At 62.2% G+C, this 57,326-nt stretch carries 47 protein-coding genes (1 of these 47 running past the window's edge); 20 read left to right on the top strand and 27 right to left on the bottom strand.

Translation table 11 applies throughout. The features are described from left to right. The 4 genes in view from atuD to ACKUG4_RS18815 are tightly spaced (at most 29 nt apart) and all read right to left on the bottom strand, a layout consistent with a single transcriptional unit that may run on beyond the window. On the bottom strand, positions 1–1,054 hold the 5' portion of the coding sequence (atuD, locus tag ACKUG4_RS18830; protein WP_445434606.1) for a citronellyl-CoA dehydrogenase. Its footprint begins 104 nt before the window's first position; the window shows 1,054 of its 1,158 coding nt (coding positions 1–1,054); the start codon lies at positions 1,052–1,054; its stop codon lies off the left edge, out of view. A gap of 29 nt (positions 1,055–1,083) precedes the next feature. Continuing rightward, the gene (gene atuC, locus ACKUG4_RS18825; protein ID WP_445434605.1) at positions 1,084–2,700 is read right to left on the bottom strand and encodes a geranyl-CoA carboxylase subunit beta; all 1,617 of its coding nucleotides are present in this window, start codon (positions 2,698–2,700) and stop codon (positions 1,084–1,086) included. A 3-nt stretch (positions 2,701–2,703) separates the two neighbouring features. Continuing rightward, positions 2,704–3,573 (bottom strand): SDR family oxidoreductase, encoded by an 870-nt coding sequence (locus tag ACKUG4_RS18820; RefSeq protein ID WP_445434604.1) that lies wholly within the window; start codon positions 3,571–3,573, stop codon positions 2,704–2,706. Positions 3,574–3,585: 12 nt separating this feature from the next. Next, positions 3,586–5,376, bottom strand: a complete 1,791-nt coding sequence (locus ACKUG4_RS18815) for an acyclic terpene utilization AtuA family protein (protein WP_445434603.1) — start codon at positions 5,374–5,376, stop codon at positions 3,586–3,588. Between the two features lie 194 nt (positions 5,377–5,570). On the opposite strand from ACKUG4_RS18815, the gene ACKUG4_RS18810 reads away from it, so the two are divergent. The 3 genes from ACKUG4_RS18810 to ACKUG4_RS18800 all read left to right on the top strand — a co-directional run bounded on the left by ACKUG4_RS18810 (position 5,571) and on the right by ACKUG4_RS18800 (position 8,184). Beyond that, positions 5,571–6,194, top strand: coding sequence for a TetR/AcrR family transcriptional regulator (locus ACKUG4_RS18810; protein ID WP_007955773.1), 624 nt, complete (start codon positions 5,571–5,573; stop codon positions 6,192–6,194). A gap of 91 nt (positions 6,195–6,285) precedes the next feature. Continuing rightward, complete coding sequence (locus ACKUG4_RS18805) at positions 6,286–7,083, top strand: substrate-binding periplasmic protein (protein WP_064598245.1); 798 nt, start codon at positions 6,286–6,288, stop codon at positions 7,081–7,083. 87 nt (positions 7,084–7,170) lie between these two features. Beyond that, positions 7,171–8,184 carry a GNAT family N-acetyltransferase gene (locus ACKUG4_RS18800; protein ID WP_064598244.1) on the top strand — a complete coding sequence of 338 codons (1,014 nt, stop codon included), beginning with the start codon at positions 7,171–7,173 and terminating at the stop codon, positions 8,182–8,184. A gap of 72 nt (positions 8,185–8,256) precedes the next feature. Here ACKUG4_RS18800 and ACKUG4_RS18795 read toward each other — a convergent pair whose 3' ends face one another. Next, positions 8,257–8,811, bottom strand: coding sequence for an RNA polymerase factor sigma-70 (locus tag ACKUG4_RS18795; protein WP_011335256.1), 555 nt, complete (start codon positions 8,809–8,811; stop codon positions 8,257–8,259). A 379-nt stretch (positions 8,812–9,190) separates the two neighbouring features. Here ACKUG4_RS18795 and ACKUG4_RS18790 point away from each other — a divergent pair, with 379 nt between their 5' ends. The 3 genes from ACKUG4_RS18790 (at position 9,191) to ACKUG4_RS18780 (ending at position 24,807) form a co-directional block, all read left to right on the top strand. After that, a complete protein-coding gene (locus ACKUG4_RS18790; protein WP_445434602.1) occupies positions 9,191–22,192 on the top strand; it encodes a non-ribosomal peptide synthetase in 13,002 nt (4,333 codons plus the stop codon). Between the two features lie 148 nt (positions 22,193–22,340). Beyond that, positions 22,341–23,165: an alpha/beta fold hydrolase gene (locus ACKUG4_RS18785; protein ID WP_064598240.1), complete on the top strand. Its 825-nt coding sequence runs from the start codon at positions 22,341–22,343 to the stop codon at positions 23,163–23,165. A 121-nt stretch (positions 23,166–23,286) separates the two neighbouring features. Further along, positions 23,287–24,807 (top strand): hypothetical protein, encoded by a 1,521-nt coding sequence (locus ACKUG4_RS18780; RefSeq protein WP_445434601.1) that lies wholly within the window; start codon positions 23,287–23,289, stop codon positions 24,805–24,807. Positions 24,808–24,855: 48 nt separating this feature from the next. Here ACKUG4_RS18780 and dsbG read toward each other — a convergent pair whose 3' ends face one another. From dsbG to dsbD, 3 genes are read right to left on the bottom strand one after another with little or no spacing between them, the layout of a single operon-like run. Then, a complete protein-coding gene (dsbG, locus tag ACKUG4_RS18775) occupies positions 24,856–25,626 on the bottom strand; it encodes a thiol:disulfide interchange protein DsbG (RefSeq protein ID WP_064598235.1) in 771 nt (256 codons plus the stop codon). Then, positions 25,602–26,474, bottom strand: coding sequence for a TlpA family protein disulfide reductase (locus ACKUG4_RS18770; RefSeq protein WP_445434600.1), 873 nt, complete (start codon positions 26,472–26,474; stop codon positions 25,602–25,604). The genes dsbG and ACKUG4_RS18770 overlap by 25 nt, the downstream gene beginning before the upstream one ends. Next, positions 26,474–28,207 carry a protein-disulfide reductase DsbD gene (gene dsbD, locus ACKUG4_RS18765; protein ID WP_445434599.1) on the bottom strand — a complete coding sequence of 578 codons (1,734 nt, stop codon included), beginning with the start codon at positions 28,205–28,207 and terminating at the stop codon, positions 26,474–26,476. Before dsbD ends, ACKUG4_RS18770 begins: the two co-directional genes overlap by 1 nt. A gap of 153 nt (positions 28,208–28,360) precedes the next feature. Here dsbD and ACKUG4_RS18760 point away from each other — a divergent pair, with 153 nt between their 5' ends. The 5 genes from ACKUG4_RS18760 to ACKUG4_RS18740 all read left to right on the top strand — a co-directional run bounded on the left by ACKUG4_RS18760 (position 28,361) and on the right by ACKUG4_RS18740 (position 32,818). Next, positions 28,361–29,041, top strand: a complete 681-nt coding sequence (locus ACKUG4_RS18760) for a response regulator (protein WP_011335250.1) — start codon at positions 28,361–28,363, stop codon at positions 29,039–29,041. Further along, entirely contained in the window at positions 29,041–30,363 is a 1,323-nt protein-coding gene (locus ACKUG4_RS18755) for an ATP-binding protein (RefSeq protein WP_041475379.1), read from the top strand. The genes ACKUG4_RS18760 and ACKUG4_RS18755 overlap by 1 nt, the downstream gene beginning before the upstream one ends. Positions 30,364–30,470: 107 nt before the next feature. Beyond that, the gene (locus tag ACKUG4_RS18750; RefSeq protein WP_041475378.1) at positions 30,471–30,956 is read left to right on the top strand and encodes a GNAT family N-acetyltransferase; all 486 of its coding nucleotides are present in this window, start codon (positions 30,471–30,473) and stop codon (positions 30,954–30,956) included. 142 nt (positions 30,957–31,098) lie between these two features. Beyond that, a complete protein-coding gene (locus tag ACKUG4_RS18745; RefSeq protein WP_445434598.1) occupies positions 31,099–32,511 on the top strand; it encodes an aspartate aminotransferase family protein in 1,413 nt (470 codons plus the stop codon). Between the two features lie 82 nt (positions 32,512–32,593). Continuing rightward, a complete protein-coding gene (locus ACKUG4_RS18740; RefSeq protein WP_007917715.1) occupies positions 32,594–32,818 on the top strand; it encodes an MbtH family protein in 225 nt (74 codons plus the stop codon). A gap of 184 nt (positions 32,819–33,002) precedes the next feature. Here ACKUG4_RS18740 and ACKUG4_RS18735 read toward each other — a convergent pair whose 3' ends face one another. The 10 genes from ACKUG4_RS18735 to ACKUG4_RS18690 form a co-directional block, all read right to left on the bottom strand. Next, complete coding sequence (locus tag ACKUG4_RS18735) at positions 33,003–33,902, bottom strand: metal ABC transporter substrate-binding protein (RefSeq protein WP_445434597.1); 900 nt, start codon at positions 33,900–33,902, stop codon at positions 33,003–33,005. Beyond that, on the bottom strand, positions 33,903–34,802 hold the full coding sequence (locus ACKUG4_RS18730) for a metal ABC transporter permease (protein WP_445434596.1): 900 nt from the start codon (positions 34,800–34,802) through the stop codon (positions 33,903–33,905). After that, positions 34,802–35,545 (bottom strand): metal ABC transporter ATP-binding protein, encoded by a 744-nt coding sequence (locus ACKUG4_RS18725; RefSeq protein ID WP_064598222.1) that lies wholly within the window; start codon positions 35,543–35,545, stop codon positions 34,802–34,804. Before ACKUG4_RS18725 ends, ACKUG4_RS18730 begins: the two co-directional genes overlap by 1 nt. Continuing rightward, positions 35,542–36,471, bottom strand: coding sequence for a metal ABC transporter substrate-binding protein (locus ACKUG4_RS18720; protein ID WP_085612246.1), 930 nt, complete (start codon positions 36,469–36,471; stop codon positions 35,542–35,544). The genes ACKUG4_RS18725 and ACKUG4_RS18720 overlap by 4 nt, the downstream gene beginning before the upstream one ends. Before the next feature lie 35 nt (positions 36,472–36,506). Continuing rightward, on the bottom strand, positions 36,507–37,073 hold the full coding sequence (locus ACKUG4_RS18715) for a DUF6162 family protein (RefSeq protein WP_064598218.1): 567 nt from the start codon (positions 37,071–37,073) through the stop codon (positions 36,507–36,509). Continuing rightward, on the bottom strand, positions 37,070–37,411 hold the full coding sequence (locus tag ACKUG4_RS18710) for a hypothetical protein (protein ID WP_064598217.1): 342 nt from the start codon (positions 37,409–37,411) through the stop codon (positions 37,070–37,072). Before ACKUG4_RS18710 ends, ACKUG4_RS18715 begins: the two co-directional genes overlap by 4 nt. Further along, a complete protein-coding gene (locus ACKUG4_RS18705; RefSeq protein WP_236191418.1) occupies positions 37,408–37,950 on the bottom strand; it encodes a PA2404 family protein in 543 nt (180 codons plus the stop codon). The genes ACKUG4_RS18710 and ACKUG4_RS18705 overlap by 4 nt, the downstream gene beginning before the upstream one ends. Further along, positions 37,947–39,146 carry a PepSY-associated TM helix domain-containing protein gene (locus ACKUG4_RS18700; RefSeq protein WP_064598213.1) on the bottom strand — a complete coding sequence of 400 codons (1,200 nt, stop codon included), beginning with the start codon at positions 39,144–39,146 and terminating at the stop codon, positions 37,947–37,949. The genes ACKUG4_RS18705 and ACKUG4_RS18700 overlap by 4 nt, the downstream gene beginning before the upstream one ends. 251 nt (positions 39,147–39,397) lie before the next feature. Then, positions 39,398–40,273 (bottom strand): alpha/beta fold hydrolase, encoded by an 876-nt coding sequence (locus ACKUG4_RS18695; RefSeq protein ID WP_445434595.1) that lies wholly within the window; start codon positions 40,271–40,273, stop codon positions 39,398–39,400. Between the two features lie 141 nt (positions 40,274–40,414). Then, the gene (locus ACKUG4_RS18690) at positions 40,415–40,873 is read right to left on the bottom strand and encodes a VOC family protein (protein ID WP_064598209.1); all 459 of its coding nucleotides are present in this window, start codon (positions 40,871–40,873) and stop codon (positions 40,415–40,417) included. Between the two features lie 283 nt (positions 40,874–41,156). On the opposite strand from ACKUG4_RS18690, the gene ACKUG4_RS18685 reads away from it, so the two are divergent. From ACKUG4_RS18685 to ACKUG4_RS18675, 3 genes are all read left to right on the top strand, one after another. Further along, positions 41,157–42,371 carry an SfnB family sulfur acquisition oxidoreductase gene (locus tag ACKUG4_RS18685; protein WP_445434594.1) on the top strand — a complete coding sequence of 405 codons (1,215 nt, stop codon included), beginning with the start codon at positions 41,157–41,159 and terminating at the stop codon, positions 42,369–42,371. A gap of 2 nt (positions 42,372–42,373) precedes the next feature. Beyond that, positions 42,374–43,039: a methionine ABC transporter permease gene (locus ACKUG4_RS18680; RefSeq protein WP_007955819.1), complete on the top strand. Its 666-nt coding sequence runs from the start codon at positions 42,374–42,376 to the stop codon at positions 43,037–43,039. Between the two features lie 73 nt (positions 43,040–43,112). Next, entirely contained in the window at positions 43,113–43,883 is a 771-nt protein-coding gene (locus tag ACKUG4_RS18675) for a MetQ/NlpA family ABC transporter substrate-binding protein (RefSeq protein WP_445434593.1), read from the top strand. Between the two features lie 36 nt (positions 43,884–43,919). Here the strand turns inward: ACKUG4_RS18675 and soxR are convergent, their stop codons facing one another. Continuing rightward, entirely contained in the window at positions 43,920–44,378 is a 459-nt protein-coding gene (gene soxR, locus ACKUG4_RS18670) for a redox-sensitive transcriptional activator SoxR (protein ID WP_445434592.1), read from the bottom strand. Positions 44,379–44,468: 90 nt separating this feature from the next. Here soxR and ACKUG4_RS18665 point away from each other — a divergent pair, with 90 nt between their 5' ends. Further along, positions 44,469–44,834: an antibiotic biosynthesis monooxygenase gene (locus ACKUG4_RS18665; protein WP_064598201.1), complete on the top strand. Its 366-nt coding sequence runs from the start codon at positions 44,469–44,471 to the stop codon at positions 44,832–44,834. Here the strand turns inward: ACKUG4_RS18665 and ACKUG4_RS18660 are convergent. The 4 genes from ACKUG4_RS18660 to msuE are packed head-to-tail and all read right to left on the bottom strand — an operon-like array spanning position 44,831 to position 48,876. After that, on the bottom strand, positions 44,831–45,934 hold the full coding sequence (locus ACKUG4_RS18660; protein WP_064378552.1) for a sigma-54 interaction domain-containing protein: 1,104 nt from the start codon (positions 45,932–45,934) through the stop codon (positions 44,831–44,833). The two genes, ACKUG4_RS18665 and ACKUG4_RS18660, sit on opposite strands and share 4 nt — an antisense overlap. 24 nt (positions 45,935–45,958) lie before the next feature. Continuing rightward, complete coding sequence (locus tag ACKUG4_RS18655) at positions 45,959–47,146, bottom strand: acyl-CoA dehydrogenase family protein (protein WP_007955826.1); 1,188 nt, start codon at positions 47,144–47,146, stop codon at positions 45,959–45,961. A 10-nt stretch (positions 47,147–47,156) separates the two neighbouring features. Beyond that, the gene (ssuD, locus tag ACKUG4_RS18650; RefSeq protein ID WP_085612252.1) at positions 47,157–48,302 is read right to left on the bottom strand and encodes an FMNH2-dependent alkanesulfonate monooxygenase; all 1,146 of its coding nucleotides are present in this window, start codon (positions 48,300–48,302) and stop codon (positions 47,157–47,159) included. Between the two features lie 10 nt (positions 48,303–48,312). Beyond that, positions 48,313–48,876, bottom strand: coding sequence for an FMN reductase (gene msuE, locus ACKUG4_RS18645; RefSeq protein WP_007955830.1), 564 nt, complete (start codon positions 48,874–48,876; stop codon positions 48,313–48,315). Positions 48,877–49,265: 389 nt separating this feature from the next. On the opposite strand from msuE, the gene ACKUG4_RS18640 reads away from it, so the two are divergent. From ACKUG4_RS18640 to ACKUG4_RS18625, 4 genes are all read left to right on the top strand, one after another. Further along, complete coding sequence (locus ACKUG4_RS18640; RefSeq protein WP_064598197.1) at positions 49,266–49,535, top strand: hypothetical protein; 270 nt, start codon at positions 49,266–49,268, stop codon at positions 49,533–49,535. A gap of 101 nt (positions 49,536–49,636) precedes the next feature. Next, on the top strand, positions 49,637–50,251 hold the full coding sequence (locus tag ACKUG4_RS18635; RefSeq protein ID WP_445434591.1) for a LysE family translocator: 615 nt from the start codon (positions 49,637–49,639) through the stop codon (positions 50,249–50,251). Between the two features lie 206 nt (positions 50,252–50,457). Next, positions 50,458–51,624: an aminotransferase class V-fold PLP-dependent enzyme gene (locus ACKUG4_RS18630; RefSeq protein WP_445434590.1), complete on the top strand. Its 1,167-nt coding sequence runs from the start codon at positions 50,458–50,460 to the stop codon at positions 51,622–51,624. 55 nt (positions 51,625–51,679) lie between these two features. Then, on the top strand, positions 51,680–53,488 hold the full coding sequence (locus ACKUG4_RS18625; protein WP_445434589.1) for an aminopeptidase P family protein: 1,809 nt from the start codon (positions 51,680–51,682) through the stop codon (positions 53,486–53,488). An 89-nt stretch (positions 53,489–53,577) separates the two neighbouring features. On the opposite strand, the gene ACKUG4_RS18620 is transcribed toward ACKUG4_RS18625, so the two are convergent. After that, positions 53,578–54,168, bottom strand: a complete 591-nt coding sequence (locus tag ACKUG4_RS18620) for a 2-hydroxychromene-2-carboxylate isomerase (protein ID WP_445434588.1) — start codon at positions 54,166–54,168, stop codon at positions 53,578–53,580. 33 nt (positions 54,169–54,201) lie between these two features. Then, a complete protein-coding gene (locus ACKUG4_RS18615) occupies positions 54,202–54,930 on the bottom strand; it encodes an SDR family oxidoreductase (RefSeq protein WP_064598189.1) in 729 nt (242 codons plus the stop codon). A gap of 90 nt (positions 54,931–55,020) precedes the next feature. On the opposite strand from ACKUG4_RS18615, the gene ACKUG4_RS18610 reads away from it, so the two are divergent. Further along, positions 55,021–55,590, top strand: coding sequence for a TetR/AcrR family transcriptional regulator (locus tag ACKUG4_RS18610; RefSeq protein WP_064598187.1), 570 nt, complete (start codon positions 55,021–55,023; stop codon positions 55,588–55,590). 10 nt (positions 55,591–55,600) lie between these two features. On the opposite strand, the gene ACKUG4_RS18605 is transcribed toward ACKUG4_RS18610, so the two are convergent. Both ACKUG4_RS18605 and rhtA read right to left on the bottom strand, forming a co-directional pair. Further along, positions 55,601–55,882: a hypothetical protein gene (locus tag ACKUG4_RS18605; RefSeq protein WP_064598185.1), complete on the bottom strand. Its 282-nt coding sequence runs from the start codon at positions 55,880–55,882 to the stop codon at positions 55,601–55,603. Positions 55,883–56,050: 168 nt separating this feature from the next. Then, on the bottom strand, positions 56,051–56,938 hold the full coding sequence (gene rhtA / locus ACKUG4_RS18600) for a threonine/homoserine exporter RhtA (protein ID WP_064598184.1): 888 nt from the start codon (positions 56,936–56,938) through the stop codon (positions 56,051–56,053). Positions 56,939–57,326 lie beyond the last annotated feature (388 nt).

Genomic DNA, 57,326 nt, shown 5'->3' with positions numbered 1-57,326 from the left:
CGCGGGCTACCGGGTTGTCCCACATGAAGCCCATGCCACCCCAATATTGCAGGCAACTGTCGCTGACTTCACGACCGAGGCGCCCGGCCTTGAGCTTGGCCATCGAGGCCAGTCGGGTGACGTCCTGGCCTTTGACGTATTGCTCGGTGGCCTGATAGACCAGCGCCCGCAGGCATTCGATTTCGGTCTGCAATTCGGCGAGGCGGAAGTGGATCACCTGGTTGTCGATCAGCGCGTTGCCAAAGGTTTTACGTTCCTTGCAGTACTCGATGGTGCTGTCGACGCAGTATTCCAGGCCCTTGATCATGTTGGCCGCGCCGAACAGGCGTTCTTCCTGGAACTGCAGCATCTGCATCATGAACCCGGCGCCTTCGTGGCCGATGCGATTGCGCTGGGGCACACGCACGTTATCGAAAAACACCTGGGCGGTTTCCGAGCTGCGCATGCCGAGCTTGTCCAGGTGCGAACTGAGGCTGATGCCCGGCGTGTTCATCGGCACCATGATCAGCGATTTGTTGATGTGCGGTTTGTCGTCCGAGGTGTTGGCCAGCAGGCAGATGAAGTCGGCGCTCGGCGAGTTGGTGATCCACATTTTGCTGCCGTTGATCACGTAGTCGTCGCCATCCTTGCGCGCGGTAGTCTTGAGCCCGGCGACATCGGAGCCGGCGCCGACTTCCGAGACGCCGATGCAGCCGACCTGCTCGCCGGTGATGGCCGGGCGCAGGAATTCTTCGCGCAGTTCATCGGAGCCGAAACGGGCGAGGGCGGGAGTGCACATGTCGGTTTGCACGCCGATCGACATTGGAATGCCGCCGCAGTGGATGGTGCCGAACTCTTCGGCGGCGACGATCGAATAGCTGTAATCCAGACCCATGCCGCCGAATTTTTCCGGCTTGGAAATCCCCAGCAGACCGAGGTCGCCGGCCTTGCGGAAAATCTCGTGGATCGGAAAGCGCCCGGCCGTTTCCCATTCATCGACGTGGGCGTTGATCTCGTGCTCGACGAACTGGCGGACGGTACGGCGCAGTGCTTCGTGTTCCGGGGTGAAGATCATTTTTATTGTTCTCCTTTAATCCGTGGCGATCAGAACCGGCTGACGCCGAAGCTGTTGGGTTGCAACGTGCGGATATCGGCTTCGTGGCAGATGTCCAGCAGGTAACCGAGCAGGGTGCGGGTGTCGCGTGGATCGATCAGCCCGTCGTCCCACAGGTTGGCGCTGCCGTAGAGGGCGGTGGACTGGCTGTCGAGTTTCTGCGCGGTGACCTGCTCCAGCATGCCGAGCATTTTCGGATCGGGCACCAGACCGTCCTTGAGCTGTTTGGCTTCTGTGACGATGCGCAGCACCTTGCCGGCCTGGGCGCCGCCCATCACCGCTGTGCGGCTGTTGGGCCAGGCGAAGATGAAGCGCGGATCGAGCCCGCGTCCACACATCGCGTAGTTGCCCGCGCCGTAGGAGCCGCCGACCACGATCGTCAGTTTCGGCACCCGCGCATTGGCCACAGCCTGGATCAGTTTCGAACCGTGCTTGATCACGCCGTGCTGTTCCGATTCGGTGCCGACCATGAACCCGGTGGTGTTGTGGAAAAACAGCAGCGGCGTCTGGCTCTGGTCACACAGTTGAATGAACTGCGCCGCCTTGCTCGCACCATTCGGCGTGATCGGGCCGTTGTTGCCGATGAAACCGCAGGCGCGGCCCTGGATTTTCAGGTGGCCGCAAACGGTCTGTTGATCGAACTCGCCCTTGAACTCCAGGAAGCGCGATTCGTCGGCGATCCGCGCAATGATTTCGCGCACGTCGTAGGGTTTTTTCGGGTCGTCCGGGATCAGGCCGAGCAGTTCGTCGATGGGGTACAACGGCTCCTTGAATGGCGGCTCAGGCAGCCATGGCAGTTGCTCGTTCCAGTTCAGCAGGCTGACGATTTCCCGCACCTGACGCACGCCGTCGGCATCGTTTTCGGCCAGGTATTCGGCGGTGCCGGCGACTTGCGCGTGCATCTCGGCGCCGCCCAGTTCTTCGTCGGTGGCGACTTCACCGGTCGCCGCTTTAAGCAATGGGGGACCGGCGAGAAACAGCTTGGCCTTGCCGCGCACCACCACCACATAATCCGACAGCCCCGGCTGATAGGCACCGCCAGCGGTGGCCGAACCGTGCACCACGGTGATCTGCGGCAAACCCATGGCCGACATCCGCGCCTGATTGGCAAAGCTGCGTGCGCCTTCGACGAAAATTTCTGCCGCGTAATTGAGGTTGGCGCCGCCGCTTTCGGCGAGGGTGATGACCGGCAGTTTGTTTTCCTGGGCGATCTGTTGCAGGCGCAGGGATTTTTTCAGGCCTGACGGGGAAATCGTTCCGCCCTTGATCGCGCTGTTGTTCGCCACGATCAAGGCGCGCACGCCGGACACGTAACCGATGCCGGCGATCAAGCCGCCACCGGCCGAACTGCCGTCCTTGTCGTCGTGCAGTTTGAAGCCGGCCAGGCTCGCCAGTTCGAGGAACGGCGCGCCGGGGTCGAGCAACAGATTCAGACGTTCACGGGGCAGCAGTTGCCCGCGCTTGTCGAATTTCGGTTTGGCCTCGGCCGCCTTGTTCAGCAGGTTCTGTTCGAGTTGCTGGACTTGCTCGATGGCGGTGAGCATGGCCGCGCGGTTGCGGGCGAAGGCTTCGCTGTGCGGGTCGAGTTGGGACTGGATCTGCGGCATGGCTTACTCCTTGTCCTTCAAGACATCCGGCATGTAAGCCCGGTGAAAACCGTTGAACGATTCGCTGTGGGTCGCCTTGTGCAACGGCCAGGCGCGACTGCCCAGGCTGGCCGCACCGTCGATGCGCAAGGTGCTGCCGCTGATGAACGCGGCAGCCGGGCTGAGCAGAAACACGATCGCCGCGCTGACTTCCGATTCGGTGCCGATGCGCTTGAGCGGCACGTGTTCGCGCAAGGTCGGGATCACCGCTTTGAACGCGCCTTCATAGGTGTCCATGCCGCTGGAAGCGATCCAGCCCGGCGCCACTGCATTCACCCGAACACCGGCATAACCCCATTCGAAGGCTGCGGTTTTGGTGAAATTGTCCATGCCCGCACGCGCGGCGCCGGAGTGGCCCATGCCCGGCATGCCGCCCCACATGTCGGCGAGCATGTTGACGATGTTGCCGCCGTGTTTGCTCATCGACTGATTGAATACCTCGCGGGCCATCAGGAAACCGCCGACCAGATTGGTCCGCAGCACGGTTTCGAAACCTTTCTGATTGATCGAGGCCAGGGGCGAGGGGTACTGGCCGCCGGCATTGTTGACCAGCCCGTGGATCGGCCCGTGTTCACGGATCAGTTCGCTGACCAGCGCCTTCACGGCTTCTTCGTCACGGATATCGCAGGCCTTCCAGTGGGCGCGACCACCGTCCTCGGAAATTTCGGCGGCGACGGTTTGCAGCTTTTCCGGCTTGCGTCCGACCAGCACCACGTTAGCCCCGAGCGCCGCCAGTTCATGGGCGGTGCAACGCCCGATGCCACTGCCGCCGCCGGTGACGATGACGGTCTGGCCGCTGAACAGGTCAGCCCTGAAAATCGATTCGAACGCCATGGTGCCAATCCTCTAGTCGAGTTGTTCGGCGATGCTCTGCGGCACCGGGATCTGGATTTCCAGTAGTTGTTGGGCGAAAGCCTTGCCTTGCGGGTCGATGCGCAGGCTCGCCACGCCGCCGCCACCGAGGGCGTTTTCCAGCAGGAAGTTGAGGCTGTGGGTGCCCGGCAGATACCAGCGTTCGACCCGGCCGTGAATCGGATCGAGGACATGGTTCATCCAGTCGACGACCACCGCCGGGGTCAGTGCTTCAGCGATCCACGGCAGGTATTCGGGACGGCGCGGCATGACGCCGATATTGCTGTGATTGCCCTTGTCGCCGGAGCGCGCCACGGCCAGTTTCACCAATGGCACGCTCGCGTCGGCGCGGCCCTGGGGCTTGGGCGTTTCATGGGGCAGGGGCAGATCCTGACTGTCGAGGGTGGCAGGGGCGGGGAGGGCGAACGGGTGGGATTCGCCGGCGATGTCGATCTGCAATGTGCAGGCGCTTTTGTCGATCAGGAACGAGAACAGCCGGATCAGCGGATACACCGTCGGCCGCCCGCCGACGATACCGGTGAGGCCCGGCGCCATGCCGGTGGCGGCCTGTGCGATCTCCCGGGAGAACAGGATCAAGGCTTGTTTGTTCGGGTGGCGCACGGCGAGTTTGATCACCACTTCGCGACTGTCCCGGCGCTGACCGTGAGGGCCGTAGGTGGCTTCGCTGCCGAGCAGTTCGACGTGGGTTTCGGTGTAGGGGCCCAATCCTTTCTGGTCGAGCATTTCCGAGGTCTTGTCGAGAATCGCCTGGCTGACGCGCCGGGCTTTTTCCACGGCATCGATGCCGGCGATCAGGCAACTGGCGGTGCAACGGAAACCGTCCGGATATGTTGCGCTGACCTTGTATTGGTCGCTGGGTGGCAAGCCTTTGGCGCCGTGGACCCGGACGGCGTTCTTGCCTTGTTGCTGGAGTTTTACCTGGCTGAAATCGCAGACCACATCGGGTAGCAGATAAGCCTGCGGATCGCCGATTTCGTAGAGCATCTGTTCGCCGACCGTCAGCGGCGTGACCAGTCCACCGGAGCCCTCGGGTTTGCTGACGATGAACTGGCCGTCGGCGCTGACCTCGACGATCGGGAAACCGATGTGTTCGTAGTCCGGCACGTCGCGCCAGTCGGTGAAATTACCGCCGGTGCACTGCGCGCCACATTCGATGATGTGCCCGGCCAGGGCGGCTTGCGCGAGTTTGTCGTAGTCGTGCCACGACCAGTCGAATTCATGCACCAGCGCGGCGCTGACCACTGCGCTGTCGACCACCCGGCCGGTGATGACGATGTCGGCGCCCAGGCGCAGTGCTTCGACAATGCCCGGCGCGCCGAGGTAAGCGTTGGTCGACACGCACATCGGCGGCAGCGGGGCGCCGCTGAACATTTCCGTGATGCCTTGGGTGGCGAGTTGTTTGAACTGGGGTTGCAGGTCATCGCCTAGAAGCACGGCGATCTTCAGCGCCACGCCAGCCTTGTCGCAGGCCGCTTGCAGCGCGGCGGCACAGGCCTTGGGATTGACCCCGCCGGCATTGCTGATGACGCGAATGTTCTGTTCGGCCAGTTGCGGCAGCAGGGGCGCGAGGACTTCGATGAAATCGCCGGCGAACCCGGCCTGCGGGTCCTTCATGCGCGCGCCGGCCATGATCGACATGGTGATTTCGGCGAGGTAGTCGAAGACCAGATAATCCAGCTGTCCTCCGGCCACAAGCTGCGCGGCGGCGGTCGAGGTGTCTCCCCAGAATGCGCTGGCGCATCCGATGCGAACCGTGGTGGGCATTTTGATCTCCGGCTCAGGAACCTGTGACAGAAGTGCATCGAGGCTACCAAGCAAGCGCTTGGTTTGTAAACAGCTGAAATTATCTTCTGCCCAAGCGCTTGCTTGGTCACCGCCGGCGGCTTAAATTGCCCGCGCAACCCCGCCGTTTCTGCGGCGTGCGGCGCATTTGACTGATCGACTGTAGGAGAGAACGGGTGGACGAGCAAAAAGCCCTGAGGGTCATGCGTGAACTGGTCGACGCCGGCCAGCTGACCGATCCGGACAGCGCTCGCGGCAAATTGCTGCAAGTGGCGGCCCACCTGTTCCGCAACAAAGGCTACGAGCGCACCACCGTGCGCGATCTGGCCGGTGCCGTGGGGATCCAGTCCGGCAGTATCTTTCATCACTTCAAGAGCAAGGATGAAATCCTGCGGGCGGTGATGGAGGAAACCATCCGCTACAACACCGCGCTGATGCGCGCAGCCCTTGCCGATGCCGCCGATGTGCGCGAGCGGGTGCTGGCGCTGATCCGCTGCGAATTGCAGTCGATCATGGGCGGCAGCGGCGAGGCGATGGCGGTGCTGGTGTATGAATGGCGCTCGCTGTCCGAAGACGGCCAGGCCAAAGTGCTGGCGCTGCGCGACATCTACGAAGACCTCTGGCTGCAAGTGCTGGGCGAGGCCAAGGAGGCGGGGTTCATCCGTGGTGACGTGTTCATTACCCGACGTTTTCTCACGGGTGCGCTGTCCTGGACCACCACCTGGTTCCGTGCCGGCGGCAGCCTGAGCCTGGATCAACTGGCCGAAGAAGCGCTGATTCTGGTGCTCGAAGAGCGCTAGGCGCTTTCTATCAGGCCGGGAAACTGGCTAACTTGGCGAAACCGCCTAGCTTGAATGCAATGATCGGTACTTTTTCGGGGAGTGGGGTGTTTTGAAGTCTTCGCCAATTCGGACGGCCGCCGGGCTGATGCTCGCAGCGCTGGCTGCACTGTGGGTATTGCCCGCTCCGGCGGCGCAGGTGGTTCGAGTGGGCGCGGCGCATTTTCCGCCCTATACCATTCGCCCGGAAAATGGCGCCGACACCGGCCTGCTGCCCGAACTGGTCGCGGCTTTGAACAGCGCCCAGAGCGACTATCGCTTCGAACTGGTGCCCACCTCGATTCCTCGCCGGTTCGGCGATTTCAAGGACAGCCGCACTGACATGGCGATCTTCGAAAACCCTGAGTGGGGCTGGAAAGACATTCCCCACATCACCGTCGACATGGGGCTTGAGGACGCAGAGATTTTCGTCGCGCAGAACAAGCCCGGTCGCCAGCAGAATTACTTCGCCGATCTCAAGGGTAAAAGGCTGGCGCTGTACAGCGGCTATCACTACGAATTTGCCAACTTCAATGCCGATCCCAAGTACCTCGCCGAAACTTACAGCGCCACGCTGACCTATTCCCACGACAGCAACCTGCTGATGGTCTTGCGCGGGCGCGCAGACATTGCGCTGGTGACCCGCTCGTATCTGTTCGATTACCTGCTGCGCAACGAAAAGGTGCGCGACGAGTTGCTGGTGTCCCAGCGCATCGACCAGATCTACCACCATTACGCGATTCTCAGTCCGAAGGCTCCGATCACCGGTGAAGCCTTCGGCAAGCTGCTGCAAGGCCTGCGCGACAACGGGCAGATGCTGAAGATCTTCGATCCGTACAAGATTGCGGTGGTGCCGGTGCCGCATCAATGAGCTGCGGTTTTTCGCGTCCGGCCTAAATTTCCCGCCCCGGCTCACGTCCCATCGTTGAACTGTCGACGATTATCGTGAGCCCGACCCATGTCCAATCTGAATGACCTGACTGCCCTGGCCCTGCCTTCGGGCAGCCAACTGGTAGCCGATGCCACCGAAAGCCGTCTGAGCCTGAGCCTGGACGGGCAACCGCTGATTCGCCTGCGCCTCGATCGTGAAGGTCAGGGGCCGATCCAGATCGATGAACGCTACGCGCTGCCGCCAGGCCAGGCGCTGTGGGCAGCCTGTTATTGGCTGTTTGCCCGGGAGCCGGCGCGTCAACAATTGATCTGGCAACTGGACCAGGCGCCGACCGAAGCCTTGCTCAGCGGCTTGCTGGTGAGCACTGAAGTGGCGGGCGAATATCGCTGCGAGCGCACGCTGTTCTGGCAACTGCCGCAACCGTGGCTGGGGGCCTCGCTGACCGGCAGTTATCCGCAGCAGATGGTCATCAGCAACGGCAAGCGTCATCCGCTGCGACCGGTGAAACCGCGTGGTGAGGTTTATCGGCGTTTCGATGCGCGCCTCGGTGCCTGGATTTCCCTGCGAACGGTGGAGATCGAGCAGGATCTGGCGCGTTTCAATCGCTGGCAGAACAGCCCGCGAGTCGCCAGTTTCTGGCAGGAAGAGGGCAGCCTCGAACAGCATCGCGAGTACCTGAGCAAACTCGACGCCGATCCGCACACGCTGACCCTGATCGGTTGTTTCGATGATCAGCCGTTTGCCTATTTCGAAGCCTACTGGGCCAAGGAAGATCGCATCGCACCGTTCTACGATGCCGACAATTACGATCGCGGCATTCACATGCTGGTCGGGGAAGAAGACCATCGCGGCCCGCACAAGGTGGCGAGCTGGCTGTCGGCGCTGGTGCATTATCTGTTCCTGGATGATCCGCGCACGCAGCGGGTGGTCGCCGAACCCCGTGCCGACAACGCGAAAATGATTGGCCACATGCATAACCAGTGCTTCCACTGCGAGAAGGAATTCGACTTCCCGCACAAACGCGCGGCGCTGATGATTCTCGGGCGCGAACGGTTCTTCGACCGGTGCACGCTGGTGTGATATTTCGCTGAAGACAAAAAAGATCGCAGCCCTTCGACGAAGGCTGCGATCTTTTTTTGCGGCCGATTTTTATCAGCGACGGTTTGCGGTCACTGCATCAGCGCGACTGCTCGACACCTTGCGGCAATGCACCAGCGCGTCGCGAATCATGAAGTTGACCAGGGTCGGGGAAACGCCGAGTTCCTTGGCGATGTCCTTCTGCGGCACGCCGTGCAGACGGTACATCTCGAAGGCGTAGCGGGTGCGAACTGGCAGCTCGGTCAGCGCGTCGGCGATGTGTTCCAGGGTCGAAAAATTGATGTGCGAGGTTTCCGGCGAAGCGCCCTGAATGACCACGTTCAACCCTTCCTCCTCGGGGCCGGCGTACTTCTGCTCCAGCGCCTGTTTGCGGTAGTGATCGATCGCCAGATTGCGCACGATCTGGAACAGATAACTCAGCTGGGCCTTGATCGACGACGTGATCGGCGGTGCCGATTGCAGTCGGAAGAACGCATCCTGCACCACATCTTCGGCGCGTGACCGGCAGCCGGTAATGCGGGCTGCAATCTTGACCAGAATCAGTCGATTGTCGACGAATGCCTGAAGTAGCGGTGAATCGCACCTGCTTGTGGATACTTGTTCCGTCATGGAAATCACCTTGCTGCCAATAGGTTAGTGGGACGCCTGGGGGCGGGGCCGTCCTACACATCGAGCGACAAATTATGTTGAATGATAATGATTGTCAATTGAGAAAGAGAACTAATGATCCATAACAGTGCGATCTGAGAACTGCGACACGCCGCCGCACTCGCCCAAGTGCCCAGCCCCGTTGGCGATCCAGCCTGCCGACTAATTATTTCAAGACGTCATCCGTTCTCATTGGTGAATGGATCCGGGTACGCAGCCCCGGACCTACCGCATTCCAGTGCCTTGCACGGTCGGCGAAGACCGTGTCCCGCATGCCTTGCACGGGCATGCCGCAGCCAACCCGATTCCACCAGCAAGCCGAATTCAGGCAGGAAACCTCATGACCGACGCGTTCGAACTCCCCAGCACCCTGGTCCAAGCCCTTCAGCGCCGTTCGGCCCTGACGCCGGATCGGCTGGCCTTGCGCTTTCTCGCCGAAACCGAGGAGCAGGCTGTGGTGCTCAGTTATCGCGAACTCGATCAGCGCGCGCGCACCATCGCCGCCGCGTTGCAGGCCGAGGCCGGATTCGGTGATCGCGCGGTGTTGCTGTTTCCCAGCGGCCCGGATTACGTCGCGGCGTTCTTCGGTTGCCTGTATGCGGGGGTGATCGCGGTGCCAGCCTATCCGCCGGAATCGGCCAAGCGTCACCATCAGGAACGCCTGCTGTCGATCATCGCCGACGCCGAACCGCGCCTGCTGCTGACCAGCGCCGACCTGCGCGACGCCCTGCAGCAAATCGAAGGCGCGCCGCCGCTGTTGTGCGTTGACACCCTCGATACTTCGCTGGCCGAACGCTGGGTCGAGCCGGCCCTGCCGACAGACCATATCGCCTTCCTGCAATACACCTCCGGCTCCACCGCGCTGCCCAAAGGCGTGCAGGTCAGCCACGGCAATCTGGTGGCCAACGAACTGCTGATCCGCCACGGTTTCGGTATCGACGTAAACCCCGATGACGTGATCGTCAGCTGGCTGCCGCTGTACCACGACATGGGCCTGATCGGCGGTCTGCTGCAACCGATCTTCAGTGGCGTGCCGTGCATCCTGATGTCGCCGGCGTATTTCCTCGGCCGGCCATTGCGCTGGCTCGAAGCGATCAGCCAGTACGGCGGCACCATCAGCGGCGGGCCTGACTTCGCCTACCGTTTGTGCAGCGAACGAGTCAGTGAATCGGCGCTGGAGCGTCTCGACCTGAGCCGTTGGCGCGTGGCCTATTCCGGCTCCGAGCCGATCCGTCTCGACACCCTCGAACGCTTCGCGGAGAAATTCACCGCATGCGGTTTCAGCGAAAGCAGCTTCATGGCGTCCTACGGTCTGGCCGAAGCGACCCTGTTCGTCGCCGGCACACCGCGTGGCAAAGGGATTCCTGCACTGCGCGTCGACGATCAAGCCCTCGCACAGAACCGCGCCGAAGCGGGCGAGGGCAGCCCGATCATGAGCTGCGGCATCAGCCAGCCAGAGCACGCGGTGCTGATCGTCGAGCCGAACACCCTCGAAGAACTGGCCGACAACGCTGTGGGTGAAGTCTGGGCCGCGGGCCCGAGCATCGCCCTCGGCTACTGGCGCAACCCCGAGGCCAGCGCCAAGACCTTCGTCCAGCATGCCGGCCAGACCTGGCTGCGCACCGGCGACCTGGGCTTTATTCGCGAAGGTGAACTGTTCATCACCGGTCGCTTGAAAGACATGCTGATCGTGCGCGGTCACAACCTCTATCCGCAGGACCTCGAGAAGACGGTCGAAAACGAAGTGGAGGTGGTGCGCAAGGGCCGCGTCGCGGCGTTTGCGGTCAATCAGAATGGCGAGGAGGGCATCGGCATCGCGGCGGAAATCAGCCGCAGCGTGCAGAAAATCCTGCCGCCCGAAGCGCTGATCAAAACCATTCGCCAAGCGGTGGCCGAGGCGTATCAGGAAGCACCGAGCGTGGTGGTGCTGCTCAATCCGGGCGCATTGCCGAAGACTTCCAGCGGCAAGCTGCAACGTTCGGCCTGCCGCAATCGTCTGGCCGACGGCAGCCTCGACAGCTACGCGGTGTTCCCGTCGGCCACCGCTGAAACCGCTCATGAGTCGACCGCGTCCGCCTCCGAACTGGAAGCGTTGATCGGCAAAGTCTGGGCCGAGCAACTCAACGTCAAACAGGTCAACGCCGACGATCATTTCTTCCTGCTCGGCGGCAACTCGATCGCCGCCGCCCAGGTGATCGCCAAGGTCCGCGAAGAACTGAGCCTGGAGCTGAGCCTGCGCCTGCTGTTCGAAGCACCGACCCTGTCCGCGTTCGCCGCAGTCGTGGCACAGCAGCAACAGGACGGCGGCAGCGCCCAAGGCGAAATCACAGCGCTGTCGCGCAACGAAGCCTTGCCGCAATCCCTGGCGCAAAACCGACTGTGGATCACCTGGCAGCTCGATCCGCAGAGCAGCGCCTACAACATCCCCGGTGCCCTGCGCCTGCGCGGCGAACTGGACGAAGACGCCCTGCGCGCCAGTTTCCAGCAACTGATCGAACGCCATGAATCCCTGCGTACCCGCTTCTTCGAACGCGATGGCGTGGCCCTGCAACAGGTCGAAGCGGCGGGCGAATTCAACCTGCAACTGATCGACATCAGCGACCTGCCGGCCAGCGAACGTGAAGCCCGCGCACTACAGATCCGCGAGGACGAAGCCCGCACCCGGTTCGATCTGGAGAAGGGCCCGCTGCTGTGGGTGACGCTGGTTCGCCTCGACGATGAAGATCACCAGTTGCTGGTGACAATGCACCACATCATCGCCGACGGCTGGTCGCTGAACGTGTTGATCGACGAGTTCTCGCGCCTGTACGCCGCCGCGTCCCAAGGCCAGCGCGCGGAACTGGCGCCGCTGCCAACCCAATACGCCGACTACGGCAGCTGGCAGCGCCAATGGTTGGCGCAGGGCGAGGGCGAGCGGCAACTGGCGTACTGGAAAGCGCAGTTGGGCGATGAGCATCCGACTCTGGAACTGGCGACCGACCATCCGCGTTCTGCCAAACAAATTCACAGCGCCGCACGCCACAGCGTTCGTCTGGGGATCAGCCTCAGCGACGCCATTCGCCGGACGGCCCAGGCCTATCAATCCACACCGTTCATGCTGCTGCTCTCGGCCTTCCAGAGCCTGTTGCATCGCTACAGCGGCCAGCGCGACATCCGCATCGGAGTGCCGAACGCCAACCGTCCGCGTCTGGAAACCCAAGGCCTGATCGGCTTCTTCATCAACACTCAGGTGCTGCGTGCCGACGTCGATTCACGACTGCCGTTCACTGAACTGCTGGCGCAAACCCGTCAGGCGGTACTCGGCGCTCAGGCGAATCAGGACCTGCCGTTCGAACAACTGCTCGAAGCCTTCCCGCAGGCCCGCGAACAAGGCCTGTTCCAGGTCATGTTCAACCACCAGCAACGCGACCTGAGTGCGCTCAAACGTCTACCGGGCCTGCTCGCCGAAGAACTGTCGTGGCACAGCCGCGAGGCCAAGTTCGATCTGCAACTGCACAGTGAAGAAGACCGCAACGGTCGCCTGACGCTGTCCTTCGACTACGCCGATGAGCTGTTCGACGCCGCGACCATCGAGCGCCTCGCCGAGCATTTCAGCAACCTGCTGCGTGCTGTCTGCGAAGGTCCGGAACAAACCATCGGCGATCTGCAACTGCTGACCGCCGCCGAAAATACTCAGCAAAGCGAATGGAGCATCGCTCCGTGCACCCCGGCGCAACAATGGCTGCCGGAGCTACTGAATGAACAGGCCCGTCAGACCCCGGAATGCACGGCATTGGTGTGGGACGGCGGCAGCCTGGACTTCGCCGAACTGCACGCGCAGGCCAACCGTCTCGCCCATTACCTGCGCGACAAAGGCGTCGGCCCGGACGTCTGCGTGGCCATCGCCGCCGAGCGTTCGCCGCAACTGTTGATCGGTCTGCTGGCGATCATCAAGGCCGGTGGTGCCTACGTGCCGCTGGACCCGGATTACCCGGCCGAGCGCCTGGCTTACATGCTCAGCGACAGCGGCGTCGAACTGCTGCTGACCCAGACCGCATTGCTCGACCGCTTGCCGGCCAGCGAAGGCGTCAGCGTTATCGCCATGGACACCCTGCACCTGGAGAACTGGCCGAGCCAGGCACCGGGCCTGCACCTGCACGGCGACAATCTCGCCTACGTGATTTACACCTCCGGCTCCACCGGCCAGCCGAAAGGTGTGGGCAACACGCATGCGGCGTTGGCTGAGCGTCTGCAATGGATGCAGAACACTTATCGCCTGAATGAAACCGATGTGCTGATGCAAAAGGCGCCGATCAGTTTCGACGTGTCGGTGTGGGAGTGCTTTTGGCCGCTGATCACCGGCGCGCGCCTGCTGATCGCCGGCCCCGGCGAACACCGCGATCCGCATCGCATCGCGCAGTTGGTTCAGCAATACGACGTGACCACGCTGCACTTCGTGCCGCCGCTGCTTTCGCTGTTTATCGATGAACCACTGAGCGGCGAATGCACCAGCCTGCGCCGGGTTTTCTCCGGCGGTGAAGCGCTGCCGGCGGAACTGCGCAACCGCGTGTTGGCGCAACTGCCGGCGGTGCAACTGCACAACCGTTACGGCCCGACCGAAACCGCGATCAACGTCACTCACTGGCATTGCAGCGTGGCGGATGGCGAGCGTTCGCCGATTGGTCGTCCGCTGGGCAACGTGGTCTGCCGGGTGCTCGATAGCGATCTCAATCCTGTGCCGGCCGGTGTGCCGGGTGAACTGTGCATCAGCGGCATCGGCCTGGCCCGGGGTTACCTCGGCCGTCCGGCGCTGACCGCCGAGCGTTTTGTGGTCGATCCGCTGGGCGAGCAGGGCGCGCGTCTGTACCGCACCGGTGACCGCGCACGCTGGACGAACGATGGCGTGATCGAATACCTCGGCCGCCTCGATCAGCAGGTCAAACTGCGTGGTTTCCGCGTCGAACCGGAAGAAATCGAAGCCCGTTTGCTCACTCAGGATGGCGTCGCTCAGGCCGCCGTGCTGGTGCGTGAAACCGTCGCCGGCCCGCAACTGATCGGCTACTTCACCGCCACCGACACCAGTGAAGATCAAGACGGGCAAATCGCTCGCCTGAAAACCGCACTGGCCGCCGAGCTGCCGGAATACATGGTCCCGGCGCAACTGATGCGCCTGGACGCCATGCCCCTGAGCCCGAGCGGTAAACTCGACCGCCGCGCCTTGCCCGAGCCGCAATGGCAGGTGCGCGAACACGTCGAGCCGGTCACCGAGCTGGAACAGCAGATCGCCGCAATCTGGCGCGAAGTGCTCGGCCTGAAGCAGGTCGGCCTGCGCGACGACTTCTTCGCCCTCGGCGGTCACTCGCTGCTGGCCACGCAAATCATTTCCCGTACCCGGCAGGCCTGCGACGTCGAGCTGCCGTTGCGTGCCTTGTTCGAACACAGCGAGCTCGGTGATTTTGCCGAGCAGATCCGCCAGATCCAGGCCAGCGGCCGCACCAACAAGCAGCCGCCGATCGACAAGGTTGATCGCAGCCAACCGGTGCCGCTGTCCTATTCGCAGCAGCGCATGTGGTTCCTCTGGCAGATGGAGCCGGACAGCCCGGCGTACAACGTCGGCGGCATGGCGCGTCTGCGTGGCGTGCTGGATGTCGGGCGTTTCGAGGCCGCGCTGCAAGCGCTGATCCTGCGTCACGAAACCCTGCGTACCACGTTCCCGAGCGTCGACGGCGTGGCCCGTCAGCAGGTGCATGCCGAGACCGGCGTGCGTATGGACTGGAAGGATTTCTCGAAATTCGCCGCCGATGTGCGCGAGCAGAAGGTCCAGCAACTGGCCGACGATGAAGCGCACCTGCCGTTCGATCTCGAGACCGGCCCGCTGCTGCGCGCCTGCCTGGTCAAGACCGCCGAGCACGAGCATTACTTCGTCCTGACCCTGCACCACATCGTCACCGAAGGCTGGGCGATGGACATCTTCGCCCGGGAACTCAGCGCGCTTTATGAAGCGTTCGTCGACGACCGCGAATCGCCGCTGGAGCCGCTGCCGGTGCAATACCTCGACTACAGCGTGTGGCAGCGCAACTGGCTGGAGTCCGGCGAGCGTCAGCGTCAGCTCGACTACTGGACCGCGCAGCTAGGTCGCGAACATCCACTGCTGGAACTGCCGGGCGACCGCCCGCGTCCGCCGGTGCAAAGTCATCAGGGCGAGCTGTTCCGTTTCGACCTGAGTGACGATCTCGCCGCCCGTGTCCGGGCGTTCAATGCGCAGAACGGTCTGACCCTGTTCATGACCATGACTGCTGCACTCGCGACCTTGCTTTACCGCTACAGCGGCCAGACCGATCTGCGTATCGGCGCGCCGGTGGCCAACCGGATCCGCCCGGAAAGCGAAGGCCTGATCGGTGCGTTCCTCAACACCCAGGTGCTGCGTTGCCAGCTCGACGGCCAGATGTCGGTCGGCGAGTTGTTCGAGCAAGTGCGCCACACCGTGATCGAAGGTCAGTCCCATCAGGACCTGCCGTTCGATCATCTGGTTGAAGCTTTGCAGCCACCGCGCAGCGCCGCCTACAACCCGTTGTTCCAGGTGATGTGCAACGTCCAGCGCTGGGAATTCCAGCAAAGCCGCATGCTTGCCGGCATGACCGTCGAGTACCTGGCCAACGATGCGCGGGCGACCAAGTTCGACCTCAACCTGGAAGTCACCGACCTCGACCATCGCCTCGGTTGCTGCCTGACTTACAGCACCGATTTGTTCGACGAGCCGACGATTGCGCGCATGGCCAGGCACTGGCGCAACCTGCTGGAAGCGTTGATCGCCAACCCGCAACAGCGTCTCAGCGAATTGCCGTTGCTCGATGCGCCTGAACAACAGCAATTGCTCGACAGCCTCGGTGTCGAGCCGGGCGAACGTCGTCTCGACCAGTGCATTCATCATCTGTTCGCCGAGCAGGCGCTGGCGCGTAAAGATGCGCCGGCCCTGACCTTCGCCGGGCAGACCCTGAGCTACGCCGAACTCGACGCCCGCGCCAATCGTCTGGCCTGGGTCCTGCGTGAGCGCGGTGTCGGTCCGCAAGTGCGAGTCGGTCTGGCGCTGGAGCGTTCGCTGGAAATGGTCGTCGGCCTGCTGGCGATCCTCAAGGCCGGCGGCGCCTATGTGCCGCTGGATCCGGAATACCCGCTCGACCGCCTGCATTACATGATCGAAGACAGCGGCGTCGGCCTGCTGCTCAGCGACCGGGCGATGTTCAAAGCCCTCGGCGAACTGCCGTCGAACGTGGCGCGCTGGTGCCTGGAAGACGACAGCGCAGCGCTGGCTGATTACCCGGCCACCGAGCTGCCCTTTATCAGCCTGCCGCAGCATCAGGCGTACCTGATCTATACCTCGGGTTCCACCGGCAAGCCGAAAGGCGTGGTGGTGTCCCACGGTGAAATCGCCATGCACTGCCAGGCTGTGATCGAGCGCTTCGGCATGCGTCCGGACGACTGCGAACTGCACTTCTATTCGATCAACTTCGACGCCGCCACCGAGCGTCTGCTGGTGCCGCTGCTCAGCGGTGCGCAGGTGGTGCTGCGTGCGCAAGGTCAGTGGGACGCGGAACAAATCTGCGGCCTGATCCGTGAACACCGGATCAATATTCTCGGCTTCACCCCGAGCTACGGCAGCCAGTTGGCGCAGTTCCTGGCGACGCAAAACGAGGTTTTGCCGGTGCGGATGATCATCACCGGCGGCGAAGCACTGACCGGCGAACACCTGCAACGGATTCGCGCGGCGTTCAAGCCGAGTCTGTTCTTCAACGCTTACGGCCCCACCGAAACCGTGGTCATGCCGCTGGCCAGTCTGGCGCCGGAAGTGCTGGAAGAGGGCGCCGGCAGCGTGCCGATCGGCAGTGTGATCGGTGATCGCGTAGCCTACATTCTCGACGCCGATCTGGCGCTGGTGCCGCAAGGCGCGACCGGTGAATTGTTCGTCGGCGGCGCCGGTCTGGCGGTGGGCTATCACGAGCGTGCGGGCATCACGGCCGAACGTTTCGTCGCCGACCCGTTTGCCGCCGCTGGCGGGCGCATGTACCGCACCGGCGACCTGGTGCGCCAGCGCGCCGACGGTCTGGTGGAATACCTGGGGCGGATCGACCATCAGGTGAAGATCCGTGGTTTCCGTATCGAATTGGGCGAGATCGAAACCCGCCTGCTCGATCACGCTTCGATCCGCGAAGCGGTGGTGCTGGCGCTGGATGCGCCGAGCGGCAAGCAACTGGTTGGCTATCTCGTGACCGAGGTCGCTTCGCGAAGCGAAGCCAAGCAGGCCAAACTGCGCGACGCGCTGAAGGCGCACCTGAAGACGCAATTGCCGGACTACATGGTGCCGACCCATCTGATTTTGCTGGCGAGCATGCCGCTGACCGCCAACGGCAAGCTCGATCGCCGCGCCTTGCCGGCGCCGGATCCGGAGCTCAATCGTCAGGATTACGTGGCGCCAAGCAACGAGCTTGAGCAAAACCTGGCGCAGATCTGGTGCGAAGTGCTCAACGTCGAGCAGGTCGGCCTCAACGACAACTTCTTCGAACTGGGCGGCGACTCGATCCTGTCGATTCAAGTGGTCAGCCGCGCGCGCCAGCAGGGCATTCACTTCAGCCCGCGCGACCTGTTCCAGCATCAGACCGTGCAGACTCTGGCCGCTGTTGCCAGCCGCAGTGAAACCGTGACCGCTGAGCAAGGTCTGGTAACGGGTGAATCGCGTCTGACGCCGATCCAGCACTGGTTCTTCGACACCGAGATTCCCGAGCGTCAGCACTGGAACCAGGCGTTGCTGCTGGAGCCGACTGTGGCGCTGGAACCGCATCGTCTGGAGCAAGCACTGTTGGCGGTGATCGAGCAGCATGACGCCCTGCGTCTGCGCTTCACCGAGGTCAACGGCGCATGGCAGGCGACCCATCAACCGGTGACCGATGCCGCCGTGCTGTGGCAGGTTCGCGTGCCGTCGATGGACAAGTGCGCGGCGCTGTTCGCCGACGCCCAGCGCAGTCTCGACCTTGCTCAGGGGCCTCTGCTGCGTGCGGTGCTGGTCGATGGTCCGGACGGCCAGCAACGGCTGTTCATCGCGATTCATCACCTGGTGGTCGACGGTGTGTCGTGGCGGGTTCTGCTCGACGATCTGCAAACCGTGTATCGCCAGCTCGACGCCGATCAGTCGGTGATACTGCCGGCCAAAACCAGCGCCTTCAAGGACTGGGCCGCGCGCTTGCAGGCCTACGCCGGCAGCGAGTCCCTGCGTGAAGAACTGAGCTGGTGGCAAGCGCAACTGGCTGGCCCGAGCGCCGACTTGCCGTGCGAACGTCCTGAGGGCGGTCGCGAGAATCGTTACGCGCAAACCGTCAGCGTGCGACTGGATGCCGAGCGCACCAGGCAACTGCTGCAACAGGCACCGAGCGCCTATCGCACTCAGGTCAACGACCTGTTGCTGACCGCGCTGGCCCGCGTGCTGTGCCGCTGGAGCAGTCAGCCGTCAGCGCTGATTCAACTGGAAGGCCACGGCCGCGAAACCCTGTTCGACGAGATCGACCTGACCCGCACCGTTGGCTGGTTTACCAGTGCCTATCCGCTGCGCCTGACCCCGCACAATATCGAAGAAGCCGCGGGGCAGGGCGCTTCGATCAAGGCGATCAAGGAGCAACTGCGCGCCGTGCCGCACAAGGGGCTGGGCTATGGCGTGCTGCGTTATCTGGCCGATGACGCCAGCCGTCAGAGCATGGCGGCGTTGCCGAATGCGCCGATCACCTTCAACTACCTCGGCCAGTTCGACCAGAGTTTCGGCAGCGATGCACTGTTTCGTCCGCTGGATGAATCGGTCGGTGCCGCCCACGATCCGCACGCACCGTTGCCGAACGAGTTGAGTGTTGACAGTCAGGTGTACGGCGGGGAACTGCTGCTGCGCTGGACCTTCAGCGCCGAACGCTACGACGCGCAGACCATCAACGAGCTGGCCGATGCCTACGTCGGCGAGTTGCAGAGCCTGATCGAACATTGCCTGCAGGATGAGGTCGGTGGCCTGACGCCGTCGGACTTCCCGCTGGCAAAACTCACCCAAGCGCAACTTGATGCACTGCCGGTGCCGGCGGCGCACATCGAAGACGTGTACCCGCTGACGCCGATGCAGGAAGGCATGCTGCTGCACACCTTGCTCGAACCGGGCACCGGTCTGTACTACATGCAGGATCGCTACCGCATCAACAGCGAACTCGACCCCGAGCGTTTCGCCCAGGCGTGGCAAGCGGTGGTCGCCCGTCATGAAGCGTTGCGTGCGTCGTTTTGCTGGAACGTCGGCGAAGACATGCTGCAAGTGATCCACACCCCGGGTCGCACGCCGATCGAGTACCTGGACTGGAGCGCCATCGCTGACGCCGAGCAGGAGCCGAAACTGCAAGCGCTGCTCAAGGCCGAACGCGAGGCCGGGTTCGATCTGCTCAATCAGGCACCGTTCCACCTGCGCCTGATCAAGGTCGGCGCGGCACGTTACTGGTTCATGATGAGCAACCACCACATCCTGATCGATGCCTGGTGCCGCTCGCTGCTGATGAACGATTTCTTCGAGATCTACACCGCTCTGGGCGAAGGTCGCGAAGCGCAACTGGCGGTGCCGCCGCGCTATCGCGATTACATTGGCTGGCTGCAACGCCAGAGCCTGGCCGAAGCGCGTCAGTGGTGGCAGCAGAATCTGCAAGGGTTCGAGCGCACCACGCCGATCCCGAGCGACCGCCCGTTCCTGCGTGAACACGCCGGCGAAAGCGGCGGCATGATCGTCGGCGACCGCTACACCCGACTGAATGTCGAGGACGGCGCCCGTCTGCGTGAGCTGGCCCAGGCCCATCAACTGACCATCAACACCTTCGCCCAGGCGGCGTGGGCATTGGTGCTGCGCCGCATGAGCGGAGATCGCGACGTGCTGTTCGGCGTGACCGTGGCCGGGCGCCCGGTGCAGATGCCGGAGATGCAACGCACCGTCGGCCTGTTCATCAACAGCATCGCGCTGCGGGTGCAGATCCCGGCGGACGATCAGCGTGTCAGCGTGCGCCAGTGGTTGAGCGGTCTGCTCGACAGCAACATGCAACTGCGCGAGTACGAATACCTGCCGTTGGTGAACATTCAGGAGCAGAGCGAACTGCCGAAAGGCCAGCCGCTGTTCGACAGCCTGTTCGTGTTCGAAAACGCCCCGGTGGAAGTCTCGGTGCTGGACCGCGCGCAGAGCCTCAATGCGACCTCGGACTCGGGCCGTACCCACACCAACTTCCCGCTGACCGCCGTTTGCTATCCGGGTGACGACCTCGGTCTGCATCTGTCCTACGACCAGCGTTACTTCGACGAGTCGACCATCGAGCGCATGCTCGGCGAGTTCAAGCGCCTGTTGCTGGCGCTGGTCGAGGGTTTCCATGGCGACATGGCCGACCTGCCGCTGCTGGGCCAAGAGGAACAGGACTTCCTGCTCCACGGCTGCAACCAGAGTGAGCACGACTATCCGCTGGAGCAGAGCTACGTCGAACTGTTCGAAGCGCAGGTCGCGCAACATCCGCAACGCATCGCCGCCAGTTGCCTCGATCAGCAACTGAGCTATGCCGAGCTGAACCGGAACGCCAACCGTCTCGGTCATGCACTGGTCGCGGCCGGGGTGCAGATGGATCAACCGGTGGCGCTGTTGGGCGAACGGAATCTGGATCTGCTGGGCATGATCATCGGCAGCTTCAAGGCCGGTGCCGGTTACCTGCCGCTGGATCCGGGCCTGCCGAGCCAGCGTCTGCAGCGGATCATCGAGCTCAGCCGCACGCCGGTGCTGGTGTGCACCGAGGCTTGCCGTGAACAGGCGACGACCTTGCTGGATGAGTTCAGCTGCGCCAACCGCCCACGCTTGCTGGTGTGGGAAGAGGTTCAGGCCAGTGCGGTGTCGTCGGCGAATCCGGGGATCTTCAGCGGCCCGGACAACCTGGCCTACGTGATCTATACCTCGGGTTCCACCGGGTTGCCGAAAGGCGTGATGGTCGAGCAGCGCGGCATGCTCAACAACCAGTTAAGCAAGGTGCCGTACCTGAACCTGAGCGACGCCGATGTGATCGCCCAGACCGCTTCGCAAAGTTTCGACATTTCGGTCTGGCAATTCCTCGCCGCGCCGCTGTTCGGGGCGCGGGTGGACATCGTGCCGAACACCATCGCCCACGATCCGCAAGGCTTGCTGGTGCATGTGCAACAGCAGGGCATCACCGTGCTGGAAAGCGTGCCGTCGCTGATCCAGGGCATGCTCGCTTCGGATCGCCTGAGCCTCGACGGTCTGCGCTGGATGTTGCCGACCGGTGAAGCAATGCCGCCGGAACTGGCGCACCAATGGCTGCTGCGCTACCCGGACATCGGTCTGGTCAACGCCTATGGCCCGGCGGAGTGCTCGGACGACGTGGCGTTCTTCCGTGTCGACATGGCCTCGACTCGCGGCAGTTACCTGCCGATCGGTACGCCGACCGACAACAATTTGCTGTACCTGCTCGATGGCGCGCTGGAGCTGGTGCCGCTGGGTGCGGTGGGTGAGTTGTGTGTGGCGGGCACCGGGGTCGGTCGCGGTTATGTCAGCGATCCGCTGCGCACCGCGCCGGTGTTTGTGCCGAATCCGTTCGGTGCGCCGGGCGAGCGTCTGTATCGCACCGGCGACCTGGCGCGTCGTCGCAGTGACGGGGTGCTGGAGTACGTCGGTCGGGTCGACCATCAAGTGAAGATCCGCGGTTACCGGATCGAACTGGGTGAAATCGAGGCGCGTCTGCACGAGCAACCGGAAGTCCGTGACGGCGCGGTCGGCGTGCAGGAAGGCGTCAATGGCAAGCATCTGGTCGGCTATCTGGTCGCCTCCGATTCTGCACTGAACCAAAGCGAACGGCTGGAGCGAATCAAGCAGCGCCTGCGCGCCGAACTGCCGGAATACATGGTGCCGCTGCACTGGTTGTGGCTCGACCGCTTGCCGCTCAACGCCAACGGCAAACTCGACCGCAAGGCCTTGCCGGCGCTGGAGATCGGCCAGCTGCAGAGCCAGGATTACCTGGCGCCGCGCAGCGAACTGGAACAGACCCTGGCCGATATCTGGGCCGAGGTGCTGAAGGTCGAGAAGGTCGGGGTACGCGACAACTTCTTCGAACTCGGCGGCCATTCGCTGCTCGCCACGCAGATCGCCTCGCGGGTGCAGAAAGCCCTGCAACGAGATGTGCCGCTGCGGGCGATGTTCGAGTGCAGCACGGTGGAGGAACTGGCCGGGTACATCGAAGGACTGGTGGCCAGCGACATTACCGAGGAGAAGGTTGATCGGTTGAATGACCTGATGGCGGAGCTGGAGGGGCTGTAAAGCACAGCCCGCGCCAATGGCTACCGAAATATGGATTTCGCTGTGGCCGTTGTCGCAAATCGGGCTTTGTAATCCTTTCATATCATTGACGGCCGAGGCGCGCCCGCTCAGTCTTCGTGCTCCAGTTTCTTTGCCACGGGGGTTATCCATGCCTTTTTTCACGGTTGACGGACAGGCGCTTCACTACATTGATCAAGGCACGGGCCCGGCGGTGTTGTTGGCCGGCAGCTACCTGTGGGACCAGGCCATGTGGGCCCCGCAAATCGCAGCGCTGTCGGCGAACTACCGGGTGATTGCCCTGGATCTGTGGGGCCACGGTGAATCCGGGCGCTTGCCGCAAGGCACTACTTCGCTGGATGACATCGCCCGTCAGGCGCTGACCTTGCTCGATCATCTGGACATCGACCGGGTCACGCTGGTCGGGTTGTCGGTCGGCGGCATGTGGGGCGTGCGTCTGGCGTTGTCGGCGCCGCAGCGGCTCAACGGTCTGGTGCTGATGGACACTTACGTCGGCGTCGAGCCGGAGCCGACCCGCCAGTACTATTTCTCGCTGTTCAAACAGATCGAGGAAAGCGGCGGAATCTCCGAGCAACTGCTGGATATCGTGGTGCCGATCTTCTTCCGTCCGGGCATCGATCGGGCGTCGGCGCTGTATCAGGATTTCCGCGCAAAACTCGCCGGCTATTCGGCCGAACGCCTGCGCGACAGCATCGTGCCGATGGGACGCATCACCTTTGGCCGTGATGACCTGTTGCCGCGTCTGGGCGAGCTGAATGCGGCGACCACGCTGGTGGTCTGTGGCGATCAGGACAAACCACGTCCGCCGTCGGAAGCACGGGAAATGGCCGAGTTGATTGGTTGCCCGTGTGTGCTGGTGCCGGAGGCCGGGCATATCTCCAATCTGGAGAATCCCGGGTTTGTGACTGAGGTGTTGTTTACCTTTTTGTCTGAACAGAACCCTTCCGTCGACTGAATCACCTTTCTGCGTCCCGCGCTACTGTCAACTCTGACAGTAGCGCGCTCTTCTTGAGCAGGCATTAAATGGTCTCGCCCAGTGTGGGCTGAATCGTGTGATCGCCGACAGGAGAGTCGTCATGTCCAGCCAATCAGCAAATGTTCCTGAGCTTCCGGTTCCATTGGTACCTGATGCTCCGCACTCAACATTACAACCTACCGACTTTTTGGGCGGTACAACTGTTCAAATCGATTTTCCAGGGCTCAGTACGGCACATAGTGTCCAGCTCTTCTGGGCGAGGCCCGGCCATATCGAGGAATTTACCACTCAGTCGAAGGACGCTTCGCTTCCCGCTGAGGTTTTCATCCCTGCGTCGGTCATCGGTGAGTCGATCGGTAAAACCGTGCAAATCTGGTACAAAGCAAGCTTGAATGAAGAAGTGAAGCTTTCCCATACACGTCATCTGACGGTAGAACACATTCCTCCCGCCAAGTTGCCGGAACCGCAGTTACCCGATGTCGTCAAGATCGAAGGTACTGTATTTCTGGACTTGCGCAGGTTTTCGGGCAACGCGCGCGTTCTGCTTTCACCTTGGGTGTTCATCGCGCCTGGGCAGCGCATCTGGATCAGCGTTGTCGGACAGCGCAATTATCCAACCCACGAAACGCTTGATTTGGTCAAGGCGCTGGAAGTGACATCCGAGCAGGTGAGCAACGGTCTGGAGTTGACTATTGATCGAAGCTTTTTGACTCGGCTTGACGATAAATCGGCGCTGACGCTAGAGGTGTTTGTCGCGTTCGACAAAAGTCCGAATATTGACACCGCGCATGAATTGCCGCGCTGGACAGAACTTCTGCTGAAATCCGACACCGATTTACCGGCACCGATTGTTGAACAGACACTGTACGACGTGCTGAATCCGGCGCTGGTCCCGGACGAAGCGATGATCGTCATCAAGTACAAGGACATGCGTCCTGCCGACAGGATCATGCCGTTGTGGCTTGGCACTGCGGGCGAGGGGACACCTGAACTGAAAACGATTGATGGCAATTCATCAGGCGAGGTTAAAGTCGCCGTGAGTGCGTCGGCAGTGGCTGCCAATGAAGGTGAAACGGTTGACGTGAGCTACAGGGTCTTGCGGGACGAAATCGTGCGGCCGTCACCCATCACTCGAGTAACGGTGCAGAAGCAACGTTATGTTCATGTGGAAAATTTTGATGGTCATGAAGTAAAAATTGTCAGCGCCGCTGACGAATACACTTTCACCTTGCCCACCATGTCGATCACGCTGCTGGAGGGGGCAGGATCGGCAGGCATCATGCGTTTTGGCTCCACCATTGTGGGGTTCTTGGAAGGACTCTCTTTCGGCATGTGCATCAACTCGAGCGTTATATCGCCGCCTCAACACATCCAGTTTGAATTTCAGGCGGACTACGATCGAATTTCTTTCACTTGGACTTACCTGCATCTTAAAGGCGTCGTCGAATACTTCGATGCCAATGGTGCATCCTTGGGGAGGAAGGAATACCACGGCCATAGCGAGGGCGGAGCACTGCATCAATTGATTGACTTCGTGGCGCCACCGCAAACACGCATCAAGTCCATGAAAGTGATATGCGAGGACTATAGCTTCCTCGACTTCTTCACAATGTGTGGTTGATTTTTCGAGCCACAATCAAAGCCCACTCCTGAGAGCGGGCTTTTGTCATTAATTCGGGCCGAGAATCTTCGCCAGCTTGTCCGGCGTCGGTGCACCTTGCTGTTGTTGCAGTTCGCCCTTGTCGTCCATATAGAAGATCGCCGGGGTGGCCTGTAACTCCAGGTCTTCCATCAACTGCATGTTCGCCGCGAGTTTGGTCTGCACGGCGACCGGAATGTCCTTCAAGGCCTTGAGGGTGCTGGCCTTGCCGGCCTTCTCGTGATCTTCCAGGGCTTTGCTCGGGTCCTTGGCGGCGAGCAGGGCAGCGGCTTTGGCCGGGCTGTCTTCGCGGATGATGCCGACCATGATGTGTCGCAGCTGCACCTTGCCGGCCTTGACCCATGGACGGGCCTGTTCCCAGAACATGTTGCAGTACGGGCAGTTCGGGTCGCTGAACAGGTACACAGTGCGTGGTGCATCCTTGTTGCCGTCCTGAATCCAGTTGCTGGCCTCGAACTTGGCCCAGACTTCCTTGGCCATCGGCGCGTATACCAGTTTTTGCAGCGGTGCGCTGCTCAGGTCGTTGCCGTCGGCGTCGTACAGGTTGCCCAGCAGCACGTGCTTGCCGTCCGGCGTCAGGTACAGCGCCATGCCGCGGTTCTGGTATTGCGCGGCGTAACCGCGCAAGCCGTCCGGCGCGTCGAACTGGCCGACGATCTTGGCGCCCTTGGCTTCGATCTTCTTGATCGCTTCAGGCAGTTCTTCAGCGGCCTGGACCGACGGCAAGTGCAGCAGGGCGGCGCCCAGGGTCAGCGTCAGCAGGTGGCGGAGGCGGGGCATGGCAGTTTCCTTGAAGAAGAGGTGGCCGGATTCGGGCTGGAGGCCGGGGTGTCGAAGCTTTCCAGGGCACGGGCCAGGCTGGCGTTGGACAATTCGCCCAAATGGCTGCCCAGCAGGCGACCGTCCGGGCTATAGAACAGGGTAGTCGGCAGGGCCATGGAGCCCACGGCCTGGCCGAGGCGTCCGCTGCGGTCGAACAGCACGTTGTTCAGGCTCAAACCCTGGGTTTCGAGAAACGTGGCGACGCTTTGCATGCTTTCGGCCTGGTTGACGAACAGGAACGTCAGGTCCGGGCGTTGTTGCTGAGCGTTTTCCAGCACCGGCATTTCCCGGCGGCACGGCGGACACCAGGTCGCCCACAGGTTGATCACCAGCGGCCCGCCCTGATAGTCGGTGAGTTTCACGGTTTCCCCGGCGGCGTTGCGCAGAGTGATGTCCGGCAGGCGCGTGCCTTGCTCGTAGATGTTCAGCGACAGGGTCGCCATCACCCAGAACACCACACCGCTGACCACACCGAAACCCAGCGGTCGACGCAGACCCGGCCGGCGCCAGCCGCGATACAACGCCGCGACCAACAGCACGATCACCCCCGGCCAGGCGAGAAAACCGCCGTCGCGCAGGTCGATGATCTGCCACAGGTCGTTGCGATAGTGCCCCCAATACACGGCGACGAACGCAATGCGCGCCGCCAGCATGCCGAGCAGAAACAGGCTGAACAGCGCCGACTCGGGATTGTCACCGCCGCGCTTGGCCACCCGCCAGCCGACGAAGGTCGCCAGTGCCAGCGCGCTGATCAGCAACAAGTGATTGAGTGCGATGGCAAAGGTGCCGAGGGTGAAGGTCAGCATTAACGGGCGTCTCGGATGGTGGTCCAGCGTTGCAGGAAAGTATCGGCATCGACCTCGCCGGTGATGCGCTGGCTGCGGCGCTCTTCACCGTCGGCGCCGATCCACACGAAACTCGGTGGCCCAGGCACTTTATAACGACCGAGCAATTCGCGGCTGGCGGCATTGTCGGCGGTGACGTCGATTTGGAGCAAGCGCACATCACTCAGGGCCTGCATCACCCGCGCCTGGCCGAACACCTGTTTCTCCATGACTTTGCACGACACGCACCAATCGGCGTAGTAATCGAGCAGCACCCACTGGCCCTGGGCTTTGGCGGCGTCTAACTCGCGTTGCAGGGCGGCGGGATCCTTGATCGTCGTGAAGGCTTCGTGGCCGCTGGGCGCCGCAGATCCGACGCGTCCGGCGCTGTATACCTGCAACGGCTGATATGGATCGTCACTGCCACCCGCCGCCCCGACCACCAGCAGACTGCCCCACAGGCCCAGCAACAGCGAACCGGCACCGAACAGCTGCGCCACGCGACCAAAGCCATCGGACTGTTTCCAGGCGCTGTAAGCGGCGATCAACAGCAGCGCGCCGCACAGGCCCAACCACAGCGACGGCTCCAGCACCGGGCGCAGCATCAGCAGCGCGGTGGCGAGGAACAGGAAGCCGAACACGCCTTTGAGCAGATTCATCCACGCGCCGGGCTTGGGCAGGAAGCGATTACCGACCGTGACCAGCAACAGCAGCGGGACGCCGATGCCGATGCCCAAAGCAAACAGGATCAGGCCGCCGTGCAGCGCGTTGCCGCTTTGCGCGATGTAGAGCAGAGCGCCGGCCAGCGGCGCGGTCATGCACGGGCCGACCAGCAGACCGGACAGCGCGCCCAATACGCCGGCGCCGATCAGGCTGCCGCCGCGTTGGCTGCGCGAGGCGTGTTCCAGTCGATCCCGCAGGGCCACCGGCAATTGCAGTTCGAAGAAGCCGAACATCGGCAACGCCAGAACCACAAATACGGCCGCGAACGTCCCGAGCAGCCACGGGTTCTGCAACCACGCCTGCAGGTTGGCCCCCAGCAGCGCGGCAATAACGCCCATCGCCGCATACACCAGGGCCATGCAAACCACATAACTGCCGGCCAGCGCGAAACCGCGACGCGGCGTAGCACCGCTGCCCACCACCATGCCCGCCAGAATCGGCAGCATCGGCAACGAACACGGGGCAAACGCCAGCAGCAGACCCAGGCCGAAGAACACCAGCAGACTCCAGCCCAGCGAGTGCTGTTGCAGGCCGCTGGCCAGTGCCTGATCCGGCGCTTCATCTGTCGCCGCAGCGGCAGCTTTGCTGCCGAGGTCGATCACTCGCGTCTGCGGGGGATAGCAAAGACCGGCGTCGGCACAGCCCTGATAACTGACCTTGATCTGGCCCGTGGCGGCCGCCGGAATCTTCAGTTCCAGACCCTGGCGATAAACCGGTTGTTCGCCGAAGTACTCGTCGCTGTGGGACTCGCCTTCGGGCAGGGCCGGGATGTTTTGTGTCGTCAGCCCGTCGAACTTCAGACGCTTCTGATACAGGTAATAGCCATCGGCGATTTGCCAGAACAGCTGGGTCTCACCGGAATCCAGACGTTGCGAGGTCAGCACGAATGCCTTGTCGACCGGCAAGAACTCCGGTTTTGACGCAAATGGATCATTCCCTGCCTGGGCCAGACTCGAAATCAGCAGTGCAAAAAACAGAAAAAAATGACGCATGGAGGAGCCTTGTCCCTGTGCAATTGAGGGGCACAATGGGCGGCGGCGATTAACCGATGATTAACCGCGACGCCCTTGTCGCGGTGGCGTTCGGGGCATAATGTCGGCTTAATCGGCCAGCGGCCTAATCAGCACTTTTCCACGGGACTCACCATGCACGTACTGGTTTGCGAAGACGATGAGTTGATCGCCAGCGGGATCGTCGCCGGGCTGACGGCGCAGGGCCTGACCGTCGAGCACGTCAACACCGCCTCCAAGGCGCGGGCGATTCTCAAGGTTGCCGAATTCGACGTGATGGTGCTCGATCTCGGCCTGCCGGACGAAGATGGCCTCAAGTTGCTGCAACAACTGCGTCAGCAAGGCCTGGAGATTCCGGTCCTGATCCTGACTGCGCGGGATTCGGTCACCGACCGTGTCGACGGCCTGCAGTCCGGTGCCGACGACTACCTGCTCAAGCCATTCGACCTGCGCGAGTTGTTCGCCCGCCTGCAAACCCTGCTGCGCCGGGTGGCCGGACGCAGCGTCAATCTGATCGAACACGGCGCGCTGACTTACGATCCGAGCAGTCGCGAAACCACCCTGGCGGGGCGTCCGGTGGATCTGTCGCGGCGCGAGCAGTCGTTGTTGCAAGCCTTGCTGCACAACCGTGGCCGGGTGCTGTCCACCGAGCAGTTGAAGGACAGCGTCTACGGTTTCAACGATGAACTGGAAAGCAACGCGCTCAACGTGCACATCCATCACCTGCGCAGCAAACTCGGCAAAGGCATCGTCGAAACCGTGCGCGGTCTGGGTTATCGCCTGGGGCCGGCCGATGGCGGAGAACCCGACAAGTGATGAGCCTGCGCCTGCGCCTGAGCCTGACCCTCGGCGCCGCATTCGCGCTGATCTGGGCATTGGCGGCCGCCTGGATGCTCAGCGACCTGCGCAACCAGATGATGTTTTCCCTCGACCAGCGCTTGGTGGCGTCGGCGCGGATGGTCGCCGGGTTGCTGGAACAATTGCCGGCTGTCCCGAGCAAAGGCGAGGGCACTCATTTCAGCGCCGAGCAGTTGAACATTCCCGGCGGCATGGCCTGTCAGGTCAGCTCGCTGCGCGGGGAAATCCTCGCTCGCAGCCACAACAATCCGGAACAGGCGCTGGAAGCCCAGAAGATGGGCTTCCACGATCAAATGATCGACGGTGCCCCATGGCGCAGCTTCACCCTGGCCCGGGGCGATGTGCGTATTACCACCGCCGACCGGGTGATCGAGCGCGAAGCCCTGAACATGTCGATCCTGCTGGCGGCCTCGGTGCCGGTCGGCGTGGCGCTGCTTGGCTGCCTGTGCCTGTTGTGGCTGGGGATCGGCCAGGGGTTGGCGCCGCTCAACCGCTTGCGTGAAGCCTTGATGCGTCGCAACGCGGATTCGCTTGAGCCGTTGCAGTTGCAGTCATTCCCCAGCGAACTGAAACCGCTGCTCGAAACCCAGAATCAACTGTTTCAGCGCATCGGCAAGACCATCGAGCGCGAGCGTCGCCTGACCGGCGATGCCGCCCACGAACTGCGCAGCCCGCTGACGGCGATCAAGACCCACCTGCAAGTGGCGCGCATGACCGATGGCAGTGCCCGCGATCAGTCTCTGGCCCGAGCCGAGGAGGGTGCCGACCGCCTGCATCGGACCCTTGAGCAGTTACTGTTGCTGGCGCGGGTCGAAGGCAGTCTGTCGTTCGACGACGGTGTGCAGTGCAGCGCCGAGCAGGTAGCGAAACTGGCGATCCAGGACTCGGCCAGCGACCAGCGTCAGCGCATCAGGCTGCATCTGCCTGAACACTTGTCCGCTGCGCCGCTGCAAATGCCGGCGGTGCTGTCGATCGCGGCCCTGCGCAACCTGTTGGACAACGCTCTGCGTCACACGCCGACGGACGGCGCGGTGGACCTGAGCCTGGAAACCAGCGCCAATCGCGTGCGTTTTGTGGTGCGCGACCATGGGCCGGGAATCGCCCCTGACGATCTGCAACACCTGACCCAGCGCTTCTGGCGCAACGGCCAGAGCACCGGCTGCGGACTGGGGCTGGCGATTGTCCAGGCGATCGTTCAGCGCTGCGCCTGCACCCTGCATTTCGACAGCCGTCCGGATGGTTTGCGGGTCGAGCTGACCATGCCGCTGCAACCGGTCTGACAGTTTGCCGGGCACATCAAATGTAACCTCTCTCCATTAGTCATCCGCCGGCCGTGACGGTATTGTCGCCCCAGCCTTTGACTCAATGGATTGAGGGAAACAGCGCCATGGAAGCACCCGTCTATATCTGTCCCGCCACCCCCGCCGACGCCGGCATCATCAGCAGGATCCTTGAGCGTTCGATCCGCGTCGGTTGCGCGCTCGATCATCGCAACGACCCACAACTGGTCGACCGCTGGGTCCGCCGACAATCGGCGGAGCACGTCAGCGCCTGGCTCGCCGATCCCCATCACTATCTGAACATCGCGCTGCTGCAGGACAAACCCGTCGGCGTCGGCATGGCCGCAGCCCATGGCGAGGTCATGTTCTGTCACGTGCAGCCGGAGTGGTTTCGCCGAGGTGCGGGCCGTGCGCTGATGGGCGATCTCGAGGGTTGGCTGAGGATTCGTGGCAGGCCATGCATCACGCTTGCAAGCACGCGAACCGGCGCGGCGTTCTACCGGCGCTTGGGGTATCGCGAAACGGCGTCTCCCTTCATGCAACACGGCGTTTTGACCCTGCCGATGCACAAGCCGCTGGCATTGTCGGCCTGACATTCGATCAAGGGTGTAAATCCTCGACACGCTGGTGCGTTTCCAGAACAGGAAAACCTGCATGTGCGCCCCGCGACCGGAACGCGCACCTGCCCGGTGTGCAGTTTTGGTCACTATCCATAGCGTATTGAGGGGTCGAGAGATGTCAGTCGCCACCAGCCTTATCGAAGAGTCGTCGGCCCGGATCGCCTCCGCGCCGGCGGAAACGCTGTATCAGTTCAATGAATCGCCGTTGCTGGCCCGTCAGAGCCGGCAGGAATCCAATGCCCGCAGCTACCCGCGGCGCATTCCCCTGGCGCTCAAGCGCGCCAAGGGCCTGTACGTCGAGGACGTCGAGGGCCGCAGCTTCATCGATTGCCTGGCCGGCGCTGGCACCCTCGCGCTGGGGCATAACCATCCGGTGGTGATCGAGGCGATACAGCAGGTGCTGGCCGATGAACTGCCGCTGCACACTCTGGACCTGACCACGCCGGTGAAGGATCAATTCGTGCAGGACCTGTTCGGCCTGCTGCCTCCGGCATTGGCCAAGGAAGCGAAAATCCAGTTCTGCGGCCCGACCGGCACCGACGCGGTGGAAGCCGCGCTGAAACTGGTGCGCACCGCCACCGGGCGCAGCACCGTGCTTTCGTTCTCCGGCGGTTACCACGGCATGAGCCAAGGCGCCTTGAGCCTGATGGGCAGCCTGGGGCCGAAAAAACCACTGGGCGCGTTGCTCAGCAACGGCGTGCAATTCATGCCGTTCCCTTACGACTACCGTTGCCCGTTCGGCCTCGGTGGCGCGGCGGGTGTGAAGGCCAATCTGAGCTACCTGGAAAACCTGCTCAATGATCCCGAAGCCGGCGTGCAATTGCCGGCCGCCGTCATCGTCGAAGCGGTGCAGGGCGAGGGCGGTGTGATCCCGGCGGACATCGAGTGGCTGCGCGGTCTGCGCCGCATCACCGAAAAGGCCGGCGTGGCGCTGATCATCGATGAGATCCAGAGCGGTTTCGCCCGCACCGGCAAGATGTTTGCCTTCGAACACGCCGGCATCACCCCGGATGTGGTGGTGCTGTCCAAAGCCATCGGCGGCAGCCTGCCGCTGGCCGTGGTGGTTTATCGCGACTGGCTCGACACCTGGCAGCCGGGCGCCCACGCCGGTACGTTCCGTGGCAACCAGATGGCGATGGCCGCCGGCTCCGCGGTAATGCGTTACCTGGTCGAGCACAAGGTCTGCGAACACGCTGCCGCCATGGGCGAACGCCTGAGCGAACACCTGCGCGTTCTGCAGCGCGATTTCCCGCAACTGGGCGACATTCGTGGTCGTGGCCTGATGCTCGGTGTCGAGCTGGTCGATCCGGACGGCGCACCGGATGCGCTGGGGCATCCACCGGCCTTCGCACGTCTGGCGCCGCTGATTCAGCGCGAATGTCTCAAGCGCGGGCTGATTCTGGAGCTGGGCGGGCGTCACGGTGCGGTGGTGCGGTTCCTGCCGCCGCTGGTGATCACCGCCGCGGAAATCGACCGCGTCGCCGAGATCTTCGGCCGTGCGTTGAGCGCTGCGACCGCCGGCCTGTAAATTTTTCGCCGCGTCGAACGTTCTTTCTACATACCCGGCTGCACCGTCGTGCAGCCCACCCTTACAGCGATGGAGACACAGCATGACGTCAGTATTCGACCGCGAGGACATCCTCTTTCAAGTCGTGGTCAACCACGAAGAGCAGTACTCGATCTGGCCGGACTACAAGGCCGTGCCGGAAGGTTGGCGCACTGTGGGCAAGAGCGGCCTGAAGAAGGAATGCCTGGCCTACATCGAAGAAGTCTGGACCGACATGCGTCCGCTGAGCCTGCGTCAGAAGATGGAAGCGCAAGCGGCTGCCCAGTAAGGCGCCGGACAAAAAGAAACCCGCTGGACTGGAATCAGTCAGCGGGTTTTTTCATGTCCGGCATTCGATCGTTCCCACGCTCTGCGTGGGAATGCAGCCCGGGACGCTCCGCGTCCCTTCCGAAGCGGACGCGGAGCGTCCAATGAGGCATTCCCACGCAGAGCGTGGGAACGATCACTGAACCTCAGGCGCCGCTCAAGCCCTTGAGCAGCACATCCACATTCCCTTCCAGCTCTGCCACCGGATCCGCTGCATCGGTGCTGAGCACCAGCAGATGACTGCCCGATTCGGCAATCGCCGCTTTTACCGCGTCCGACGGCTGCCGATGGTGCAGCACCACTGCTACGTCGTTGTCTTTCAAAGTCGCGGTCAGTTTTTTCAGCTCCTCCGGCGTCCATTCGGCATCCGGTCGCGCATCCTGTCCGATCAACTCCAGATTCAGGCTGCCGATCAGATAGCCGAAGTGATCGCTCAGGCTGATCACGCTCAGGTTGTCGGCACTGGCCAGACGCGCTTCGCTGTCGGCACTGAGTTTCAGCAGACGCTGTTTCAGCGCCGCCAGATTGGCCTCGATCTTCGGTTTGTCCTTCGGTGCCAGGCGCACCAGATCCGCCGCCATCACATCGGCCATGCGCCCCATGTTGTTGCTCGCCAGCCACGGCTGGCTGTTCAGGCCGTCGACGTTGAGCCCCGGTTGCACGGCAATGCCGGGCAGGGCGCCGTCCACCGGGCGGGCAGCATCGACTTCGACGATGCGGATGTTGCTGCGGCGGGCGATCGGGTACAGCGGATCATCGGCCCACAGCGAGCGCACGCCGATCACTGCATCGGCGCCCGTGGCCAGTTTGCTAAGCGCGGGGGCGCCGCGACCGGTGAAGTAGGCGGTCTGGCGGCTGCCTGGCAGGTTGGCCGGTGCTGCGCGTTCGAGGCTGATGTCGGTGCCCTTGAGCAGGACTTCGCCCAGACCATAAGTGATCGGCAGCGAGGCCAGCACCCGCAATGGTTTCTCGGCCGCCAGCAGAGGGCTCGAAACCGCGCCGCTGAGGGCGATGGCCAGGGTCAGTTGTCGCAATGAAAAAGCCATTTATCCAAGGTTCCCTTTCAGACTGGGGACGACGCCCCGGGCAATCGCGGCGAGTGCGAAGGCGATACCGGCGACCAGGATGATCGCGGCGCCGGACGGAATCGGCAGGTCGAACACGATCGGCGCGAGAATCCCGCACAGCGTACTGACCGTGGCAATCAGCACTGAACACCAGAAGAAGCCCTTGAGCGACTGGCTGAGCAGGCGCGCAGCCGCCGCCGGAATCACCAGCAGTGCACCGACCAGAATCGCGCCGATGACTTTCACCGCGGCAACCGTAATCAGTGTCACCAGAATCACGAACAGATAATCCAGGGTCTTCACCGCGACGCCACGCACCGCCGCCAGTTGCGGGTTGAAGCTGGCGAGCATGATCCGGTTGTACAGCGGCAGCGCCAGCGCCATGACCAGCGAGCCGACAATCGCCAGCACCAGCAGGTCGTTGCCATTGACCGTCAGCACCGAGCCGAACAGCACGTTTTCCAGAATGTGCACGTTGATCTTGCCCGCCAGAATCAGCAGCAGGCTGGCGCCCAAAGCGAGGGACACCGACAGGAACACGCCGATCAATGTGTCCGGGGCCAGCCCGGTACGGTTGCGCAGGTAATTGAGCAGAATGCCAAACAGCAGGCAGTAACCGAACAGGCTGCCGTACGGCCCGGTGTAGGGTTCGCCGAGCAGGATGCCGATGGCCACGCCGGTCAACGCCGCGTGGCCCACCGCTTCGGAGAAAAACGCGAAGCGCTTGACCACCACCAGCGTGCCGAGGCCACCCAGTACCGGGCCGATCAGCAGACCGGCAAGCAGCGCGTTGACCACAAACCCGTAGGCCAGGGCTTCCGGGAGATAACCGGAAGAGGCCAAGCCTTGCACCGTCAAACGAAAGGCTTCGTAACTCATCAGGCAGCGCTCCGTGGATGGGTCGAAAACAGGGTCAGCAGACGTTCCGGGGTCAGGGCCTGTTGCGGCGTGGCGTCGAACAGCACCCGGCGGTTAAGGCCAGTGACGCGATTGGCCAGACGCCCGACCGCTTCCAGGTCGTGCTCGATCCACAGCACGGTGATGCCCGCCGCGCGCCAGTCGCCCAGCAAACGCTCGAACACCTGGATCCCGGCTTCGTCGAGGGCGGACATCGGCTCATCCAGCACCAGCAATTGCGGCGCCGGAATCAGGCCCTGGGCAAGCAATACCCGCTGGCGTTCGCCACCGGACAGCGCACCCATTCGGCGTTTGCGTTTGTCCTGCATGCCGACCCGCTCCAGCGCATCACCGATGGCGCCGGCGTAGCGTTTGCTCAAGCCGAGGAAGGCCGGGCGACGCTGACACATGGCGGCCATGAAATCATCGACGGTCATCGGCAGGCCGCGATCAAACTCCAGCGCCTGCGGCACGTAGCCGATGGTGCCGGGCTCGCCGGGCCATTGCAGACTGAGCCGGCCCTGATGGGGCATCTGCCCGAGCAGGGTCTTGATCAGCGAACTCTTGCCGCCGCCGTTGGGGCCCACCAGCGCATGCACGCTGCCGGGCTGCACCTGGAAGGTGACCTTGTCCAGAATCGTCGTGCGGCCGAGGGTCAGGCTGACGTCAGCGAAATCCAGGGTCGGGCCGCTGCTGGCTATCGACAGGTTTTCCTGAGCTGTCATGCGCCGGACTCCTGAATCGCTCGAACCACGGTGTTGAGGTTGCCGGTCATTTCCTTTTCGTACTTGTCGGCGGTGTATTCGCCGTAGGAAATGTGCGACAGCGGGTAAAGTTTCACGCCGGATTCACGCTGGATGGTTTCGACGTAGGTGGAGGGGAAGTCCATCTCGGAGAAGATCACTTTCACGTCCAGTTCACGCAATTGGTCGATGGTTTTCTTCAACTGGCTCGGGCTCGGCTCGATACCGTGGGCCGGCTCGACCACCGCCGTCACTTCCAGGCCGAATTCACGCAGCAGGTAGTCATAAGCGGCGTGCACCGTGGCTACTCGCAGTTCGGCGTTCGGCGCCTGGGTCAGCCTGGCCAGGGCGTCGGCGCGCATCTGCCGCAGGCGTTTGCCGTAGGCGCGGGCGTTCTGGGTGTAGGTCTTGGCATTGTCCGGGTCGAGCTTGCCCAGCTCACGGGCGATGTTGTTGACCTGGGCAATCGAGGCGCTGATCGACAGGAAGGTGTGCGGGTTCACCACTTTGCCGGCACCGCGCGCGGCAACCCCGGTGGCGGCCAGCAACGGCACGTTTTCGTTGGCTTCGATGGTCTTGATGTTCGGCGTTTCGCTGGCGGCGATCATGCGGTCGGCGAAGTCGTCATGGCCAACGCCGTTGAGTACGATCACATCCAGCCCGCTGATGCGCTTGATGTCTTCGGCGCGCGGCTCGTAGGCATGCGGGTTGAAGCCGGCGGGAATCAGCGGCACGACCTCGGCCTTGTCGCCGACGATGTTCGCCACATAGCTGTAATACGGATGCAGGGTGATGCCGATGCGCAGGCGCTTGGCCTGATCGGCGCTGGCCAGCGGACTCAGCAGGCAGGCGCACAGACCGATCAGCAGCAGGCGCAGGAAAGGACGGCGTTGAGATGAACTAGGCATGGGCAAGCGGTCTTCTCTCGAATGAAGGCGAGGGTTCAATGACGATGTTCGCGGGTCACCCCGGCATCGAATTGCGCGACGATCTGTTTCCATCCGGCAGCGGTCAGCGCTGCGTCTGACAGGTCTTTCGGCGCTTGCAGGTCGGTGGCGCGGTTGAGCCAGATGTCCGGCGCGGCGTCGTTCAGGCGCATCAGAAACGAACCGGCCACGGCCGGTGCCTGACTGTGGCCGAAGTAGGCGCGGTCGGCCAGCAACTGCCAGGCATGGCCGCCACGACTGACCGAGCTGGCGTCCTGGGCGAACGGTGCAAAACCTTCATCGGCCAGGTTCTGCGGGCTTGGCAGCGTTTGCTGTTCTTCACGCAGCAAGCGGATCTCGTCGAGGGTCACGCGCAGATCGGCATAGATGCCCTGCTCGCTGGCGCCAAGGTCGCGACGGGCATCCAGTTGATGGCTGGAGACCGGCTCCGGTTCGTGGGAAACGCCGCGCCATGTCACTACCGAGCCGGCAATCGCGAGGATCAGCAGGCACATCAGCAGCACATTGAGGGTTTCGTGCCCGGCACCGGCCGGGCGGACAACCTGGGTAGTCGGCGTGGTCATGGGGCTTCGATATCCGCTTGGTCAATTTCGACCACGTGGCCGGGACCTGCGTCGAACAGCACGTAGAACTCGGCGCCGGGTTTCTTGAAGGTCAGGGTCGAATCGGCGCCGAGCTTGCCCGGCACGAGGATGGTTTCGTCGTAGCCGATCACATCGAGGGTCACCCCCGGCGCGCCGCTGCCGTCCGAGAAACCGCCGGTGCATTTGATCTGCTCGGCATCGATGGCCTTGCACTCGCACATCGGGTTATGGGCCAGGACGCCGGCGCTGAAACCGGCAGTCAGCACCAGCAAGGCATTGCTCAGGAGCAAGCGGAAGGGGCGTTGGGCGTGGCTCATGGTTTGGCTCCTTGTTTGTTCAGCCAGGCGAGGGTGGCAGGCGAGGCCTGGCTCAGCGGAATCGAGGCTTGGTGCATGCTGCCGTCCCAGCCTTCCATGGTGATCCACAGTTCGGCGTCGGCAGCGGTCTTTTCCGGAACCGGCAACTGGGTGCCCATGCGGTACGGCGTGCCGAAGAAAATCACCCCGGCCGCGCGCAGGCTGCGAGGTTTGCCGATGCGCAGATACGTCGCCTTGACGTGGTCGACGCAGGCGTCGCAGAGGGCGGCGCTGAAATCTTTCATGTAGCCGGCGGGGCCGGTCAGGATCGGTGCCTGATTACGCAGTTCGGCCAGTCGCAGGCTCCAGGGACCGACCTGGATTTCGCCGATCTCCCGTTCACCCAGTCCGCTGTCACCGCGAAACAGCGAGGCATCGGCGAAGTATTTGGGCATGAAGCCCAAGGGGATCAGCAGCAACAGCACGTTGATGTGGAAGCGCCATTTGTGCCAGATCACGCTCAGCCGTGAAGGCTGAGCCACGATAGTGGATTTGCTCACAGATTGGCCTCCGAGGTTTCACGGCGCAGGGCCGGTTGTGCCTGCACGCGCTGTTTCTTGTGCTCGCGCTTGAGGGCGTTGGCGGTGGCCAGCGCGGTGCGCTTGGTCCAGATCAGCAGGCCACTGAGGACCATCATGCTCAGCAGCAGGCCGAAGAAGAACCAGATCAGCTTGATCCACAGACCGCCGAAGTCACCGGTGTGCAGCGGGCGCATGGATTCGGTGACGAACTCCAGCGACGTGCGATCGGACAACAGCCGCGAAGCCGCCACTTCACCGCTGTATGGGTTGAGCGTGGCGGTCTGGTACATCAGCGGGTACCAGCCGCGACCGCCGATATCCAGGTGCGCGTAGGCATTGCCCGGCAGGCTGATGAAGCTGGCTTCGAAGCCGGGGATTTTCGTCTGGGCGATTTCGATGGCGCGGTCGAGGCTGATACGCGGCGGTGGCGAACCATCGTTGGACTGTGGCACGGCTTCGCGGGACATGGCCGGGACGATCGGCTCGCTGGAAATGGAAATCTGGTTGTCAAACAGCAGCGCCTGAATCAGGAACCAGGTGCCGGTGATCGAAATCACCGCGATGAACCAGATCGACCAGATGCCGCTCAAGCGGTGGAAGTCGCCCCAGAAGATCCGTGCGCCGTGATTGAAGCGCAGGGTCGGGCGGAAAAAACCCTTCCAGAAGCGCTTGTACACCACCAGCCCGGTCACCAGCGAAGCCAGCATCGGCAGGCCGAGGAACGACACCAGATACCAGCCCCAGCTGAAGCCGTTGGTGAACGGCACCAGCCACCAGCCATGCAGTGCGCGGGTGAACGCCTTGAAGTTGAAGCTCGGTGCCGTGCCCTGAATCACGCCGGTGTACGGGTTGACGTAGACGGTCAGCGAGCGGCCGTCGGGATAGCTGACGTCGACGTCGAGAGCAAAGTGCGACTCGTCCGGACGGTTGATGCTTTGCACCACTGTCTGCGGTTCGGCTTTTTTGATTTCGGCGAGGATCTGGTCGTAGCTGAGCAATGGTGCGTCGTCGGACGGCGCGCTGGCGCGCATTTGCGGGTTGGCCAGCCAGACGATTTCCTGGCTGACCACTGCCAGGGTGCCGGTGACGCAGACGATCAGAACGAAAAACCAGATCGGCAATGCCAGCCAGCTGTGTACCAGGAACCACAGTTTCGAGCGGGATTTCTTCGACATGATGACGGGTCTTGATTCAGTGAGAGGGAGCGGTACTACGGGCTTCGCAGCACGGGAGTCCCTGAAAGGCCGGTCGTGGCTTTTGCCTACGCGACCGGCCCGCATCTCTATAAGACGGATGACCGAAGCAATTCCCGATGAACGATATGAAAGTAAATGTTTCGCGATTACATCTTGATGCCGCGTGGGCGAATTTCTGCGGGGGAGGCGAAGCGGTCCGACGGCAGATTCCGCCGGATCGAGGAGGGGAATCAGCGGAGAAAGTCGAGCGCCTCGGCGAGCACCAGTTCGGGCACTTCTTCGGCGAGGTAATGCCCGGCCGGCAGGGCCTTGCCGCGTACATCGGTGGCAACCTGCTGCCATTCCCCGAGCGGATCGAAGCAGCGACCGACGGTGCCCTCGGCGCCCCACAGCACCAGCAACGGGAGGTTCAGGTGACGACCGGCCGCGAGATCGGCGCGATCATGTTCCAGGTCGATGCCGGCACTGGCGCGGTAATCCTCGCAGATCCCCCGAGCACTGCCGGGACGTTCCAGGCAACGCCGGTACTCACTGAACGCCTCGTCGGTAAAGGGTGCAAGCCCGGCGCTGCGACTGCCCATGACGCTGCGCAGATAACCTTCGGGATCGGCTTCGATCAGGGTTTCCGGCAACGGTGCCGGGCGGATCAGGAAGAACCAGTGCCAGTAGGCGCGGGCAAAGGCTTCATTGGTCTGGCTGTACATCGCCAGCGTTGGCGCGATGTCGAGCAGGACCATGCGCTGCACAACCTCGGGATGATCGAGCGCCAGGCGATGGGCAACCCGCGCGCCACGGTCGTGGGCAAGGATCGAGAAGTGCTCGAAACCCAACGCCTTCATCAATTCCACGCCGTCGCGGGCCATCTCGCGCTTGGAGTAATTGAGGTGAGCCTCATCGGCCGGCGGGCGACTGCTGTCGCCATAACCGCGCAGGTCGGCGGCGATCACCGTGAAGTGCTCCGCCAGTTGCTCGGCGATCTTGTGCCAGATGACGTGGGTCTGCGGGTGCCCGTGCAACAGCAGCAGGCCCGGCCCGCTGCCGCCGAAGCGGTAGGCGATATCCACACCGTTGACGTGGCGCTGGTCTTTGACGAATCCGGCAAACATCGGGTGATCCTTTATTCAGGCGAGTGGCCTGCATCCTGAAATCGCCGGGCGTTCATGACAAGACGTGATGCGTGATTCGACGGTTCATGAATCGTGTTCGCCCATCCCCGCGCGCCGCGCGGGAATGGACACTCGGCGTAGTTAGCTCTGCTGGAACATTTCCTTCGCCCGCTGCTCGATCTGCGCCTGGGTCAGGTCCTCCTTGCGCGAGGCCAGGAACCACAGATGCCCGTACGGATCTTTCAACGTGCCGCTGCGGTCGCCGTAGAACTGATCCTTGACCTCGGACACCGAGGTGGCGCCGGCCTCCAGTGCGCGTTGGAAGGATTTGTCCACATCGGTCACGTACAGATGCAGGCCGACCGACACTGCGTTGTCCGGATTGCTCAACGGCCCTTGATCGCACGGCGAGCCGAGCATGATCGCGCTGTCGCCGATGCGCAGTTCGGCGTGGCCGATGCCGCCGTCGGGCATGCTCAGGCGCATGACTTCGGTGGCACCGAACGCCTTTTTATAGAAATCGATGGCTTCGGCAGCTTTGTGAATGCCGAGGTACGGGGTAATGCTGTGATACCCCTCGGGAATGGGTTTGACGCTCATGGCGGTACTCCCTGTTATTTGTTGCCTGGTTTTTATTAGAGATTGAGGTGTGCCTTCGCCGGGATTGCCGGTCGCTCAACTATAGATCCGTGCCGCCGTCGTGACCGAGTAGCCGACGAGCAGGCCTCCCACTGTTCAGCCATCGACAGCGAAGCAACAGAGTGCGCGGGTTTTCATCGCCAGACGCCCTGAAGTTCCGCTGCAGCCCCCCGTAAAACAAGGCCTTTGCGTCAGGCACAGAAGCTGCAATGACCCGGTACAACACCGATACCGAGAGTCATCCATGTCTGAATCTGCCGTTTATCCGATCAACCCGCCGGCCGCCCACCGGATTGCCGACGATGCCGAAGCCTTGCGCGTGGCTGTGCAGGTCGCCGCCGTCTTGCAGGAACACGCCGCCGAGCGTGACCGCAACCGCGAAGTGCCCGCCGAGGTCGTCGACCTGTTTTCCAACAGTGGCCTGTGGGGCATCACCGTGCCGAAGGAATACGGCGGCGCGCAGGTGTCCTACGCCATACTGGCCCAGGTGATCGCGATCATTTCCGCCGCCGATCCGTCCCTCGGGCAGATCCCGCAAAACCATTACTGCCTGCTCGAAGACATCCGCCTGCAAGGCACCCCGGCCCAGCAAGCGCATTTCTTTGAGCTGGCGCTGCAAGGTCATCGCTTCGCCAATGCGCTGTCGGAAACCGGCGGCAAGAACGTGCAGGACATTCAGGCGACCCTCCGCCGTTATGGCGACGGCTTCGTGATCAACGGTCGCAAGGGCTATTGCACCGGTTCGCTCTACGCCCATTGGCTGGCGGTGCTGGCGCTGGATGAAGAGCAGAAGGGCCAGTTGGCCTTCGTCGAGCGCGGTACGAAAGGGCTGGTGATCGTCGACGACTGGGACAGCATCGGTCAGCGCACCACCTCCAGCGGCACGGTGCTGGCGGAAAATCTGCAAGTGGCGCCCTTCAATCTGTTTCCGACGTACCGTTCCTACGAGAGCCCGACCCTGGCCGGGCCTTTCGCCCAGTTGACCACCGCTGCCATCGACGCCGGCATCGCCCGGGCGGCGCTGCGCGATACGGTTGAGTTCGTCCGCCAGTTTGCGCGGCCATGGATCGATGCGGGTGTGGAAAAGGCCAGCGAAGATCCGCTGACCATCATTCAGATCGGCGCACTGGAAATCCGTCTGGAAGCCGCCGAAGCCTTGCTTGAACGCGCCGGCTGGGCGCTCGACGCCGCACGTCCGGCGCCTGATGAAGACAACGTCGCGCTGGCCTCGCTGGCCGTGGCCAAGGCTAAAGTGCTGACCACCGAAATCGCCATCGAGGCCAGCAACAAGCTGTTCGAACTCGGCGGTACCCGCTCGACCCTGAAAAAGCACAACTTCGACCGCCACTGGCGCAACGCCCGGGTCCACACCCTGCATGACCCGGTGCGCTGGAAATACCACGTGGTCGGCAACTGGCTGCTCAACGGCGTCAAACCACCGCGCCACGACTGGTCCTGATCATGGCCGAGTGGTTCAAACACATTTACTGGGCCGACATCGCCCAGGCCTGTCTCGACACCCTCAGCATGCTCGGCGCGGCGCTGCTGTTCACGGTGTTGTTGGGCTTGCCGCTGGGGCTGCTGTTGTTTCTCACCGGCAAGCGCCAGTTGCATGAAACGGTCGGCCTGTACCGGGTGCTGTCGGTGATCGTGAACATGCTGCGTTCGCTGCCTTTCATCATTTTGCTGATCGTGCTGATTCCACTCACCACGCTGCTGGTGGGTACGTCGCTGGGCGTGCCCGGAACCATTCCGCCGCTGGTGGTCGGTTGCACACCGTTCTTCGCGCGGCTGGTGGAAACCGCTCTGCGCGAAGTCGATCGCGGCGTGGTCGAGGCGACCCAGGCCATGGGTGCCAACACCTGGCAGATCATCCGCCACACCCTGTTGCCGGAAGCCCGCGGCGGGTTGCTGGCGGCGGTGACGGTCACCGCCATCGTGCTGGTGGATTACACGGCGATGGCCGGCGTGATCGGTGGTGGCGGGCTCGGCGATCTGGCGATCCGCTACGGCTATCAACGCTTTCAGACCGACGTGATGGTGGTCACCGTGGTGTTGCTGCTGATTCTGGTGCAGGCCCTGCAAATGACCGGCGACCGCTTGGTGGCGCACTACAGCCGACGCTGAAAAAACAAGTTCAACCCATAAAGGCCCCACGTTCACCCCACGACGGCCACTCAAATCTGCCTTGGAGCACAGCATGAAAAAGACCCTGGCCGTTCTGGCTGCCGTTCTGTCGTTCAGCGCCCATGCCAACGAAAAACTGATCGTCGGTGCCACCCCGGTGCCGCACGCGGAAATCCTCGAGTTCGTCAAACCGACCCTGGCCAAGGAAGGCGTGGATCTGGACATCAAGGTGTTCACCGACTTCATCCAGCCCAACCAGCAACTGGCGCTGAAAAACCTCGACGCCAACTACTACCAGTACCGGCCGTTTCTCGATGATTTCAACAAGACTCGCCACACCGATCTGGTGCCGGTGGTCGGCGTGCACATCGAACCGTTCGGGGCTTACTCGACCAAGATCAAGAACATTTCGGAGCTGAAGGACGGCGCCAGTGTGTCGATCCCCAATGACCCGGTGAACACCGGTCGCGCGCTGGTGCTGTTGCACGAGGCCGGGCTGATCAAACTCAAGGATCCGAGTAACACCCTGGCCACCCAGCGCGATATCGTCGAAAACCCCAAACACCTGAAAATCCGTGAACTGGAGGGCGCATTGCTCGCTCGTTCAGTGAGTCAGGTGGATCTGGCATTCGTGTTCGCCAACTACGCGCTGGAAGCCGGGATCGACACCAACAGCGCGCTGATCGTCGAGAAGGGCAAGAGCCTGTACATCGAGTTTCTGGTCGCGCGTCCCGACAACATCAATGACCCGGGCCTGCAGAAACTGGCCAAGGCGTTGAATTCCGATGAAGTGCGTCAGTTCATTCTGACTCGCTACAAAGGGCAGATTGCGCCGGGCTTCTGATGGATCGAATTGGGGGTTCCCATGGCATGGGAACCCTCACTTGGGTACGTCGAGAAAGTGCGCCCCCGGCCCTTGCTCGCCCAGCACATCGCCCTGATTGCGCAGCGGGCAGGCTTCCATCGACAGGCATCCGCAACCGATGCAACCGGTCAGCCGGTCACGCAGCAACATCAACTGATTGATCCGCTCGTCCAGCTCCCGCCGCCACTGCTCCGACAGCACTTTCCAGTCCGCCGCTGTTGGCGCGCGGTTGTCCGGTAGCTGCTTCAACGCCTCGCCGATTTCCGCCAGTGGAATGCCCAGGCGTTGCGCCACTTTGATCAACGCCACCCGCCGCAGTACTTCCCGTGGATAGCGCCGCTGGTTGCCGGCATTGCGCTGGCTCTTGATCAAGCCTTTGGATTCATAAAAGTGCAGGGCGGTGACCGCCACGCCGGCGCGGGCCGCGACTTCGCCGACGGTCAATTGCTTGTGCAGATTTTCCGCAGTGATCATTTGCAAATTGCCCCTTGACCTCTAGTTAACTCCAGGTTTTACCCTGCAGGCCTTCGAATCGCAAGATTCGCCTGACCGAGTGGGGATCTCATGCAAGCACCAGCGAAAAACCGCAGCTTTACCCAATTGATCGAATTTGAAATCGAACCCGGCCAGCAACCGGCGCTGGTCTCGGCGCTGGCCGTGCAGACCGAACGTCTGGCCCAGCGTTACGCCGGCTTCGTCAGCGCCAGCGTCCAGGCCAGCGACGATGGCCGGCGAGTGTTGAGCTTTCTGCAATGGCAGTCCCGCGAGGCGGGGGAGGCGGCGTTCCAGAGTTTCGAAACCGGCGAGCAGGACTTCTGGCAACTGATCCGCACCCATCAGGCGCGCACCGTGACCTTCGGTTCATTCCAGGTGCTGAGCAGCATAGCCCGCAGCTATGACGATGGCTTGCACTGTCAACTGGTCGGCTAGATCGACAGCTGGATCAAGCGCTCGCCTTGCAGGTTTTCCGTGGGCCGCCGCTTGTTCACCGCCAGTTCGCCGATTTTGATCAGTCGCGTGCGGGTGACATTACGGCTCAGGCCTAACAGGGACGCGGTGTGCACCTGGTTGTAATGGCAGAAGCGATAGGCCGCGCGCAGCAATGCGTCCTCGACCTTCTCATGCAGGGCGCCGGCCTGTTGCTCGAACAGTTTCTGGAAGGCGCGTTCCAGCAGCGCTTCCGGTGAGTCGTCGGCGGTCGCGTGCTGATCGTCGGGACGATCGATGCGCAGGTTGGATAGACGTAGATCGTCGCGCTCGATCACGCCGTTACGGCAGATCAGCAGCGTGTGATGGATGACGTTTTCCAGTTCGCGGATATTGCCCGGCCAACTGTAGCCGCGCAGTTTGTGTTCGGCGCCGGGACTGATGGTGACGCGCCCGTAACCCAGACGCTGACTGTAGGCCTCGATGAAATGCCGGGTCAGCGGCAGGATATCGCCGGGCCGCTCGCGCAACGGGCTCAGCTCCAGATTGACCACGTTCAGCCGGTAATACAGATCCTCGCGGAAATGTCCGGCGTTGATGGCTTTCTCCAGTTGCACGTTGGTCGCTGCCAACACTCGCACATCGATGGGAATGCTCTTGCGCGAACCCAGGCGCACCACTTCACGCTCCTGCAACACCCGCAGCAATTTGACCTGGATCGCCATCGGCAGATCGCCGATTTCATCGAGGAACAGGGTGCCGCCATCCGCCTCTTCAAACCACCCGGCCTTGGCGCTGAGGGCACCGGTGAAGGCGCCTTTTTCGTGGCCGAACAGTTCGGCTTCCACCAGCGATTCGGAAAACGCCCCGCAGTTGACTGCAATGAACGGCCGGTTGCGCCGGTTGCTCAGGTTGTGGATGTGCCGCGCTACCAACTCCTTGCCGGTGCCGGTTTCGCCGATGATCAGCACGCTGGCTTCGCTCGGTGCGACCTGTTGCAGATGCGCGAGCAGGGCCTGGGATTTCGGGTCTTCGAAGACCTGAGCGGTGGCGCGGATTGAGGTGGCCAGGGCGGGTGAGGGCGGCAGGGTCAGCAGTTGCATGGGGTCTCGCTCCACGAAAGAAAATCAGGAATAGAACGTCGGCACCGGCAGGGACTGGTTCAGCGCCCAGTCGCCCAGCTCGTGGAGCTTGTAATCCAGCGGGTCGTGCAGGGTTTGCGTGCGCAGGTTGCGCCAGTGTCGGTCGAGGCGCAGCGATGCGTGGGTCGAGCGGGCGCCGGTGACTTCGAACAATCGGCTGCAAATCTCCAGGCCTTGTCGGCTGGCGGCGACCTTGGCCGTGGCAATTGCCGTGGCCAGATGACCGCGTTCTTCGGCACTGAGGTTCGGGCCTTTGGCCCAGGCCTCGTCGAGCAGCGCAGCGGCGCGTTCTACCAGCAGACGAATGCCTTCGAGGGCGACCCAGAACTCGCCGTAATGGGCCAGCACGTAAGGATCTTCGCGCACCTCGCGCACCGAGGATTTGTGCCAGACACGGGTTTCGCTGAGGGTGTATTGCCGCGCCTCTTCAAAGGCCCCTTCGGCAATGCCGAGAAACATGTGGGTGAACGTCAGTTGCGCGATCAACGGGCGCAGACAGGCGAACGGTGTACTCAGCGGGCCCGGATCCAGCAGCAGTTCCGACTCTTCGACCCGCACCCGTTCGAACGTAGCGCTGCCGCTGTCGGTCTGGCGCTGGCCGATGTTGTTCCAGTCGTTGTGCAGGGTGATGCCGCTGCGCCCGCTGGGGATCGCCGCGATCAACAGTTTGCCGCCGTTGCTTTCGTCCACCGCCGAGGCGATCAGCATCTGCGAATCGCTGGCGCCGGAGCAGAAGCTCTTCTTGCCGGAAAACTCGCGCCAGCCGCCCAGATCCTTGACCACGGTGCGGGTGTCCAGCGGGTTGAGCGCGTTGCCCCAGAACCAGTTCTGCCGCGCGGTCTGTTCGAACCACGGTTGCCATTGTTCGGGGCGGGAAAACAGGCGCACGGTGGCGAGCATCAAATGATGAAAACCGAAGACGTGGGCGATCGAGCTGTCGACCTTGGCGAACTCGCGCACGACTTCCAGGGTTTCGCTCCAGCGCGCGCCGAGGCCGCCGTAACGAGTGGGAATGCTCAGGGCCAGCAGACCGCTGTCGCGCAGGGCGTCACGTTCGGCTTTCGGTGTGCCGCCACGCTCGTCGCGCTCGACGGCGGTCAGGGCAAATTCGGCGGCCAGTTGGCGGGCGGTCTGCAACGGGGAGAGCAGGGTGCTTTGCGGTTTGGCAGTCACTCGGTCTTCCTCAGGCGTTGGCTTTGGCGGGCAGTACATCGTTGGCGATCATTTCGCCGAACGGCCCGGTGAGGTTGGTGACACCGCGTCCAGCCAGGCTTGCATATGGCTCGGGCAACAACGGGAAGACCAGCTCGGCAAAGCGGTAGGCCTCTTCGAGATGCGGGTAGCCGGAGAAGATGAAACTCTCGATGCCGAGGTCTGCGTACTCCTTGATTCGCGCTGCCACTTGCTGCGGATCGCCGACCAATGCGGTACCGGCACCGCCGCGCACCAGTCCGACGCCGGCCCACAGGTTGGGGGCGATTTCCAGGTTGTCGCGGCGTCCGTCGTGCAGAGCGGCCATGCGCCGCTGGCCTTCGGAGTCGAAGCGGGAAAAGGATTTCTGCGCGGCTTCAATGGTTTCGTCGCTGATGTGCTCGATCAGTTTGTCGGCGGCTTTCCAGGCCTCTTCGGCGGTCTCGCGCACGATCACGTGCAGGCGAATGCCGAACTTCACCTTGCGCCCGTGGCGGGCGGCGCGTTCACGCACGTCGGCGAGTTTCTCGGCGACGGCGGCCGGTGGTTCGCCCCAGGTCAGGTACACGTCGACCTGCTCGGCGGCCAGATCGTGGGCCGCGTCGGAGGACCCGCCGAAGTACAGCGGCGGATAGGGTTTCTGCACCGGCGGATACAGCGCCTTGGCGTTCTGTACCTTCAGGTGTTTGCCTTCGAAATCTACCGCTTCGCCTTGCAGCACCCGGCGCCAGATCTTGAGGAATTCATCGGTGACTTCGTAGCGTTCGCTGTGGCTGAGGAAGCTGCCGTCGCCACGGTTTTCGTCCGGGTCGCCACCGGTCACAACGTTGATCAGCAAGCGGCCGTTGGACAGTCGATCCAGGGTCGCGGCCATGCGCGCCGAAACGGTCGGCGAGATGATCCCCGGACGGATCGCCACCAGATAACGCAGGCGTTCGGTGAGCGGCACCAGCGCCGAGGCGATCACCCACGAATCCTCGCAGGAACGACCGGTGGGAATCAGTACGCCGTAGTAGCCGAGGCTGTCGGCGGCTTGCGCCACCTGCTTCAGGTAATTGAGGGTGACCGGGCGCGCGCCTTGGGTGGTGCCCAGATAGTGACCGTCGCCATGGGTCGGCAGGAACCAGAAAACATCCATGAACAGCTCCTCAAGCGATCTTCAGCAACGGTTTGATGTGAGTGCCAAACAGCGGCGCGGCGCGTTCGGCGGCCAGACGGATGCGCGCCTTGAGCGGTTCGCTGGTGATCTGGTAGTCGGCGAAGTCAGCTTCGGTGGCATACACGCCAATCGGCAGGGTCACAGCCTGGAAGAAGCTGAACAGCGGGCGCAACTGGTGATCGAGGACCAGCGCATGGCGTTCGCTGCCACCAGTGGCGGCGAGCAGCACTGGTGTGTCGATCAGCGCATTCAGGTCGATCAGGTCGAACAAATGCTTGAGCAGTCCCGGATAGGAGCCGCGATACACCGGCGCGGCGACGATCAGCAAATCAGCCTGTTCGATGGCTTGCAGTTCGGCTTCGATCTCGGCCGGCAGTTCCTGACGGGACAGTGCGGCGCCGAGTGGGCGGGCGATGTCGCCGAGTTCGATCAGGTGACTCTCGACCGGCAGGTGCCCGGATAATTCGGCCAGCAGGGCCTGGGTCAGCACCAGGGTGCGGGACGGACGCCAGGTTCCGCCGGACAGGGCGACGACTTTCAGTGGACGCGACATGGTCAGTTCCTTTTTCAACAGTTGCTCGGCGAGCAGTGAGTAGTCACTGGAGCAGAGCAAGCGCTGTACCAATTCCTGTAAGGCCCGTATTCCGGGGCTTTGAGCGTTGTCGGCGGCTGTGTTTGTGTGACTTTCAGGCGGGTTTGTTGAACCGCTGTTGCCTGGGAAACAGTTGCTGGAGCAACAGTGCCGAACGCGATGAAGGATTTATAAAGGCTGACTGTTATTCCGTAAAAGACTGTTAATTGATATTGATAGGCCTTATAGGAATATACAGGGCGAATCCTGCCCGAATTCTGATAGCCACTATTGAGAGCGTTGATTTCTGCCAAAGCGTGCCCGGGCGTAGCCTTTCTCCATCGACCCACACTGCTCGCCAGGACGCTCCCATGAATCGTTTACTGACTGTTTCCCTGATGCTCGCTGTCTCCGTTCTCGCTGGTTGCGCGAGCCACGTTTCTCCGGAACTGCGCCCTTACACGGCGGAAGAAACCCGCGAACTGGCGCTGGAAAACTTGAACCGCAGCGGCTTGTCGTTCGAGGAATACCACGCGAAGAAAGCCCAACTGCTTGGCCAGCCACAGAAGACTTTCGGGTTTGATAACAAGGGTGAGATGAGCGCCGAGCGGGCCGTACAGCTGCACGGTCGTCCTAGCTGATCGCTAACTGTACTGCTCGAAGTTTTATCCAACTGTCCGTGGGTTTGCGCGGCGCCGTGGGATAGGGTCAACACCTGAATGACCCTGACGGACTGCCTGCCATGACCCTCTCGCTCGACCTGTTGCTGGGCTTCGCCCTGTTTGCCCTTGTCACCTCGATCACACCGGGGCCGAACAACACCATGTTGCTGGCATCGGGCGTGAACTTCGGTTTCAACCGCACCATCCCTCATATGCTTGGCATTACCTGCGGCTTCTTCGTGCTGGTGGTGGCGGTGGGTTTTGGCCTGGGCGCGGTATTCCAGACCTATCCGCTGCTTTATACGATCCTGCGTTATGTCGGCGCGGCGTACTTGCTGTACCTGGCATGGAAAATCGCTCACTCCGGCCCGGTCGGCGACAGCGAGCAGGGCGAGGCGAAACCGATCAGCTATCTCGGCGCGGCAGCCTTCCAGTGGGTCAACCCCAAGGCGTGGATCATGGCCATTGGTGCCATCAGCACCTACACGCCGATGCAGGGCTATTTCACCAACGTGATCGTGATTGCGGCGGTGTTCGCCATCATCAACCTGCCGAGCGTCGGCGTCTGGGCGGCGTGCGGGACCTTGCTGCGCAACGTGCTCAAGGATCGCCGCTGGTTGCGGCTGTTCAACTGGGGCATGGCGGCGCTGCTGTTGATTTCGCTGTATCCGTTACTCCTTGAAAGCTTTAGCTGACGCAGCGCTACAACCGCCGGCCCGATGCCTGTTAAAGTCGCGTTCAGGAGCGTTCCTACGCACTTTTAAATGAAGTTGTTCTTCTTTAACGGCCTCCGATCAGGTATTGATGACGCTCTCGAACCCGGACGCAGCTCACAAGGCTGCGTCGTGCCGTTTGCAGACACGAGCCTCCTGATCCCGGAACACGCTCTGCGAGTCTTTTTATGAACACACGTCCGCTGTATTTCGATTACGCCGCCACCACCCCGGTGGACGAGCGGGTCATCCAGGTGATGATCGAGTGTCTGGGTTTCAACGGTAATTTCGGCAACCCGGCTTCCAGTTCCCACGCCTTCGGCCAGCAGGCCCGGCAAGCGGTCGAGAACGCTCGCCGGCAAGTCGCCGAACTGGTCGGCGCCCAGGCGCAGCAGATCGTCTGGACCTCCGGCGCCACCGAATCCAACAACCTTGCACTGAAAGGCGTGGCCCAGGCCCGTGGTATGTCCGGCGGGCACATCATCACCAGTCAGATCGAACACAAGGCCATCCTCGATACCGCCCGGCAATTGCAGGATGCCGGTGTCGCCGTGACCTATCTGGTGCCCGACGCCGAAGGCCTGATCACCGCGCAAGCGGTCAGCGAAGCGATGCGTGAAGACACCTTTCTGGTGTCGCTGATGCTGGTCAACAACGAACTCGGTACCGTCAACGACATCCCGGCCATCGGCGAAGTGGTGCGTGGGCGCGGGGCGTTGTTCCACGTCGATGCGGCCCAGGGCGCCGGCAAGGTCGTGATCGATCTGGCGCAATGGCCGGTCGATCTGATGTCGTTTTCGGCGCACAAACTCTACGGGCCCAAAGGCATCGGTGCGCTGTACGTCGGCCCGCGTGCGCAACAGCGTTTGCAGGCGCAGATTCACGGTGGTGGGCACGAGGGCGGCTTGCGTTCCGGTACGCTGGCGACTCACCAGATTGCTGCCATGGGCTCGGCGTTTGCCCTGGCCGCCGAGGCTTTCGATGACGAGAAAAAGACCATCGTCGCGCTGCGCGAGCGACTGCTCGAACAACTCTTGAACCTTCCGGGCGTGCGCCTCAACGGCAGCAGCACCCAACGTATTCCGCACACCTTGAGCCTGACCTTCAGCGAAGGCGAGTTCAACCCGGTGGCGCTGAGCCATTCGATCGCGTTTTCCGCGACTTCGGCCTGCAATTCCGCCAGCAACGCGCCGTCCCACGTTTTGCTGGCATTGGGGCATGACGCGCACCTGGCCGGCCGTACCATTCGCCTGAGCCTCGGCCGTTTCACCACCGCCGAGGACATCGACAAGGCTGTAGAACTGATCAAGACCGCCTGTGCCAGTGCTCCGGCATTCTGGGCGACAGGACTTTAACCAGCCGACCTGACGGCTACGAACAATAACGATGCAGTGATTGGCAGGAGACATGATGAGTACCCAGACTTTGACCGAAGGAACGGTTCCCCAGCGCCTCGCGCACACCCGTGAATTGATGCGTCGCGAAGGTATCCATGCGTTGCTGGTGCCGTCCGCCGACCCGCACCTGTCGGAATACTTGCCGGGTTACTGGCAGGGCCGGCAATGGCTGTCGGGTTTCCATGGCTCGGTCGGCACGTTGATTGTCACCAACGATTTCGCCGGGGTCTGGGCTGACAGCCGTTACTGGGAACAGGCCACAAAGGAACTCAAGGGCAGCGGTATCGAACTGGTGAAACTGCAACCGGGTCAGCCGAGCCCGCTGGACTGGCTGGCCGAGCAGACCCCGGAAGGTGGCGTGGTCGCGGTCGATGGTGCGGTGATGGCCGTCGCGTCGGCACGTACGCTGGGCAGCAAGCTCGAAGCCCGGGGCGCCAGTCTGCGTACCGACATCGACTTGTTGAAGGAAGTCTGGAGTGATCGCCCGGCGCTGCCGAACGCGCCGATCTACCAGCACCTGCCACCGCAGGCGACTGTCAGCCGTGGCGAGAAACTCGGCAAACTGCGCGAGACTTTGCAGGAACGCGGTGCCGACTGGCACTTCATTGCCACCCTCGACGATATCGCCTGGCTGTTCAACCTGCGCGGCGGCGATGTGTCGTTCAACCCGGTATTCGTTTCCTTCGCGCTGATCAGCCAGCAACAAGCCACGCTTTTTGTGGCACTGAGCAAGGTCGATGCTGAGCTGCGCGCAGTGCTGGAAAAAGACGGCGTAGCCCTGCGCGATTACAGCGAAGTCGCTGACGCCTTGCGGGCGATCCCGAGTGGCGCGAGCCTGCTGGTGGATCCGGCGCGGGTCACCAGCGGTCTGCTGGATAACCTCGACACTGGCGTGAAACTGGTCGAAGGCCTGAACCCGACCACACTGGCCAAGTCGCAGAAGAGCCTGGCGGACGCCGCACACATCCGTCAGGCGATGGAGCAGGACGGCGCGGCGCTGTGCGAGTTTTTCACCTGGCTGGATTCGGCCTGGGGTCGTGAGCGCATTACCGAACTGACCATCGACGAAAAACTCACCGCCGCCCGGGAGCGTCGCCCGGATTATGTGTCGCTGAGTTTCAACACCATCGCTGCGTTCAACGCCAATGGTGCGATGCCGCACTACCACGCCACTCCGGAAGAACACGCAGTGATCGAGGGTGACGGCTTGCTGCTGATTGATTCCGGTGGCCAATACCTGGGCGGTACCACCGACATTACGCGGATGGTGGCGGTCGGTACGCCGAGTGAAGAGCAGAAACGTGACTGCACTCGGGTGTTGAAGGGCGTGATCGCCTTGTCCCGCGCGCATTTTCCGAAAGGCATTCTGTCGCCGTTACTGGATGCGATTGCCCGTGCGCCGATCTGGGCCGAAAACGTGGACTACGGTCACGGCACCGGTCACGGCGTGGGCTACTTCCTCAACGTGCATGAAGGTCCGCAGGTGATCGCCTATCAGGCGGCGCCGGCGCCACAAACCGCTATGCAGCCTGGAATGATCACCTCCATCGAGCCGGGCACTTATCGTCCGGGCCGCTGGGGTGTGCGGATCGAGAACCTGGCGATGAACGTTGAAGCGGGAAGCAGTGAGTTCGGCGAATTCCTCAAGTTCGAAACCCTGACCCTGTGCCCGATCGACACTCGCTGCCTGGAGCCCTCGTTGCTGACGCAGGAAGAGAAGCAGTGGTTCAACGCCTATCACGCCGAAGTGCGCGAGCGCCTGAGCCCGTTGCTTGATGGCGCGGCGCTGGATTGGTTGAACACCCGTACTGCCGCTATTTAACAGGTTGAAGCTCGGGCGCTGCGGCCAGCGCCTGGGTCATGAAGTCGACAAACGCGTTGACCCAGGCGGACTGGTGTGGTTGTGGAGATTTAGCGCAGGGCTTCCACAACGAAGTCGAGCCGGTCCTGACCGAAGAACAACTGGTTGTCGATGAACATGCTCGGCGCACCGAAGACGCCACGCTTCACGGCGGTTTCGGTGTTGTCCTTGAGCGTAGCCTTGACCGCTTCATCGTTGGTCAACGCCAGTACTTCTTCAGGATTGAAGCCATGTTCGGTCAGCACGGCGGCAACTGTTGCCGGCTCATCGAGGGCGCGGCCTTCAACCCACAGCGCTTTGAACAGGCAATCGATGAATGCCAGGAAGCGATCCGGATAACGCAGTTGAATGCCGGTGACCGCGCGCATCAACATCAGGGTATTGATCGGGAAATGCGGGTTGAATTTCAGGGGCACGCCGTAGCGTTTGGCGTAGCGGTCCAGGTCCTGAAACATGTAACGACCCTTGGCCGGGATCATTGCCGGCGACGCGTTGCCGGTGGCTTTGAAGACGCCGCCCAGCAATATCGGAATGTAGATCAACTGGCTGCCGGTTTCAGCGCAGATTTTCGGCAGTTGAGTATACGCCAGGTAGGTGGCGGGGCTGCCGAGATCAAAATAGAACTCCACGGTTTTGCTCATGTTCGCTGCACTCTATTTTTGTTCTTGGTGGGATTACCAGCGTTCGTTCCACGGGCGCAGATCCAGCTCGAACGTCCAGGCGTCCCGTGGCTGGCTATGCAGATACCAGTAGTTCTCGGCAATGTGTTCGGGGTCGAGGATACCGTCCTGATCTTTGGTGGCATATTTGTCAGGGAAGTTGTCGCGGATGAAATCGGTATCGATGGCACCGTCGACAACAACGTGGGCGACATGAATGTTCATCGGGCCGAGCTCTCTGGCCATGCTTTGTGCCAGAGCCCGGATACCGTGCTTGGCTCCCGCGAATGCGGCAAAACCCGAGGCGCCCCGCAGACCAGCGGTGGCACCCGTAAACAGGATCGTGCCGCGACGGCGGGTCACCATCCGTTTGGCGACTTCCCGGGCATTGAGAAACCCGGAAAAACAGGCCATCTCCCAGATCTTGAAATACTTGCGAGCGGTTTCTTCAAGAATGCTGCAGGGCACGTTGGCGCCGATGTTGAAAACGAATGCTTCAATCGGTCCGAGGCGGGTTTCGATATCTTCAATCAGCGCAATTACGTCTTCTTCCTTGCGCGCATCGCAGGCAAAACCGTGGGCTTCACCGCCGTCCATCTGAATGGCTTCCACCAAGGGCTGTAATTTGTCGGCGCTGCGCCGCGTGACGCAAGCGATGAAACCTTCTTTGGCAAACCGCCTAGCAATGGCGCCGCCCGTGGCGTCACCTGCGCCGACAACCAACACGACCTTCTTGTTATTCATGGGTGGATCCCTTTAGTAAACGATCGTTAAGTGAACGAACGTTATGCTAGGATTTGCTCAGCGTCAAGGCACTCAATGTGAGGACAGAACATGCGGTATTCCGCCGGTCATAAGCTGGAAACCAAAGAAAAGCTCCTGCAAAGCAGCTCGTTGTCTGCGAAAAAAAATGGGTTTTCATCAATGGGCGTCGATGGTCTGATGAAGGCGATCGGCCTGAGTGGGGCGGCGTTTTACAGCCACTTCTCGTCCAAGGATGCTCTGTTCGCGGCTATCGTCGAGCGCGAGTTATGCCAGAGTCTGGAGCGGTTGGGCGGGCAGGGTGCGCAGGATCGCGAACGGCTGGAGCGGTGCCTGAAGCTGTATCTGAAAATGGCTCATGTCGAGCAGCCTGAACTGGGCTGTGCATTACCGGCTCTGGGCGCCGAGATTGCGCGGTCGGACGTCGTTGTGCGGGAACAGGCTGAGCTGTGGATTTGCAAGCTTCAGGAGAGTTGGGCGCAAATTCTGGAAAGTGACAGCCTGGCCTGGGCAATTCTGTCGCAATGCGTCGGGGCACTGGTGGTGGCGCGTATGCTGGCGTCGCCCAGGATTCAGCAGCGGGTGCTGGATTCCTGTCGTGAAGAGATCGGGATCCAGCTCGCCGCTTCGCGAACGCAGTAGGGGCGATGATTTATTTGCAGATGACGATCATGCTGCGGCTGGTATAGCCGGCGGGGTTGAGGCCAAAGGGATAATCACCTGGCTCCTCCACGGTGTCGCCAGATTTTGCAATGACCTTGTAGCCCTTCGGCGCGCAAGAGTTCGCGGCGCTGGCGTAGCACTTGTCCCAAGAGGAGGACAACCCCGAACAGTTGATGTGCAGCCCTTTCTTGCCGTGTTTTACGTGGGTCTTCGACGTCGCCGCGCAGCCCGCAACGGCGAGTATGGCGATCAGTATCAAAATTCGTTTCATTACCGTCCTTATGGCCGCCTCGAGTCTGACGCTCGGGTCTGCCTGTATGCGCTCTCGCTTGAAGCGTTCCGATATCCCTATCCGAAAAAATCCATGTCTGGCATTGGGTTGCGAGGCTAAACATGGCCTAAATGAACGCCAATTGCCAGACCTTCGTAAAATCCTCTTTCAATCTGCCGCGATGGCGGGTTTAGAGGTGCTACCCATCGTCATGGTTGCTCCTACGGAGGCCAGAATAATGCACAGGATCGCCATCCATTGTGACAAAGAGAGGTATTCCTGAAGGAAAAGCAGACCCGAGAGTGCGCCGAAGGCCGGTTCGATGCTCATAAGCGTGCCAAAGGTGCGGGCGGGCATGCGGGTGAGGGCGACCATTTCCAGTGTGTAGGGGAGAGCTGTGGAAAGGATCGCGACCCCGATAGCGATGGGGATCAATGCGGGTGTCAGCAGTGCGCTGCCGGCGTGGACGATGCCTATGGGGGCGACGAACAGGGCTGCGATCATCACACCAAGTGCCGCAGTGGTCACGCCGTTATCTGCGCCGGCCTTCTGGCCAAACAGGATATACAACGCCCAGCACGCGCCGGCTCCCAGCGCATAACCTGCACCGACCAGATCGATACCCGTTGCCGTGGCGCCGGTCGGTATCAACAGCAACAAGCCGATGGCAGCCAGGGCAATCCAGAGAAAGTCGATCGCGCGACGCGAGGCATAGATAGCGACTGCCAGCGGACCCGTGAACTCCAGCGCGACTGCGATGCCGAGCGGAACGGTGCGCAACGACATATAGAAAAGGAAGTTCATGCCGCCTAGTGCCATCCCGTAGATAATCACTGTGCGCAGTGATTTGGCTGTCAGCTTCGCTCTCCAGGGTTTGAGCAATAACAGCATGATCACGCTGGCGAAGATCAGGCGTAGGGTAGTAGTACCTTGGGCTCCAACGATAGGGAACATGCTTTTGGCCAGCGAAGCGCCGGACTGGATTGATGCCATGGCTATTAATAGCAGGCCAACCGGGAACAGAGTTGAGGCAAGGCTGCGAGGTTGATCGTTCATTGCGTGGCATCATCCGAAGAGTAGCTGTTGTATTGGGCAATATATTGCGCACTCGCCAAGCCCCCGTCTATAAAGAAGCGGTCTTTTTCCTTCTCTTGATAGAAAACTCAAATTAATGGTTGACGGCAGATTCTGAGTCTCTATAATTCGCCCCACTTCCGGCGCAGTCGAAACGGAAAACTCCTTGAGATTCAATGAGTTAAGTAGGTTTGAGAGTGGGTCGCTTCAGTTTATCGAGGCCTGGAAGGAGTTGGAAATGCCGGTTTGTTGGGTGCTTTCAACGGTTCGATCCTCTCGGTCGAAAGCGGAGGAAAAGAGGTGTTGACAGCAGCGTGTAACGCTGTAGAATTCGCCTCCCGCTAACGAGAGATCGGAAGCGCAAGTGGTT

Origin of the sequence: Candidatus Pseudomonas auctus, from assembly GCF_048654275.1 — a bacterium.
GTDB lineage: Bacteria > Pseudomonadota > Gammaproteobacteria > Pseudomonadales > Pseudomonadaceae > Aquipseudomonas > Aquipseudomonas pharyngis.
Note: the sequence above shows the minus strand (reverse complement) of the source record. Positions and strands in the feature narration are given on the sequence as shown.

What these genes read in the sequence shown, in the direction of transcription:
- ACKUG4_RS18755 (WP_041475379.1), top strand. Translation starts at nt 29,041, where the DNA reads ATGAGCCTGCGCCTGCGCCTGAGCCTGACCCTCGGCGCCGCATTCGCG.
- ACKUG4_RS18660 (WP_064378552.1), bottom strand. Translation starts at nt 45,934, where the DNA reads ATGCAACTGCTGACCCTGCCGCCCTCACCCGCCCTGGCCACCTCAATC.
- ACKUG4_RS18635 (WP_445434591.1), top strand. Translation starts at nt 49,637, where the DNA reads ATGACCCTCTCGCTCGACCTGTTGCTGGGCTTCGCCCTGTTTGCCCTT.
- ACKUG4_RS18780 (WP_445434601.1), top strand. Translation starts at nt 23,287, where the DNA reads ATGTCCAGCCAATCAGCAAATGTTCCTGAGCTTCCGGTTCCATTGGTA.
- atuC (WP_445434605.1), bottom strand. Translation starts at nt 2,700, where the DNA reads ATGCCGCAGATCCAGTCCCAACTCGACCCGCACAGCGAAGCCTTCGCC.
- soxR (WP_445434592.1), bottom strand. Translation starts at nt 44,378, where the DNA reads ATGATCACTGCGGAAAATCTGCACAAGCAATTGACCGTCGGCGAAGTC.
- msuE (WP_007955830.1), bottom strand. Translation starts at nt 48,876, where the DNA reads ATGTCGCGTCCACTGAAAGTCGTCGCCCTGTCCGGCGGAACCTGGCGT.
- dsbG (WP_064598235.1), bottom strand. Translation starts at nt 25,626, where the DNA reads ATGCCCCGCCTCCGCCACCTGCTGACGCTGACCCTGGGCGCCGCCCTG.
- ACKUG4_RS18820 (WP_445434604.1), bottom strand. Translation starts at nt 3,573, where the DNA reads ATGGCGTTCGAATCGATTTTCAGGGCTGACCTGTTCAGCGGCCAGACC.
- ACKUG4_RS18745 (WP_445434598.1), top strand. Translation starts at nt 31,099, where the DNA reads ATGTCAGTCGCCACCAGCCTTATCGAAGAGTCGTCGGCCCGGATCGCC.
- ACKUG4_RS18605 (WP_064598185.1), bottom strand. Translation starts at nt 55,882, where the DNA reads ATGAAACGAATTTTGATACTGATCGCCATACTCGCCGTTGCGGGCTGC.
- ACKUG4_RS18785 (WP_064598240.1), top strand. Translation starts at nt 22,341, where the DNA reads ATGCCTTTTTTCACGGTTGACGGACAGGCGCTTCACTACATTGATCAA.
- ACKUG4_RS18610 (WP_064598187.1), top strand. Translation starts at nt 55,021, where the DNA reads ATGCGGTATTCCGCCGGTCATAAGCTGGAAACCAAAGAAAAGCTCCTG.
- ssuD (WP_085612252.1), bottom strand. Translation starts at nt 48,302, where the DNA reads ATGGATGTTTTCTGGTTCCTGCCGACCCATGGCGACGGTCACTATCTG.
- ACKUG4_RS18750 (WP_041475378.1), top strand. Translation starts at nt 30,471, where the DNA reads ATGGAAGCACCCGTCTATATCTGTCCCGCCACCCCCGCCGACGCCGGC.
- ACKUG4_RS18620 (WP_445434588.1), bottom strand. Translation starts at nt 54,168, where the DNA reads ATGAGCAAAACCGTGGAGTTCTATTTTGATCTCGGCAGCCCCGCCACC.
- ACKUG4_RS18735 (WP_445434597.1), bottom strand. Translation starts at nt 33,902, where the DNA reads ATGGCTTTTTCATTGCGACAACTGACCCTGGCCATCGCCCTCAGCGGC.
- dsbD (WP_445434599.1), bottom strand. Translation starts at nt 28,207, where the DNA reads ATGCGTCATTTTTTTCTGTTTTTTGCACTGCTGATTTCGAGTCTGGCC.
- ACKUG4_RS18770 (WP_445434600.1), bottom strand. Translation starts at nt 26,474, where the DNA reads ATGCTGACCTTCACCCTCGGCACCTTTGCCATCGCACTCAATCACTTG.
- ACKUG4_RS18815 (WP_445434603.1), bottom strand. Translation starts at nt 5,376, where the DNA reads ATGCCCACCACGGTTCGCATCGGATGCGCCAGCGCATTCTGGGGAGAC.
- ACKUG4_RS18675 (WP_445434593.1), top strand. Translation starts at nt 43,113, where the DNA reads ATGAAAAAGACCCTGGCCGTTCTGGCTGCCGTTCTGTCGTTCAGCGCC.
- ACKUG4_RS18790 (WP_445434602.1), top strand. Translation starts at nt 9,191, where the DNA reads ATGACCGACGCGTTCGAACTCCCCAGCACCCTGGTCCAAGCCCTTCAG.
- ACKUG4_RS18625 (WP_445434589.1), top strand. Translation starts at nt 51,680, where the DNA reads ATGAGTACCCAGACTTTGACCGAAGGAACGGTTCCCCAGCGCCTCGCG.
- ACKUG4_RS18725 (WP_064598222.1), bottom strand. Translation starts at nt 35,545, where the DNA reads ATGACAGCTCAGGAAAACCTGTCGATAGCCAGCAGCGGCCCGACCCTG.
- ACKUG4_RS18630 (WP_445434590.1), top strand. Translation starts at nt 50,458, where the DNA reads ATGAACACACGTCCGCTGTATTTCGATTACGCCGCCACCACCCCGGTG.
- ACKUG4_RS18695 (WP_445434595.1), bottom strand. Translation starts at nt 40,273, where the DNA reads ATGTTTGCCGGATTCGTCAAAGACCAGCGCCACGTCAACGGTGTGGAT.
- ACKUG4_RS18680 (WP_007955819.1), top strand. Translation starts at nt 42,374, where the DNA reads ATGGCCGAGTGGTTCAAACACATTTACTGGGCCGACATCGCCCAGGCC.
- ACKUG4_RS18665 (WP_064598201.1), top strand. Translation starts at nt 44,469, where the DNA reads ATGCAAGCACCAGCGAAAAACCGCAGCTTTACCCAATTGATCGAATTT.
- ACKUG4_RS18795 (WP_011335256.1), bottom strand. Translation starts at nt 8,811, where the DNA reads ATGACGGAACAAGTATCCACAAGCAGGTGCGATTCACCGCTACTTCAG.
- ACKUG4_RS18800 (WP_064598244.1), top strand. Translation starts at nt 7,171, where the DNA reads ATGTCCAATCTGAATGACCTGACTGCCCTGGCCCTGCCTTCGGGCAGC.
- ACKUG4_RS18710 (WP_064598217.1), bottom strand. Translation starts at nt 37,411, where the DNA reads ATGAGCCACGCCCAACGCCCCTTCCGCTTGCTCCTGAGCAATGCCTTG.
- ACKUG4_RS18715 (WP_064598218.1), bottom strand. Translation starts at nt 37,073, where the DNA reads ATGACCACGCCGACTACCCAGGTTGTCCGCCCGGCCGGTGCCGGGCAC.
- ACKUG4_RS18720 (WP_085612246.1), bottom strand. Translation starts at nt 36,471, where the DNA reads ATGCCTAGTTCATCTCAACGCCGTCCTTTCCTGCGCCTGCTGCTGATC.
- ACKUG4_RS18700 (WP_064598213.1), bottom strand. Translation starts at nt 39,146, where the DNA reads ATGTCGAAGAAATCCCGCTCGAAACTGTGGTTCCTGGTACACAGCTGG.
- ACKUG4_RS18690 (WP_064598209.1), bottom strand. Translation starts at nt 40,873, where the DNA reads ATGAGCGTCAAACCCATTCCCGAGGGGTATCACAGCATTACCCCGTAC.
- ACKUG4_RS18640 (WP_064598197.1), top strand. Translation starts at nt 49,266, where the DNA reads ATGAATCGTTTACTGACTGTTTCCCTGATGCTCGCTGTCTCCGTTCTC.
- ACKUG4_RS18730 (WP_445434596.1), bottom strand. Translation starts at nt 34,802, where the DNA reads ATGAGTTACGAAGCCTTTCGTTTGACGGTGCAAGGCTTGGCCTCTTCC.
- ACKUG4_RS18685 (WP_445434594.1), top strand. Translation starts at nt 41,157, where the DNA reads ATGTCTGAATCTGCCGTTTATCCGATCAACCCGCCGGCCGCCCACCGG.
- ACKUG4_RS18615 (WP_064598189.1), bottom strand. Translation starts at nt 54,930, where the DNA reads ATGAATAACAAGAAGGTCGTGTTGGTTGTCGGCGCAGGTGACGCCACG.
- rhtA (WP_064598184.1), bottom strand. Translation starts at nt 56,938, where the DNA reads ATGAACGATCAACCTCGCAGCCTTGCCTCAACTCTGTTCCCGGTTGGC.
- ACKUG4_RS18740 (WP_007917715.1), top strand. Translation starts at nt 32,594, where the DNA reads ATGACGTCAGTATTCGACCGCGAGGACATCCTCTTTCAAGTCGTGGTC.
- ACKUG4_RS18760 (WP_011335250.1), top strand. Translation starts at nt 28,361, where the DNA reads ATGCACGTACTGGTTTGCGAAGACGATGAGTTGATCGCCAGCGGGATC.